The organism is Pseudomonas sp. W2Oct36, from assembly GCF_041060465.1.
GTDB classification, from domain to species: Bacteria; Pseudomonadota; Gammaproteobacteria; order Pseudomonadales; family Pseudomonadaceae; genus Aquipseudomonas; species Aquipseudomonas graminis_B.
On the sequence record NZ_JAUERW010000018.1, the window covers coordinates 56757 to 114122 of the forward strand.

Annotated in this window: 50 protein-coding genes and 2 tRNA genes (2 of these 52 running past the window's edge); 25 read left to right on the forward strand and 27 right to left on the reverse strand. The window is 60.9% G+C overall.

Going from position 1 to position 57366, the window contains the following annotated elements; genetic code table 11:
- Positions 1-150, forward strand: partial view of a YcgN family cysteine cluster protein gene (locus QWI18_RS20575; protein ID WP_369319714.1) — the final stretch only. 300 nt of this gene lie to the left of the window's left edge; the window shows 150 of its 450 coding nt (coding positions 301-450); the start codon falls outside the window, past its left edge; the stop codon is at positions 148-150.
- Between the two features lie 62 nt (positions 151-212).
- Here the strand turns inward: QWI18_RS20575 and QWI18_RS20580 are convergent, their stop codons facing one another.
- From QWI18_RS20580 to QWI18_RS20595, 4 genes are all read right to left on the reverse strand, one after another.
- Entirely contained in the window at positions 213-584 is a 372-nt protein-coding gene (locus QWI18_RS20580) for a DUF2892 domain-containing protein (RefSeq protein WP_065986777.1), read from the reverse strand.
- An 85-nt stretch (positions 585-669) separates the two neighbouring features.
- The gene (locus tag QWI18_RS20585; RefSeq protein WP_065986778.1) at positions 670-1158 is read right to left on the reverse strand and encodes an RNA methyltransferase; all 489 of its coding nucleotides are present in this window, start codon (positions 1156-1158) and stop codon (positions 670-672) included.
- A 156-nt stretch (positions 1159-1314) separates the two neighbouring features.
- Positions 1315-1686, reverse strand: coding sequence for a YajD family HNH nuclease (locus QWI18_RS20590; RefSeq protein ID WP_296309126.1), 372 nt, complete (start codon positions 1684-1686; stop codon positions 1315-1317).
- Between the two features lie 70 nt (positions 1687-1756).
- Complete coding sequence (locus QWI18_RS20595) at positions 1757-2443, reverse strand: spermidine synthase (RefSeq protein WP_122623072.1); 687 nt, start codon at positions 2441-2443, stop codon at positions 1757-1759.
- A gap of 111 nt (positions 2444-2554) precedes the next feature.
- Here QWI18_RS20595 and QWI18_RS20600 point away from each other — a divergent pair, with 111 nt between their 5' ends.
- A complete protein-coding gene (locus QWI18_RS20600) occupies positions 2555-2842 on the forward strand; it encodes a hypothetical protein (RefSeq protein WP_065986782.1) in 288 nt (95 codons plus the stop codon).
- Positions 2843-2858: 16 nt separating this feature from the next.
- Here the strand turns inward: QWI18_RS20600 and QWI18_RS20605 are convergent, their stop codons facing one another.
- Positions 2859-3326 (reverse strand): Crp/Fnr family transcriptional regulator, encoded by a 468-nt coding sequence (locus QWI18_RS20605; RefSeq protein WP_369319715.1) that lies wholly within the window; start codon positions 3324-3326, stop codon positions 2859-2861.
- A gap of 118 nt (positions 3327-3444) precedes the next feature.
- Positions 3445-5502, reverse strand: a complete 2058-nt coding sequence (locus QWI18_RS20610) for a S9 family peptidase (RefSeq protein WP_369319716.1) — start codon at positions 5500-5502, stop codon at positions 3445-3447.
- A gap of 151 nt (positions 5503-5653) precedes the next feature.
- Between QWI18_RS20610 and QWI18_RS20615 the strand changes: the two genes are divergently transcribed.
- The 6 genes from QWI18_RS20615 (at position 5654) to QWI18_RS20640 (ending at position 10227) form a co-directional block, all read left to right on the forward strand.
- Entirely contained in the window at positions 5654-6157 is a 504-nt protein-coding gene (locus QWI18_RS20615; RefSeq protein WP_369319717.1) for an MFS transporter, read from the forward strand.
- 51 nt (positions 6158-6208) lie between these two features.
- Positions 6209-6982 (forward strand): class II glutamine amidotransferase, encoded by a 774-nt coding sequence (locus QWI18_RS20620; RefSeq protein WP_065986787.1) that lies wholly within the window; start codon positions 6209-6211, stop codon positions 6980-6982.
- A gap of 13 nt (positions 6983-6995) precedes the next feature.
- On the forward strand, positions 6996-7520 hold the full coding sequence (locus QWI18_RS20625; protein ID WP_192132068.1) for a DUF2937 family protein: 525 nt from the start codon (positions 6996-6998) through the stop codon (positions 7518-7520).
- Between the two features lie 318 nt (positions 7521-7838).
- Positions 7839-8603 (forward strand): 5-oxoprolinase subunit PxpA, encoded by a 765-nt coding sequence (locus QWI18_RS20630; RefSeq protein WP_192132066.1) that lies wholly within the window; start codon positions 7839-7841, stop codon positions 8601-8603.
- Positions 8600-9304 carry an allophanate hydrolase subunit 1 gene (locus QWI18_RS20635; protein WP_192132064.1) on the forward strand — a complete coding sequence of 235 codons (705 nt, stop codon included), beginning with the start codon at positions 8600-8602 and terminating at the stop codon, positions 9302-9304. Before QWI18_RS20630 ends, QWI18_RS20635 begins: the two co-directional genes overlap by 4 nt.
- A complete protein-coding gene (locus QWI18_RS20640) occupies positions 9301-10227 on the forward strand; it encodes a biotin-dependent carboxyltransferase family protein (protein WP_369319718.1) in 927 nt (308 codons plus the stop codon). Before QWI18_RS20635 ends, QWI18_RS20640 begins: the two co-directional genes overlap by 4 nt.
- Positions 10228-10364: 137 nt before the next feature.
- Here the strand turns inward: QWI18_RS20640 and QWI18_RS20645 are convergent, their stop codons facing one another.
- Both QWI18_RS20645 and QWI18_RS20650 read right to left on the reverse strand, forming a co-directional pair.
- A complete protein-coding gene (locus tag QWI18_RS20645) occupies positions 10365-11543 on the reverse strand; it encodes a VWA domain-containing protein (RefSeq protein WP_122537461.1) in 1179 nt (392 codons plus the stop codon).
- 46 nt (positions 11544-11589) lie between these two features.
- Positions 11590-12435, reverse strand: a complete 846-nt coding sequence (locus tag QWI18_RS20650; protein ID WP_074890636.1) for a MoxR family ATPase — start codon at positions 12433-12435, stop codon at positions 11590-11592.
- Between the two features lie 207 nt (positions 12436-12642).
- Between QWI18_RS20650 and QWI18_RS20655 the strand changes: the two genes are divergently transcribed.
- On the forward strand, positions 12643-12873 hold the full coding sequence (locus QWI18_RS20655) for a DUF4160 domain-containing protein (protein ID WP_065986801.1): 231 nt from the start codon (positions 12643-12645) through the stop codon (positions 12871-12873).
- The gene (locus tag QWI18_RS20660; protein WP_369319719.1) at positions 12870-13400 is read left to right on the forward strand and encodes a hypothetical protein; all 531 of its coding nucleotides are present in this window, start codon (positions 12870-12872) and stop codon (positions 13398-13400) included. The genes QWI18_RS20655 and QWI18_RS20660 overlap by 4 nt, the downstream gene beginning before the upstream one ends.
- A 103-nt stretch (positions 13401-13503) precedes the next feature.
- Here QWI18_RS20660 and QWI18_RS20665 read toward each other — a convergent pair whose 3' ends face one another.
- Positions 13504-14577 (reverse strand): DUF748 domain-containing protein, encoded by a 1074-nt coding sequence (locus QWI18_RS20665; protein ID WP_369319720.1) that lies wholly within the window; start codon positions 14575-14577, stop codon positions 13504-13506.
- Positions 14578-14703: 126 nt separating this feature from the next.
- Here QWI18_RS20665 and cysK point away from each other — a divergent pair, with 126 nt between their 5' ends.
- The 3 genes from cysK to QWI18_RS20680 all read left to right on the forward strand — a co-directional run bounded on the left by cysK (position 14704) and on the right by QWI18_RS20680 (position 18090).
- Positions 14704-15678, forward strand: a complete 975-nt coding sequence (gene cysK / locus QWI18_RS20670) for a cysteine synthase A (protein WP_065986807.1) — start codon at positions 14704-14706, stop codon at positions 15676-15678.
- A 158-nt stretch (positions 15679-15836) separates the two neighbouring features.
- Positions 15837-16775, forward strand: a complete 939-nt coding sequence (locus QWI18_RS20675) for an aspartyl/asparaginyl beta-hydroxylase domain-containing protein (protein WP_369319721.1) — start codon at positions 15837-15839, stop codon at positions 16773-16775.
- 460 nt (positions 16776-17235) lie between these two features.
- On the forward strand, positions 17236-18090 hold the full coding sequence (locus tag QWI18_RS20680) for a DMT family transporter (RefSeq protein WP_065986811.1): 855 nt from the start codon (positions 17236-17238) through the stop codon (positions 18088-18090).
- A 29-nt stretch (positions 18091-18119) separates the two neighbouring features.
- Here the strand turns inward: QWI18_RS20680 and QWI18_RS20685 are convergent, their stop codons facing one another.
- Positions 18120-21593: a hybrid sensor histidine kinase/response regulator gene (locus QWI18_RS20685; protein ID WP_192132055.1), complete on the reverse strand. Its 3474-nt coding sequence runs from the start codon at positions 21591-21593 to the stop codon at positions 18120-18122.
- Between the two features lie 247 nt (positions 21594-21840).
- On the opposite strand from QWI18_RS20685, the gene QWI18_RS20690 reads away from it, so the two are divergent.
- Complete coding sequence (locus tag QWI18_RS20690; RefSeq protein ID WP_369319722.1) at positions 21841-22983, forward strand: TDT family transporter; 1143 nt, start codon at positions 21841-21843, stop codon at positions 22981-22983.
- Positions 22984-23125: 142 nt separating this feature from the next.
- Positions 23126-24997, forward strand: coding sequence for an MFS transporter (locus tag QWI18_RS20695; RefSeq protein WP_369319723.1), 1872 nt, complete (start codon positions 23126-23128; stop codon positions 24995-24997).
- 71 nt (positions 24998-25068) lie between these two features.
- On the opposite strand, the gene QWI18_RS20700 is transcribed toward QWI18_RS20695, so the two are convergent.
- Both QWI18_RS20700 and rdgC read right to left on the reverse strand, forming a co-directional pair.
- Complete coding sequence (locus QWI18_RS20700; protein WP_172611129.1) at positions 25069-26031, reverse strand: bile acid:sodium symporter family protein; 963 nt, start codon at positions 26029-26031, stop codon at positions 25069-25071.
- Positions 26032-26112: 81 nt separating this feature from the next.
- A complete protein-coding gene (gene rdgC, locus QWI18_RS20705; protein ID WP_065986824.1) occupies positions 26113-27033 on the reverse strand; it encodes a recombination-associated protein RdgC in 921 nt (306 codons plus the stop codon).
- A gap of 159 nt (positions 27034-27192) precedes the next feature.
- Here rdgC and QWI18_RS20710 point away from each other — a divergent pair.
- Together QWI18_RS20710 and QWI18_RS20715 are read left to right on the forward strand one after the other, a co-directional pair.
- Positions 27193-27268 (forward strand) — tRNA-Val (locus QWI18_RS20710).
- Positions 27269-27287: 19 nt separating this feature from the next.
- Positions 27288-27364, forward strand: a tRNA-Asp gene (locus QWI18_RS20715).
- 664 nt (positions 27365-28028) lie between these two features.
- Here the strand turns inward: QWI18_RS20715 and nirD are convergent.
- Both nirD and nirB read right to left on the reverse strand, forming a co-directional pair.
- On the reverse strand, positions 28029-28409 hold the full coding sequence (nirD, locus tag QWI18_RS20720) for a nitrite reductase small subunit NirD (protein WP_296307017.1): 381 nt from the start codon (positions 28407-28409) through the stop codon (positions 28029-28031).
- On the reverse strand, positions 28406-30967 hold the full coding sequence (gene nirB, locus QWI18_RS20725; protein WP_369319724.1) for a nitrite reductase large subunit NirB: 2562 nt from the start codon (positions 30965-30967) through the stop codon (positions 28406-28408). The genes nirD and nirB overlap by 4 nt, the downstream gene beginning before the upstream one ends.
- 593 nt (positions 30968-31560) lie before the next feature.
- Here nirB and QWI18_RS20730 point away from each other — a divergent pair.
- The 5 genes from QWI18_RS20730 (at position 31561) to QWI18_RS20750 (ending at position 38097) form a co-directional block, all read left to right on the forward strand.
- Positions 31561-35367: a molybdopterin-dependent oxidoreductase gene (locus QWI18_RS20730; protein ID WP_369319725.1), complete on the forward strand. Its 3807-nt coding sequence runs from the start codon at positions 31561-31563 to the stop codon at positions 35365-35367.
- A gap of 192 nt (positions 35368-35559) precedes the next feature.
- Positions 35560-36348, forward strand: coding sequence for an FKBP-type peptidyl-prolyl cis-trans isomerase (locus QWI18_RS20735; RefSeq protein ID WP_065986831.1), 789 nt, complete (start codon positions 35560-35562; stop codon positions 36346-36348).
- Between the two features lie 428 nt (positions 36349-36776).
- Positions 36777-37226 (forward strand): YkvA family protein, encoded by a 450-nt coding sequence (locus QWI18_RS20740; protein ID WP_065986833.1) that lies wholly within the window; start codon positions 36777-36779, stop codon positions 37224-37226.
- 143 nt (positions 37227-37369) lie between these two features.
- On the forward strand, positions 37370-37726 hold the full coding sequence (locus tag QWI18_RS20745; RefSeq protein ID WP_296313167.1) for a helix-turn-helix domain-containing protein: 357 nt from the start codon (positions 37370-37372) through the stop codon (positions 37724-37726).
- Complete coding sequence (locus QWI18_RS20750) at positions 37723-38097, forward strand: hypothetical protein (RefSeq protein WP_192132038.1); 375 nt, start codon at positions 37723-37725, stop codon at positions 38095-38097. Before QWI18_RS20745 ends, QWI18_RS20750 begins: the two co-directional genes overlap by 4 nt.
- A gap of 556 nt (positions 38098-38653) precedes the next feature.
- On the opposite strand, the gene QWI18_RS20755 is transcribed toward QWI18_RS20750, so the two are convergent.
- From QWI18_RS20755 to QWI18_RS20765, 3 genes are all read right to left on the reverse strand, one after another.
- Positions 38654-39112 (reverse strand): transposase, encoded by a 459-nt coding sequence (locus tag QWI18_RS20755; protein ID WP_369319726.1) that lies wholly within the window; start codon positions 39110-39112, stop codon positions 38654-38656.
- Between the two features lie 325 nt (positions 39113-39437).
- The gene (locus tag QWI18_RS20760) at positions 39438-41228 is read right to left on the reverse strand and encodes a bifunctional diguanylate cyclase/phosphodiesterase (protein WP_369319727.1); all 1791 of its coding nucleotides are present in this window, start codon (positions 41226-41228) and stop codon (positions 39438-39440) included.
- A 120-nt stretch (positions 41229-41348) separates the two neighbouring features.
- Positions 41349-43430, reverse strand: a complete 2082-nt coding sequence (locus QWI18_RS20765) for a carboxy terminal-processing peptidase (RefSeq protein ID WP_208600730.1) — start codon at positions 43428-43430, stop codon at positions 41349-41351.
- 144 nt (positions 43431-43574) lie between these two features.
- Between QWI18_RS20765 and QWI18_RS20770 the strand changes: the two genes are divergently transcribed.
- The gene (locus QWI18_RS20770; protein WP_369319728.1) at positions 43575-44537 is read left to right on the forward strand and encodes an NAD(P)H-quinone oxidoreductase; all 963 of its coding nucleotides are present in this window, start codon (positions 43575-43577) and stop codon (positions 44535-44537) included.
- A 66-nt stretch (positions 44538-44603) separates the two neighbouring features.
- On the opposite strand, the gene QWI18_RS20775 is transcribed toward QWI18_RS20770, so the two are convergent.
- From QWI18_RS20775 to QWI18_RS20805, 7 genes are all read right to left on the reverse strand, one after another.
- Positions 44604-45692: an Ig-like domain-containing protein gene (locus QWI18_RS20775; RefSeq protein WP_369319729.1), complete on the reverse strand. Its 1089-nt coding sequence runs from the start codon at positions 45690-45692 to the stop codon at positions 44604-44606.
- 249 nt (positions 45693-45941) lie between these two features.
- Complete coding sequence (locus QWI18_RS20780; RefSeq protein ID WP_369319730.1) at positions 45942-46595, reverse strand: HAD family hydrolase; 654 nt, start codon at positions 46593-46595, stop codon at positions 45942-45944.
- Between the two features lie 188 nt (positions 46596-46783).
- Complete coding sequence (locus tag QWI18_RS20785; protein ID WP_296309303.1) at positions 46784-47773, reverse strand: ABC transporter ATP-binding protein; 990 nt, start codon at positions 47771-47773, stop codon at positions 46784-46786.
- 1 nt (position 47774) lies between these two features.
- A complete protein-coding gene (locus QWI18_RS20790) occupies positions 47775-48572 on the reverse strand; it encodes an ABC transporter permease (protein ID WP_065986852.1) in 798 nt (265 codons plus the stop codon).
- Positions 48559-49401 (reverse strand): ABC transporter permease subunit, encoded by an 843-nt coding sequence (locus QWI18_RS20795; protein ID WP_065986853.1) that lies wholly within the window; start codon positions 49399-49401, stop codon positions 48559-48561. Before QWI18_RS20795 ends, QWI18_RS20790 begins: the two co-directional genes overlap by 14 nt.
- On the reverse strand, positions 49398-50204 hold the full coding sequence (locus tag QWI18_RS20800) for an alkaline phosphatase family protein (protein WP_192132020.1): 807 nt from the start codon (positions 50202-50204) through the stop codon (positions 49398-49400). The genes QWI18_RS20795 and QWI18_RS20800 overlap by 4 nt, the downstream gene beginning before the upstream one ends.
- A 147-nt stretch (positions 50205-50351) precedes the next feature.
- The gene (locus tag QWI18_RS20805) at positions 50352-51419 is read right to left on the reverse strand and encodes an ABC transporter substrate-binding protein (protein ID WP_065986855.1); all 1068 of its coding nucleotides are present in this window, start codon (positions 51417-51419) and stop codon (positions 50352-50354) included.
- Between the two features lie 360 nt (positions 51420-51779).
- On the opposite strand from QWI18_RS20805, the gene QWI18_RS20810 reads away from it, so the two are divergent.
- Together QWI18_RS20810 and QWI18_RS20815 are read left to right on the forward strand one after the other, a co-directional pair.
- Positions 51780-52499, forward strand: a complete 720-nt coding sequence (locus tag QWI18_RS20810) for a UTRA domain-containing protein (RefSeq protein WP_065986856.1) — start codon at positions 51780-51782, stop codon at positions 52497-52499.
- Positions 52500-52784: 285 nt separating this feature from the next.
- Entirely contained in the window at positions 52785-53465 is a 681-nt protein-coding gene (locus QWI18_RS20815) for a hypothetical protein (protein WP_192132018.1), read from the forward strand.
- A 128-nt stretch (positions 53466-53593) separates the two neighbouring features.
- Here the strand turns inward: QWI18_RS20815 and QWI18_RS20820 are convergent, their stop codons facing one another.
- From QWI18_RS20820 to QWI18_RS20830, 3 genes are all read right to left on the reverse strand, one after another.
- Positions 53594-55783 carry a mechanosensitive ion channel family protein gene (locus QWI18_RS20820; RefSeq protein ID WP_342214616.1) on the reverse strand — a complete coding sequence of 730 codons (2190 nt, stop codon included), beginning with the start codon at positions 55781-55783 and terminating at the stop codon, positions 53594-53596.
- A gap of 315 nt (positions 55784-56098) precedes the next feature.
- On the reverse strand, positions 56099-56416 hold the full coding sequence (locus QWI18_RS20825) for a hypothetical protein (protein ID WP_192132017.1): 318 nt from the start codon (positions 56414-56416) through the stop codon (positions 56099-56101).
- 268 nt (positions 56417-56684) lie between these two features.
- A protein-coding gene (locus tag QWI18_RS20830; protein ID WP_192132015.1) for a M18 family aminopeptidase crosses the window boundary here: on the reverse strand, positions 56685-57366 show its 3' portion. The gene runs 608 nt beyond the window's last position; 682 of the gene's 1290 nt are visible here — the last part of the coding sequence; its start codon lies beyond the right edge, outside the window — the gene reads right to left on this strand; it ends in the stop codon at positions 56685-56687.

Sequence of the window (57366 nt, forward strand, 5' to 3'; positions counted from 1 at the left end):
GGCAAGGACTTGCCGCTCTGGCACCACCTGGTGTGCGGGGACCGGGAACAGGTGCACAAGCAGCGTATTTCTCAGTCCGGCCGCATGCTCAGTGAAAGCAGCGTGCTGGAGGACGACTGGGAGGATTACCTGATTTTTCGTGCGGGCTAAAGCAAAAAGCTCGTGGGGCTGTCGGTTCAGCCGTCACGAGCTTGCGTGCGATGCAGCGTGGATCAGACGCCTTTCGGACCTTTCAACGCGTCGGCGCCGGTGTCGACAGCGTCTTCTACAGCGACTTCAGCCTTGGTCTTCAGCTTGCTCAGCTCGGCGCCGGCTTCTTCGATGCGCGAACGGGCCACGTCCATCTCGCTGCGGCTTTTGTCGATCAGCGCTTTGGCCGAGCAGTGGCCGGTAATACCACGGGCCAGAACGGCACCGCCGATTGCCAGTTGCACCAGACCAAAGATCCCGCCGCGGCGCAGACCCTTGCCCATCATCAGTACACCACCTGCCAGCGAGCCAATACGCTCCCAGCCCTGTACGTTCTGCTCCGGGTAGTCGTGCAAAGGTCGTTCGATGCGTTCAATGATCGGGGTGTCGCTCATGATGCGTTCTCCGTGAAAGGTAGGGTCCTTAAAGCTGACTGTCAGCAGCGCAAACTGTTCAATGCGTTTTGTCAGCGCGCGGACGTCAGGTGCGATCGGTTTCCCGTCCGAACTGCGGGCCGGAGCGGGTGTTGATGCCTTTGGCCATGCGGTCGTAAAGCACGACGTTGACCGTCGCGGCGAGGTTCATGCAGCCCGTCGTGGGGATGTACACCACGTCTTCGCACCAATCGCGGATTTCCTTATCCAGTGAACCGTCTTCCGGGCCGAAGATGTAAATCGCGCGATCCGGGTGGGTGTACTCGGGCAGCGCCCGTGCGCCTTCGACCAATTCCACGGCCACCGGCACGCAGCCCAGCGGGATGATCTTTCTCAGGTCATCGATGCCGATCAGCGGAATGTCCTGATGAATCTTCTTGGTGTCAGTGACGAAATCACGCGCACGCTCATAGCGCTTGCCGGTGTAGAACACCGACGCCACGCCATAGCAGCCTGCTGCGCGCATCACCGAACCGACGTTTTCCGGGGATTTGGGATTGAACAAGCCGATGCAGGCATAGCGTTTGTTGGCCACGGGGGAGGGTGCTCATCAGAGAAAGCGCAGGATTATAGGGGAAAGAAGCAGCGGCAAGCTTCAAGCTTTAAGCTGCAGGAGGCGGTGAACGGTGGCCCGTCAGACGCCGCTGTGCTTTTACTTGCCGCTTGCCGCTCAAAACGTGCAGCTCATTCCTCAGTCTTTCTTCATCAACCCGGCCAGCGCGGCGAACGGGTTGTGGGTGGCCTTGGCGGTTTTCGGGCTGCTGGTCGAGCTTTCCGAGAAGTATTGCTGATCGGTGTAACGCGAGTGTTCGTTGTCGTGGCAGTACAGACACAGCAGCTCCCAGTTGGAGCCGTCCTGGGGATTGTTGTCGTGGTTGTGGTCGCGGTGGTGAACGGTCAACTCGCTGAGGCGTTTACCGGTAAATTCCCGGGCGCAGCGGCCGCAGACGTGCGGGTACATGCGCAGGGCTTTGTCGCGGTAACCCATTTCGCGATCACGCTGGGCGTCGGCGAGGATGCGGTCCAGTTTGGAAGTGTTGGTTGGCGTGTTGGCCGAACTCATGGCGTCACCTGTTTCGTGTTCTGTTGGCGATGGAGAGCAATGCAGGCAAGTCTAGCGCTTTGCTCGTCGATCAGCCCTTCAGTTTTTCAGCGATCCAGATGGTATGCCGTGTGCCCTTGTTGCCGTGGGCGTAGACCTTGACCTCTTCAGCTTTGAAACCGGCCTTGCGCAGTTTGTCGCTGAAGGCCGCATCGGCGCTGGCGGACCACACGGCCAGCACGCCTTTTGGGCGTAGCGCGCTGGCACAGGCCGCAAGACCGCCGGCCGAATACAGCCAGCTGTTGGACTTTTGCGTCAGGCCTTCGGGGCCGTTGTCGACGTCCAGCATGATCGCGTCAAAGCCCTGGGGTTCGGCTTTCAGCACTTGAGCGACATCCTGTACCACGACCTTGGCGCGCGGGTCCTGCAACGGATTGCCCGATTTCTCACCCAATGCGCCGCGGTTCCACTCCACCACGCCGGGCACCAACTCGGCGACCACTACTTCGCCGTTCTTGCCCAGGTGCTTGAGTGCCGACGCCAGGGTGAAGCCCATGCCCAATCCGCCGATCAGCACCCGCGGGTTAAGGCGGGCAGCGACCTTCTTGCACGGTATTTCGGCCAGAGCGTCTTCAGAGCCGTGCATGCGCGTGTTCATCAACTGGCCGCCGTCGCCGCCCTGGATCTTGATGACAAAATCTTCGCCGTACTCGAACAGGCACAAGGCGCCGCCGTTATCGGGGATCGGAGTGGTGTCGAGCAGAACAAAACGTTTCATGGATAACTCGTCAAAAGGGTAGGGCCGCATGCAGCGCAATTTGTCAGAGCGCGATGGGTTGCGCAGGAGTAGCCTGAGCGGTAAGCGAAAGATTGGCAGGGGAGGCCAACGATGAAGTGCTCCATTCTACTGACGATTGTCATCACTGTGCTCGGCGCGTCGCAAGCGTCTGCCGAGAGCCTGCAGCCTGTTCTGAATACACCCGAGCCCATCGCGGCTTCCGAGGGTTCGCCCGGCACCGCGACGCCAACGCCGTACCCGCAAGTGGCACCGCCGGGCGTTCCCCATGCAGGCGGGCAAGGCAACCCGCCGTTATTGCCGAAGATTCCCCAGCCAGGTCCGCCAAAGGACGATGAGCCATTGCCCGGCTTGCAGCCGTCGGCCAAGCCCAGTCCCTGACTCACGCTCGACGCTCTCAATCGTGCTGCGTCACCACCTGGCCGTCCATCATGCGCAGCCGCTTCGACATGGCCACCGCGATCGCGCGGATGATCTTCGCCGCCACTTTCGGTGCCTCGTTGAGCATCTTTTCCAGCGAATCCTTGCCAAGGTTCAGCAGGTAGCACGACGATGCGGCGATGCATGTGGCCGAGCGGCGTTCGCCGTCCAGCACCGCCATTTCGCCAAACGCTCTGCCGCTGCGCAGTACGGCGGTCTCCACCGGTTGGCCGTCGCTGTTGAGCTTCTGCACCGACACCGTGCCCGAATGAATAATGCACATGAACGTGCCCGCGTCGCCCTCGTTGAAGATCGCGTCGCCTTTTTCAATGCTGCTGATGCTGAAGTACCCCGCAGCGGCGGCGAATTCTGCAGGCGTCAGGGCTATGAACAGACCGCAGTCCATCAGCATGTCGCGGATTTCTTTGTTGAGTAATGTAGACATGGCGAGTTCTTGTTGAGTGTTCAGGGAGATTGCGTGAAGCACTGGCTGGCGTGAGAGCAGCCCCGGACTTTACAGCGTCCGGGGCTTGCCATGTGACACACCACTCGCGCAGATTTCGTCAGGCCATGTTCAGCACTTTCAGAATAAATCCGTATTCGAGTGCTACGTCACGCAATCCCTGATAGCGCCCGCTCATGCCACCGTGGCCTGCACCCAGTTCGGTCTTGAGCAACAGCAGGTTATCGTCGGTTTTTAGATCACGCAGTTTTGCCACCCACTTGGCCGCCTCCCAATACTGCACGCGACTGTCGTTATAGCCCGCGATCACCAGCATGGCCGGATAATCCTGCGCTATGACATTTTCATAAGGCGCGTAGGCCTTGATCCGCGCGTGAACATCGGCCTCCTGCGGGTTGCCCCACTCGTCGTACTCGGTGACGGTCAGCGGCAGATCGGGATCGAGCATGGTGTTCAGCACATCGACGAACGGGACTTCAGCAATGGCCGCCTTGAACAGCTCAGGACGCTGATTGACCACCGCGCCAATCAACAGGCCGCCGGCGCTGCCGCCACTGATGACCAGTTGCTCGGCAGTGGTGATGTTCTCCGCGATCAAGTGTTCGGCGCAGGTGATGAAGTCGCTGAAGGTGTTCTGCTTGTGCTCCTGCTTGCCGTTGCGGTACCAGGCTTCGCCCAGCTCACCGCCGCCGCGCACATGGGCGATGGCGAAAGCGATGCCGCGATCGAGCAGGCTCAGTCGCGCATGGGAAAACCACGGGTCCAGGCTCTCGCCGTACGCGCCATAGCCGTAGAGATACAGCGGAACCGTCTGACCCGCCAGCTCGCGCTTGACCACCAGGCTGATCGGCACTTGCGTACCGTCGGCGGCCGTCGCCCACAACCGCTGGCTGACGTAGGCATCGGCGTCGAACACACCCAGTACGGGCGTTTCCTTGAGTACGACCTGTTCCCCGGTGGCCAGCGACAATTGCCATACCTGCGGCGGACGGTTCAGCGACTGATAGCGCAGGCGAATCTTGTCGCTCCCGAATTCAAGGGTGTCCTGCACGTACAGGTTGTACGCTGCATCCGGCAGTTGCACGCGATACGCCGGCAGGCCTTGGGGATGTACTTCGACAATCGGCAGGCCGCCTTCGCGCAGGCTCAAGGTCAGGCCTTTGGCGTTGAGGCTGAAGCCGTCGAGCATGACCGTCTCGCTGTGGGCAATCAGGTTCTGCCAGTCGCCACGCTCAGGTGCGCCATCGGCCTTTTCAGCCGCGTGATACAGCGCAAAGTTGATGCCGTCCTGATTGCTGCGAATCACCCAGCTCCATTCGCCCTCGATCAATCCGTGGTCCACCAAATACTCGTGGCCTTCGCTGCGCGGTGCCATGCACACGAACGCCTGCTCGGGCGTGCCCGCGTCCAGCACCCAGGCCTCGCTGGTGGTTTTACTGTCCAGCCCCACGATCAACTGCCGCTCCGAGCTGCTGCGATAGCAATGCAGGAAGAAGCGCCCGTCGGGCTCGCTGAACACCAGCTCGGCGGATGCTTCGCCCAGCTTGTGGCGATACAGCTTGTGCGGACGGTGGGTGTCGTCCAGTTCGCCGAAGAACAGGGTCTGGCTGTCGTTGGCCCAGGTCATGCTGCCGTCGCAGTCTTCGAACGGCAGGCTGCTGACCGCGCCGCTGCTCAGCTCTTTGACGTACAGCTGATAAACCTCCTCGCCGCTGGTGTCGAGGCTGTAGGCCAGGCGCCGATGGTCGGGGCTGATGCTGAACGCGCCGAGGGAGAAGAAGCCACCGCCGGCCAGTTCGTTCGGGTCGAGCAGCAATTCTTCAGCGCTTTCGTCGAGGGTCTGGGAGTCATCGGCCGGGCGCGGGCAGCGGTAGTGACGGGCGTATTCGTCGCCTTCGGTGGTCCGGGTGTAATAAAGATACGGGCCCCAGGGGGAGGGCAGGGACAGATCGGTTTCGAGGATGCGGCCCTTGATCTCCTGGAACAGGGTTTCGCGCAACGGCTGCAGGTCGGCGAGCTGCTGTTCCTGCCAGGCGTTCTCGGCCTTGAGGTAATCGAGCACTTCCTCGGTGTCGCGGTTTTGCAGCCAGGCGTACGGGTCGGCGCCGTCAGCCTGGCGGGCGACCGGGGCGGTGGCAGTGTGTGGGGCGGAAGGCATGCTGGGCTCTCTCACGTGGGCTCATTTAAAAGGGATCGGTCGCGCTGCCCGGTGCTGGACACGCGGCGGACCGATAACTGAAGCCGGGGAAGCCGGGCTGGTGAAAAGTCGTTATCATAAGCGCCTCTTTACCTGCCTTACCACGGACGTCATGACCGACAACGACTATCTGATTGCCTGGGGCCTTTACGCGTTCGCCGCGTTGGGCTGTCTGTTGGTGTGGTTCAAGCTGACCGGCTGGATGTGGCGCTACCTGCGCGAACCCCTGCGCGTGATCGGCGCCGTGCTGTTGTTCTGCCCGACCATCGTCGATCCGGCCAAGGATCAATACGCCCCGGCGCTGGCGATCAGCGTGCTGGATCTGGCGCTGAAAGTCGGCAACAACGTCTGGCGCGCCGTGCTCGACCTCTCCACTTACGGCGCCGTCGCGCTGGGCCTCTACTTGGTTTACGCCTTGATCCGCTTGCCGTTCCTGCGCAAGAAAAAAGCCCGTCTGGCCCACGCCGAAGCTGCCGCTGCACAGGCTGCCGCCGAGCAGAAGGAACACGACGAGCCTTACGCGGACCAGCCTGCAGGACGCTTCGCCAGCCCGTCGCCGGCGACATCGCCAGCACCTGCGCCGAGCGGCCGCTATCGCGTCGAACCCAAACTGTGATGATCACCGGCATCCTCCCAGACGCGTGCTTCAACGCACCGAGACCCGAGCATGTGTGAACTTCTGGGCATGAGTGCCAACATACCGACGGACATCGTGTTCAGCTTCACCGGGCTGATGCAGCGCGGTGGCCGTACCGGTCCGCACCGCGACGGCTGGGGCATCGGTTTCTACGAAGGCCGTGGCCTGCGCCTGTTTCAGGACCCTGCCGCGAGCAGCGAGTCGGAAGTTGCGCAACTGGTCCAGCGTTACCCCATCAAGAGCGAAGTGGTCATCGGCCACATTCGTCAGGCCAACGTCGGCAAGGTCTGTCTGTCCAACACCCATCCTTTTGTGCGCGAACTGTGGGGGCGCAACTGGTGTTTCGCCCACAACGGTCAGCTCGCGGATTTTCACCCCGGTGCCACGTTTTATCGGCCAGTGGGCGATACCGACAGTGAAGCGGCGTTCTGCGACCTGCTCAACCGGGTGCGTGAAGCGTTTCCCGAGCCCGTCGAGATCGAGCAGTTGCTGCCGACTCTGGTCGAGGCCTGCAACGAATACCGCAGCAAAGGCGTATTCAACGCACTGCTCAGTGATGGCGACTGGCTGTTTTGCTACTGTTCGACCAAGCTGGTGCACATCACCCGCCGCGCGCCGTTTGGCCCGGCGCGCCTGAAAGACGTCGACGTCATCGTCGATTTCCAGGCAGAAACCACGCCCAACGATGTGGTGACGGTGATTGCCACCGAGCCGCTGACCGAAAACGAGACCTGGAATCGCTACGAACCGGGTCACTGGAGTCTTTGGCGCCGCGGCGAATGCGTTGCCGAAGGCTCGGCCTGAGAGAGAGGGATCTATGCTGCGCAGCTATATACGACTGGTGTTGTTCACGGCAGGCCTGTTGATAGGCGTGCAGATTCCAGGCTTCATCAGCGATTACAGCAAGCGCGTCGAAGCGCACATGCTGGAAGCGCAACAAAGCCTGCGCGGTTATACCGAAACCGCCCAGCGGTTCTTCAATGGCGACGTGCAGGCCCTGATCCAGCATTACCGCAGCAGCGATGATCCGGTGTTCCGCACCGACGCTGACAACATCAGCAACCTGCTCACCCGCAATCAGACCCTTGACCGTGAATGGCTGGCGCTGCAAGGCCCGTGGTACTCCCGCGCCTGGCATGTGCTGACCGCCGCCGACACCGGCATCCGCGACGAAACCTGGAATGGCTACACCTGGCAGGTGCTGTTGTCGCCGGAAGTCATCGGCTGGGGCCTGCTGTGCGCGTTGCTGTTTTCGCTGGTCATCGAAAGCATTGTGGTGTTCATTGACTGGGTGTTTGTGGGTCGGCATCACGTGCGACCGGTGGGTCGGGACTGGCGTTGAGGCTCATTGCCGGCACCCGCTTGATTGGGCAGTGATGCTACTGACGCCTTCCCGGCTGAAGCCGGTCCTACAGTGGGGGGTACTTCGTAGGACCTTGTAGACCGGCTTTAGCCGGGAAGGGGCCCTCACAGTCAGTGAAGATCCTCGCACCGTTCACTTTTTCTTATCCTCCCCCCGCGCTTTAATTAGTTGGACGCTTGGGCCATCCGCGCCGAAGAATGCCCCCAACGCACAGCCCCGTGTCCCGCGCTGCCAACCTGACAACCCCGCGCGTACACTCGAGCTTCTCCCCGTCTCGTTCGCACAGGAGTCACGCCTTTGAGCCGCCTGTTATTGAATTGTGATATCGGCGAAAGCTACGGCGTCTGGACCATGGGTCTGGACGCCGAGGTCATGCCCTACATCGATTGCGCCAACATCGCCTGCGGCTTCCACGCCGGCGACCCGAGCGTCATGCGCAAGACCGTCGCGCTGGCCCTGGCCAACAACGTTACCATTGGCGCGCACCCGGCTTATCAGGATCTGGTGGGTTTCGGCCGTCGCTCGATGGCCTGTTCGCCGCAGGAAATTCAAGACCTGCTGCATTACCAGATCGGCGCACTTGACGGCGTTTGCCGAGCCCAGGGCAGCCACGTCAGCTACGTCAAACCCCACGGCGCGATGTACAACGACATGATGGCCAACCCGACGCAACTGCGCGCCGTTATCGAGGCCATCGCCCGTTACAATCCCGAACTGCCGCTGATGCTGCTGGCCATGCGCGACAACTCTGCGGCGCAAGCCATCGCCGATGAATTCGGCATCACGCTGTGGTTCGAGGCCTTTGCCGATAGGGCCTACGACAATGTGGGGCGTCTGGTCTCGCGCAACATTCCCGGCGCGGTGCATCACGATGCCGAGGTCATCATCGCTCAGGCCATGACCTTGTCCCGAGGCGAAGCCTTGATCGCCAGCGATGGCAGCGAGCTGCGGCTGCAACCACACACCTTGTGCGTGCACGGCGACAACGCCAGCTCCATCGACGCAGTCCAGCGCATTCGTCAGGCATTGAACGGCACTGACGCCGGACCGTCGGCCCCGTGAACCTGCGCATCGAAGTCGTCGCCATCGATTGCCTGATGGTCCGCCTGTTCGACGCCATCGACGAGGCCAACATGCCGTGGATGCTCGCCGCGACGTTGCGTCTGCGCGAGGGCTTTGCTGCGCAATTGATTGATCTGGTGCCGTCCTACACCACGTTGATGGTGCATTACGATCTGTTGGCGTTGAGTCCGACACAGGCTCGGGCGATCATTACCGATGCGCTGAAAGACCTCACACCCGACGCCGCCCAAGGCGGTCGGCAGCATGTGTTGCCGGTCTGGTACGACCTCAGCGTCGGGCCCGAGTTGAGCCTGTTGTCCAGGCGCAGCGGGCTGTCGGTGGAAGAAGTGATTAGCCGCCACAGCCAGCGCGAGTATCAGGTCTTCGCCCTGGGCTTCGCGCCGGGGTTCGGGTTCATGGGGCTGGTGGAAGAAATCCTCGCCGCGCCGCGCATCAAGACACCCCGCAAGCGCGTTGCCGCGGGAAGTGTCGGCATCGCCGAACGGCAAACGGCGGCCTATCCACTGGAGTCGCCCGGCGGCTGGAACATCCTCGGGCGCACCCCGGCCAAACTGTTTGATCGCGAAATCGACGGCTACAGCCTGATGCAGCCTGGCGACACCGTGCGTTTTGCCGCCGTTGATCACGCCGAGTTCATGCGTCTGGGCGGCGACGACACGCCGCTGGAGGGCCTGGCATGAGCGCGTTGACGGTTAAAAGCAGCACGCCGCTGTGCCTGTTGCAGGACGCGGGACGGTTTGGCGTAAGACACCTCGGCGTCACCCAGGGTGGGGCGCTGGACTGGGTGTCGATGTCGTGGGCCAACAAGCTACTGAATAACGCGCTGGACGCTGCCGTCGTCGAAGTGACATTGGGCGGCCTGACGCTGGTAGCCGAGGCCGACTGCTGTCTGGCCCTGGCGGGTGCGGATCTGGGCGCGATGCTCGACGATCGTCCGATGGCGCCGTGGCGCAGCTTCTTTGTGCGCAAAGGCCAGCAGCTACGTTTTACCCGGCCCATCAACGGTGCCCGCGCCTACCTCGCGGCGCCCGGCGGATTTGCGGCGCTCGATGTGCTCGGCAGCTGCTCCACCGTCACACGCGAAGGGCTGGGCGGGCTCGAAGGAAGCGGCAAAGCGCTGGCTGAAGGCGATCAACTGACTTATGCAGGGGCGTCATTTGAGCTTCACGCGCTGCCCGATCACCTCATTCCCGACTTTTCCGAACAGCGTCCGCTGGATGTCGTTCTCGGTGCACAGATCGGCCAGTTCAGCGGCTTGAGCCTGTTCGATGCGTTCAATAGCGACTGGACCCTCGACAGCCGCGCCGACCGCATGGGCATGCGCCTGCTGGGGCCGGAGCTGGTTTATCAGGGCAAACCGATGATCTCCGAAGGCATCCCGCTCGGCGCCATCCAGGTCCCGCCGGATGGTCAGCCGATCGTCCTGCTCAACGACCGTCAGACCATCGGCGGCTATCCAAGGCTCGGCGCGCTGACGCCGCTGTCACTGGCGCGGCTGGCGCAGAAACTGCCGGGGAGTGTGGTGCGGATGAGGGCAGTGGTGCAGGACGTGGCGCATCGGGAGCAGGTGGGATTCCAGAATCTCGTCCGCCGTCCGCTGTAGGAGCGTGGCTTGTCCCGCGATCTGCCGGGAACCGGCAGCAATTGGAAGATGCGTTCCGCCTGATGTACGCCACAATCCGGTTTTACGACGACTGCGTCGCCGATCGCGGGACAAGCCACGCTCCTACGGTCTCAGCATCACTTCGCCAAATACCGCATCCCTTCCTCCAGCCCCCGCAACGTCAGCGGGTACATCTGATCTTCGATCAAGTCCCGCACGATGTTGGTGGAGGTGGTGTAGGCCCAAGCGTCTTTGGGGTACGGATTGATCCAGATGATCTTCTTGAACTTGGCCATGAATCGCTGCATCCAGACGTAACCCGCTTCCTCGTTCCAGTGCTCGACGCTGCCGCCCGGCTGGGTGATTTCGTAGGGCGCCATGGCGGCGTCGCCGATGAAGATCACTTTGTAGTCGGCGCCGTATTTATGCAGCAGGTCCTGGGTGGCCGTGCGCTCAGAGGTGCGGCGCTGGTTGTTCTTCCACACCGACTCGTAAACGAAGTTATGGAAGTAGAAATACTCCATGTGCTTGAACTCGGTCTTGCAGGCCGAGAACAGTTCCTCGCAGATCTTCACGTGGGCGTCCATGGAGCCGCCGATGTCGAACAGCAGCAACAGCTTGATGGTGTTGCGGCGTTCCGGGCGCATCTGTATGTTCAGCAGGCCGGCGTCACGGGCGGTGTGATCGATGGTGCCGTCGATGTCCAGTTCGTCTGCCGCACCCTGGCGTGCGAATTTGCGCAGGCGCCGCAGCGCCACTTTGATATTGCGCGTGCCCAGTTCAACCCCGTCGTCGAGATTCTTGTACTCGCGTTGATCCCAAACCTTCGCGGCCTTGCCCTGACGCTGGCCGGCGTCGCCCACCCGAATCCCCTCGGGGTTGTAACCGCCTGAGCCGAACGGGCTGGTGCCGCCGGTGCCGATCCATTTATTGCCGCCGGCGTGGCGCTCCTTTTGCTCTTCCAGACGCTTCTTGAATTCTTCGATCAGTTTGTCCAGGCCGCCCAGGGACTGGATCTGTGCGCGCTCTTCAGCGGTCAGCGAACGCTCGAATTCCTTGCGCAGCCAGTCTTCGGGGATTAGCGCCTGCAAGTGATCGTCGAGCTTTTCCAGGCCATTGAAGTACGCGCCGAACGCCCGGTCGAACTTGTCGAAATGGCGCTCGTCCTTCACCAGAATCGTGCGCGACAGGTAGTAGAACTCGTCCATGTCAGCGAACGTCACACGCTGCTTCAGCGCGTTGATGAGGTCGAGCAGTTCACGCAACGAAACCGGCACTTTGGCCGCACGCATTTCGTTGAACAGGTTGAGCAACATAGTCGGCGTCCCGCCCTTGATCTAAATAAGCTTGACCAGAAAAGGCTCAGCGATTGCCGCGACGGCTCATGAACGCTAGGCGTTCAAGCAAATGCACGTCCTGCTCGTTCTTGACCAGGGCACCGGCCAGCGGCGGGATGGCTTTGGTGGGGTCGCGCTCGCGCAGCACGGCTTCGCCGATGTTGTCGGCCATCAGCAGTTTGAGCCAGTCCACCAGTTCGGATGTCGAAGGCTTTTTCTTCAGCCCCGGGACTTTGCGCACGTCGAAGAACACGTCCAGGGCTTCGCTGACCAGGTCCTTCTTGATGTTCGGGTAATGCACGTCGACGATCTTCTGCAGCGTGCTGCGGTCGGGGAACGCGATGTAATGGAAGAAGCAGCGGCGCAGGAAGGCGTCCGGCAGTTCTTTTTCGTTGTTGGACGTAATGATGATGATCGGGCGCTTTTTGGCCTTGATCGTCTCGTCGATCTCGTAAACGTAGAACTCCATTTTGTCGAGTTCTTGCAGCAAGTCGTTGGGGAATTCGATGTCCGCCTTGTCAATCTCGTCGATCAGCAGAATGACCCGCTCTTCGGATTCAAAGGCTTCCCAGAGCTTGCCCTTCTTCAGGTAATTGCGCACGTCGTGGACTTTGTCGACCCCCAGCTGCGAGTCGCGCAGGCGGCTGACCGCGTCGTACTCATAGAGGCCCTGATGGGCCTTGGTGGTCGACTTGATGTGCCAGGTGATCAGCCGGGCGCCGAAGGATTCGGCCAGTTGCTCGGCGAGCATGGTCTTGCCGGTCCCGGGCTCGCCCTTGACCAGCAGCGGGCGCTCCAGGGTGATGGCGGCATTGACCGCAAGCTTCAGATCGTCGGTGGCGACGTAGGCGTGGGTGCCTTCGAATTTCATCGGGAAAATCCTCGAACAAGGCGGACAGACCCGTGGCCTGAATCGCGCAAGATAGGGCGCAAAGAATGCAGCGACTATACCGCGCGCCCCGCGCGACTGTGAACGCAGACGGTTTATTCAGTATCTGAATGGGGCGTAACGGTCTGACCGGGCAGAAAATTGTAACCGTCATTGAGGTATCGCCAAAATAGCTATACCTTGCAGGCCATGTCGACCAAACACAGATTCAGGGACAAATACAGAATTCAACTGCGGGAAAAGGATCACCTGCCGCCTCACGTGCACCTCACCGGTGGCGGGCTGGATGTGTTGATCTGTCTGCAGTTGGTTGAACCCATGCTCGGCCACGCCCCGGCCGCCGTACTCAGGGAGGCGCTCGAATGGGTAAGGGCCCACCAAACAGAATTACTGGAGGAATGGAAACGATGGCATCCATGAAACGCCCACGCCTCAAAACCGTAGAGGCGCTGGCTCATCAAAAATTGGCGCTGACATTCATCAACGACGTGACGTACGTCCTCGACCTGAGCGGCGACATCGCGGCAATCCGGGGGCTGCAACCGCTCAGGGATTCGAGCGTGTTCAAGCAGGCGCAGATCGGCGACGACGGCTGGACCGTTGAGTGGGCCGGGCCCGACATCCAGATCGGCGCCGACACTCTTTACCTGGACGCCAAGGCGCAGGCCGCCACCGACGAGAACACACGGATCTTCATCGGCTGGCGCGCGCGCACCGGGTTGCCGCTGGCCCTGGCGGCCGAGGCACTGGGGGTCAGCACGCGAAGCATCACCCGCTACACCAACGGCAGCGAGGCCGCACCGCGCACGTTGGCGCTGGCGTGTCTGGGGTGGGATGCGTTGCAGAATCAGGCGGAGAACGGTGTGTTGCTGGCGGAGAAGCGTGCGGCCTATGGAGTTGCCAAAGAGAACCGCGTTGACAAGGGGGCAGCCGAAAGTGGCGAGTGAGCTGACTCGCGGGGGAGGCGTGTCAGCGATCAAGGTCATCGCTGACTAAACGCTTCGCGAGCAAGCTCACTCCTACAGGGATGCGCCAGTCAAAACGCTGGGTTTATTTCGCCTCGCTCTTGCCACTGTCGTAGCGGGTATTGAACGCCTTCACGAAGGCATTGCGCAGGATCTGTAAAAACGCTTCGAACGCACTGATGTCCTGTTTGTGGACACTGCCGCTGAGTTCGACGCGGGTGGCGAACTGGTTCTTCACTTGGTTCTTCAGCACCGTTTCGCTGCCGCCGACCACGGCTTCCCAGATCGAGCGGAAGAAGCCTTTGTTCTGGTTCTCGACGTCCTGCTGCCAGTCAAATACATCGACATTACGCAGAAGGGGCTTGATGTAGCCACTGAGCTGGCCATTGGTGGCCTGGGCTTCGATGACCACATCGCCGTCGCCCGCGTGGAAGTCGAATTTGCCATACGCCGACGCGAAGTCGTTCAGGCGTTTGAGCTGGATACCGGTCGCGCGCAGCTTGAAGTCGAAATCTTCCAGGCTGAACGGGTCGAAGGTCGCTGTGCTTTCCAGCGGCGCATGGCCCAGCAGCATGGCCTTGCCCTCGAAGCGGGCATCGCGCTTGCCGGCTTTGTCTTCGACGTTGGTCAGGTTGTAGATGCTGGCGTTGATGTTGTCGGCATCGATTTTCACTTTCGGCGTCGAATTGAAGTTGCTGAACGTGATCTTGCCGTCTTGAATGCGCAGCTCGTTGAGGGTGATCGGCAGCAGCTTGTTCAACTGAGCACGCCAGTCAGTGCCGGCACCGGTCTGGGACTGGCGCTTGTCCGGGCCACCGTCGACGAAGTTGAGTTCAGGGCTGACAAACGCGACCTCGGCGACCACCGCATGGTCGTACCAGAGCGAGTGCCAGCTGACGGCGAGGTCGATGACCGGCGCATCCAGCAGAGGCACGGGCACCTTGCCATCGACCTTGACGATTTTCAGGCCGTTGATGCGGTACGCCCCGCGCCACAGGGCCAGGTCCACGTCGGTGACCTGACCGCGGTAGTCGCCCATGTCGGCGAGTTTTTCATTGAGGTAATTGCGCACCACGTAGGGCAGTGCGATGTGGACTGCGATCAGCAACACCACCAAGCCAACAATTGTCCATAACGGCCAGCTGTAACGACGTTTCATGTCTCCACCCTCCAGTAACGTAGCTTTGTTGACTGCTGGCGATGTGATCGGTTCGCTTCGACTGGACGTTGCACCGGCTCAAGGCATAGGCTTTGAGCTTTTCCAAACCTGCACAAGGACCCGGTCATGAGCCGTATTTACGCAGATAACGCCCATTCCATCGGCAACACGCCACTGGTGCAGATCAACCGCATCGCGCCGCGCGGGGTCACCATTCTGGCCAAGATCGAGGGGCGTAATCCGGGGTATTCCGTGAAGTGCCGGATCGGCGCGAACATGATCTGGGACGCCGAAAGCAGCGGTAAACTCAAGCCCGGCATGACCATCGTCGAACCCACCTCCGGCAATACCGGCATCGGCCTTGCGTTCGTCGCCGCAGCCCGTGGCTACAAGCTGACCCTGACCATGCCGGCCTCGATGAGTATAGAGCGGCGCAAGGTGCTCAAGGCCCTGGGCGCCGAACTGGTGCTGACCGAGCCGGCGCTGGGCATGAAAGGCTCCATCGCCAAGGCCGAAGAGTTGCTCGCCAGTGACCCTGCCACATACTTCATGCCGGCGCAGTTCGAGAACCCGGCCAACCCGGCCATTCACGAGAAGACCACCGGACCGGAAATCTGGAACGACACCGACGGCGCCATCGACGTGCTGGTCGCAGGCGTCGGCACGGGCGGCACGATCACCGGCGTCTCGCGCTACATCAAAAACGCCATGGGCAAGCCGATTATCTCGGTGGCCGTCGAACCCATGGGCTCGCCGATCATCACCCAGGCGATGGCCGGTGAAGAGATCAAACCCAGCCCCCACAAGATTCAGGGTATTGGCGCGGGTTTCATCCCGAAGAACCTCGACCTCTCGATTGTCGACCGCGTCGAGCTGGTCAGTGATGAAGAAGCCAAGGCCATGGCCCTGCGGCTGATGCAGGAGGAGGGGATTCTCTGCGGTATCTCCTGCGGCGCGGCCATGCACGCAGCGGTGCGAATGGCCGAGAAACCGGAAATGCAGGGCAAGACGATCGTGGTGGTGCTGCCGGATTCTGGTGAGCGTTACTTGTCGAGCATGCTCTTCAGCGACCTGTTTACTGAACGCGAGCTGACGCAATAATCGTGTGCGCCGCGGCTTCGGCTTTTTACCCGGCGGACTAAAGCTTATGATGGCCGCCATTCGAAACCCGCCGGAAGATTGTCCCAGATCATCCGGCGGCGGTTTCAGCGGCGTAAGCTTCGGGCCGCGCGGTTCGGCCCTGTTTCAAGGAGAGTTTCATGACCCTTTCTTTTGCTGTCAAAGCGGCGATTCTGCTGCTGTTTGTCGGCAGCACGCTGTACGTGCATTTGCGCGGCAAGGCGCGTTTGCCGGTATTGCGCCAGTTCGTGAATCACTCCGCACTGTTCGCCCCCTATAACGCCTTGATGTATTTGTTCTCCAGCGTGCCCTCAAAGCCGTACCTGGACCGCAGCAAGTTTCCTGAGCTGGACGTGCTGCGCGACAACTGGGAAACCATCCGCGACGAAGCCATGCACCTGTTCGACGAGGGCTATATCCGTGCCGCCGCCAAGGACAACGACGCGGGTTTCGGCTCGTTCTTCAAGAAGGGCTGGAAGCGTTTTTACCTCAAGTGGTACGACAAGCCGCTGCCGTCCGCCGAGGCGCTGTGCCCGAAGACGGTTGAACTGGTCAGCCGTATTCCCAACGTAAAAGGCGCAATGTTTGCTCTATTGCCCGGCGGCAGCCACCTGAATCCGCACCGTGACCCGTTCGCCGGCTCCCTGCGTTATCACCTGGGCCTGTCGACGCCGAACTCTGACGATTGCCGCATCTTTGTCGACGGTCAGGTGTATGCCTGGCGCGATGGTGATGACGTGATGTTCGACGAAACCTACGTGCACTGGGTCAAGAACGAAACCGACGTCACCCGCGTGATTCTGTTCTGCGACATCGAGCGACCGCTGAGCAATCGCTTCATGACCGCTGTCAACCGCCGCGTCAGCGCGTTTCTGGGCCGTGCCACTGCGCCGCAGAACACCGATGACGAACGCGTCGGCGGGATCAATCAGGCGTATGCCTTCAGCAAACGCTTCAGCAACAGCTTCAGCGGCAAGGTCAAGCAGTTCAAACGCGCCAACCCCAAGGCGTATCGCATCCTTCGTCCGGTGCTGGCGGTGGTCGTACTGACGCTGCTGGGCTGCTGGCTGTTCGGCTGAACAAACGGTTTTGTCGAGCGCCGTCGCACCCTGCGCGGCGGCGCTTTTTGCTGTCTTGGCAGTTCCGCGTTGGAGCTGTCAACGACGTCGACTTATGACATTGCACAAGGCACCGGTCGCTGGTTATAGTCGGCCTCGTTGCCGCCCCACTTGGCGTCATCCAGTCCTTCCCTTTCAGAAGATAAGCACGATGCCTGCATCCAGCACCCGGTTTGCTTTATCCGCCACGGCTCGCGCTGTTGCGGAACCGCGCGACTGCCTGCAACTCGTCTTCATCACGCGTTACCCGCCACCCCCACCTGTGAATAGTCCTGTCGTGTGCGCTGTTGCACCGCCAGGGGTCGTTGTGCTCGGCTGATCGACCGCCTAAACGCTGTCGGTCCAGGCCTGCAAACGCCCGCAAAACTTCCGTGAATCCGGTACGTGCCGGGTCCGATTCTGTCTGAATCACAGGTGACTCATGTTTGCTCATAAAGCCCTGGCCTCGATGGCCACGACGACGCTTTTCGTCCTGCTCTGGAGCAGCGGCGCGATTGTTTCCAAGTGGGGCCTGACCCACGCTTCACCGTTTGCATTTCTACTGTTCCGTTTCCTGCTGGCGCTTGTGGCGTTGGCGATTCTGATCCCCGCGTTGGGTTACAAGCTTCCCGCTACACGAGCTTCGATGGGCTTCGCGTTGCTGACGGGCGCTGTGCTGCTGGGGGCTTATCAGATCTGCTACCTGCTGGCGCTGGACCTGAAAGTCGCGCCCGGCGTCATGGCCACGATCATGGGCGTGCAACCGATTCTCACGGCCGTGCTGGTCGAGCGCAGCCGTTCGACGTCCCGCATGTTTGGCCTTGGTCTGGGGCTGGCGGGTCTGGTGCTGGTGGTCTGGAAAGGTATCGGCGACGGCGGATCGCTCGCCGGCATGGCGTTCGGCGTGCTCGGCATGTTGAGCATGACCGGAGGTTCGATCATGCAGAAACGCATCACCGACAACCCCCTCGGCACGCTGCCTGTGCAATACCTCGCGGGGACGGTGGTATGTGCGGTGTTCGTGCCGTTTCAGCCCTTTCATTTCGAGCACAGCATCGGCTTCTACGTGCCGGTGCTCTACATGGGGCTGGTGGTGTCGGTGCTCGCGACGTTCCTGCTCTACCGATTGATCGCCCAGGGCAATCTGGTCAACGTCACCAGCCTGTTTTACCTGGTGCCCGGCGTCACCGCGATCATGGATTACCTGATCTACGGCAACCGCCTCGCGCTGGTGAGTTTGCTGGGGATGGTGCTGATTGTGGTGGGGTTGGTGTTTGTGTTCAGGAAGGTTGAATAGCGTCAACCGTCCCGAGGCTGCGGTCAGGGTCAACCCAGCCGCACGTGCCGACTCAACAATGCCCGCAGCGCTGCGGGTTTCACCGGTTTGGCGAGGTATTCCAGGCCGGCGGCGTGTACCTGGGCGATCAGCTCCGGGCGGCCGTCGGCGCTGATGACGACGCCGGGGACCGGCTCACCCAATTGCGTGCGTAGCCACGCCATCAGTTCGGTGCCGATCTCGCCGTGGTCCAGGTGGTAATCCACCAAGGCCAGGTGCGGGCGAACGCCGTCGCTGAGCAGCGTCTGGCATTCCTCGCGATTGCGCGCCGTCCAGACCTGACACCCCCAGCGGCTCAGCAGGCTGTTCATGCCGATCAGGATGCTGTCTTCGTTGTCGACGCACAGAATTTGTGTGCCGTTCAGCGCGGCGCGCACAGGTTCAGTCGGCGCAGCGGCCGGCGTCGGCAACGCAGGCGCCAGCGGCACCGTAACGCTGAACAGGCTGCCCTGACCCGGCCACGAACGCACTTCCAGCGAGTGACCGAGCACGCGGCACAAGCCGTCGGCAATCGCCAGTCCCAAACCCAGGCCCTTCTCGGCGCGGGTCTGATGGCTGTCAAGCCGCTTGAACTCCTCGAAAATCACCTGCCGCTTGTCCTCGGGAATACCCGGCCCCCGGTCCCACACTTCCAGGCTCAGTTGCCCGTTACGGCGCCGCACCCCCAGCAGAATCGGCCCCTTGGCGTAACGAAACGCATTGGTCAGGAAGTTCTGCAGCACCCGCCGCAGCAGTTTGGCGTCGCTGGCCACACGCAATGTGCTGCCGCGCACGCGGAAGTCCAGGCCCTGCTCCTGAGCGAGGGCCTTGAATTCGGCACCGAGGGTTTCAAACAGATTATTCAGCGCAAACGGCGTGATGGTCGGCGTGAACTTGCCGTTCTCCAGACGCGAAATATCCAGCAGGTCGCTGATCAGGTCTTCGGCCGAACGCAGCGAGCTGTCCAGATGATGGATCAGCTGTTTCGCTTCCGCCGGCACATTGTCATCGTTGTGCAGCAGGGCAGCGGAGAACAAACGCGCGGCATTCATGGGCTGCATCAAGTCATGGCTGACGGCGGCGAGAAAGCGCGTTTTCGACTGATTGGCCGCTTCCGCATGGGCCTTGGCTTCGGTCAACGCCGTGTTCAACTGCGACAGCTCCCGCGTCCGTTCGGCCACGCGCTGCTCAAGGCTTTCGTTGGCGCCCTTGAGCGCCTGCTCGGCCTCGCGGAAGGCGGTGATGTCAGTGAAGCTCATCACGAAGCCGCCGCCGGGCATCGGATTGCCGATCAGCTCGATCACCTGGCCATTGGGAAACAACCGCTCGGACGTATGTGCGCGGCCTTGGCGCATCCAGTGCAGCCGCCGGGCGACGTGCACCTCCGCTTCACCAGGCCCGAGCAAACCGCGCTCGGCGTTGTAGCGGATGATGTCGGCGATGGGCCGTCCCACGCTGATCAGGCCTTCCGGGTAATTGAACAGCTCCAGATAGCGCGCGTTCCAGGCCACCAGTCGCAGGGATTGATCCACCACGCTGATGCCCTGGGTGATGTTTTCGATGGCGCCTTGCAGCAGGGCGCGGTTGAACTGCAGCACTTCGGAGGCTTCGTCGGCGATGCGCACCACGTCTTCGAGTTGCATGTCGCGGCCTTCAATCGCCGCCTTGACCACCGCCCGTGTCGACGACGTGCCCAGCACCCCCGCCAGCAAGCGTTCGGTGTGGGCGATCCAGTCGCCGTTGGCGTTCTGGTTGGGGTTGAAGCCTTTGCCCTGGCGGTAGGCGAAGCGGATGAAGCTCTGCTGCGCGCGCTCTTCGCCGACAAAACGCGCCGAGAGCTTGAGCAAGTCTTCGATCTGCACCGCCAGCAGCGAGCGGTTGTTGGGCCGCGCCTGCAATTCCTGACCGATAAAACGGCCCGCCTGCCAGTGTTCCGACACGCGGGTTCGCGACAGCAGCGAGACCCACACAAACAACGCGAAGTTGCCGATCATCGACAGGACCACGCCCTGGGTCAGCGGACTGATCGGCAGATTGAACGGGTTGCTGTGCAGCCATGCCAACAGCGGAAAACTGCTCAGCGACCACCCCATGCTGTGGGCGATGATCGGCAGCACCAGCGTGTAAAACCAGATGAACACCCCGGCAGCGAGCCCGGCGAACACACCGCGTCGATTGGCCGGCTTCCAGTACAGCGCGCCGATCATCGCCGGCATCAATTGCGTGATGGCGGCGAAGGCGATCTGGCCGATGGTCGCTAGGCTCGCAGTCGATCCCAGCAGTCGATAGCTGACGTACGCGAGCAGCAGGATGACCACAATGCTGACCCGGCGCACCGAGAGCATCCAGTGGCGGAACGCCTCGAACGGACGCTCGGCGGTTTTGCGCCGCAGCAGCCACGGCAGCAGCATGTCGTTGGAGACCATGGTCGACAGCGCGACGCTGGCGACGATGACCATCCCCGTGGCGGCCGATGCGCCGCCAATGAACGCCAGCATCGCCAGCGCCGGGTGTGCATGGGCCAGCGGCACGCTGATCACGAATGAGTCCGGCAGCACCGAGGCGGGCAGCAGCATCTGCCCGGCGAGCGCAATCGGCACCACGAAAACGGCTGCGAGCAGCAGGTAGGCAGGGAACACCCATTTGGCCAGGCGCAAATCTTCGGGCTCGATGTTCTCCACCACGGTGACGTGAAACTGCCGGGGCAGGCAGATGATCGCCATCATGGCGACGCCGGTCTGCACCACCATCGACGGCCAGTTGACCGTTTCTTTCCAGTACTCCTCCAGGCGCGGCGCGAGCATGGCCTGGTTGAACAGGTCATCCACACCGTCGTACAGGCCAAACGTCACGAACGCGCCGACGGCCATAAACGCGAACAGCTTGACCAGCGACTCGAAGGCGATCGCCAGGACCATGCCGCGGTGGTGCTCGGTGGCGTCGAGGTTGCGCGTGCCGAAGACGATGGTGAACAGCGCCAGCACCAGCGAGACGATCAGTGCGGTGTCCTGGGCGCGAGTGCCGGTGGCGTCGGCGCCGGCACCGATCAGAATGTTCACCCCCAGCACGATGCCTTTGAGTTGCAGCGCGATGTAGGGCAACACGCCGATCAGGCAGATCAGCGCGACGACGACGGCGAGGGTTTGCGACTTGCCGTAGCGGGCGGCGATGAAGTCGGCGATGGACGTGATGTTTTCCTGCTTGCTGATCAGCACCATTTTCTGCAGCACCCAGGGCGCCAGCAGCAACAGCAGAATCGGACCGAGGTAGATCGGCAAAAACGACCAGAGTTGCTCGGCCGCTTGGCCGACCGAGCCGAAAAACGTCCAGCTGGTGCAGTAAACCGCCAGCGACAGGCTGTACACCCAGGCGCGCAGGCGCGGCGGCAGCGGGGTGCTGCGACGGTCACCGTAAAAGGCGATGGCGAACATGATGGCCATATAGGCCAGGGCGACGGCAGCGATCAGCCCGCTGGACAGCGACATGGGAACTCCGGAGGCAAGCGGCTAGCGGTTTCGGTGGCGATCCTTCGCCGGCCGGACAGTCTCGCACGCCGCGTAGGGTTCGTCTGTTACGACCAAGGTCTGAGCGGCGCGGTGTCGCAGGGGCGCAGCGAATCCATGGTCAACGCATATCTGGGAAATCTATGAGGTATAGCTAAATTACCCGCTTATTCGATATCAGCTGCCGTCCTACTATGGGTGCCACCTCACACGAGGACAGGAGCCCGCCATGACCCACGCCATGTTCATCCCGCAAAGACCCTTCAGCCAACTGAGTCACCCTCGGGAAGTCATCCGCCAATTCACCCCCAACTGGTTCGCCGCGACCATGGGCACTGGCATTCTCTCGGCGGTGCTGGTGCAGCTTCCGGTGACGATCCCCGGCCTGTTCCAGCTGGCGGAAGTCTTGTGGATGCTGAACATCGTCCTGTTCCTGACCTTCAGTGCGCTCTATATCGCCCGCTGGGTGATGTTTTTCGACGAGGCGCGGCGGGTGTTCGGGCATTCCACGGTGTCGATGTTTTTCGGCACGATTCCCATGGGCCTGGCGACCCTTATTAACGGGTTGCTCACCTTCGGCCTGCCGCATTGGGGCGATGCCGTGCTGCCGTTCGCCGAGCTGTTGTGGTGGCTGGACGTGGCGATGTCCCTGGCCTGCGGCGTGCTCATCCCGTTTTTGATGTTCACTCGCCAGGAACACCGTATCGATCAGATGACCGCCGTCTGGCTTCTGCCCCTTGTCGCCTGCGAAGTGGCGGCGGTGAGTGGCGGGCTGCTGGCGCCGCATCTGGCCGACAGTCACAGCCAATTCAGCGTGCTCATCACCAGCTACGTGCTGTGGGCGATGTCGGTGCCGGTGGCGTTCAGCGTCCTGACCATCCTGTTGCTGCGCATGGCCCTGCACAAATTGCCCCACGAAAGCATGGCCGCGTCGAGCTGGCTGGCCCTCGGGCCGATCAGCACCGGTGCATTCGGTTTGATCGTGCTGGGCGCCGATTCGCCGCTGATCTTCGACGCCAACGGCTTGCCCGGCGTCGGCGAAATCGCCTCGGGCCTTGGCCTGATTGGTGGCGTGATTTTATGGGGTGTCGGCGTGTGGTGGTGCCTGATGGCGCTGCTGATCACCGCCCGTTATCTGCGCAACGGCATCCCGTTCAACCTGGGCTGGTGGGGGTTTACCTTTCCGCTGGGTGTGTTCGCGCTGACCACCCTCAAACTGGGCGCTGTACTTCATCTGGGGTTCTTTTCAGCCCTCGGCAGCGTGCTCGTCGCTGCATTGGCAGCCCTGTGGCTGATGATCATGAAGCGCACCCTGAGCGGCGCCTATAACGGCAAGCTGTTCGTCTCGCCGTGCATCGCTGCCTCACGGTAAATAGCGCTCGCGCGCTCTAACGGGCTATCCGTTGGAGCGCATGCTCGACTTTGCCGCCGGTGTCGTCTTCAATGTGGCCCGGAACTGCCGTTCGGCGTTCCCATCCGTAAGCCGGCACCGGCGCCACTCAGGACCAGGGAAGATGAGTCAGTCGCAGTTCAGTTTGTTGGGTAAGCGGCGCTTTCTGCCGTTTTTCGTGACCCAGTCCCTCGGGGCGTTCAACGACAATATCTTCAAGCAGTCGCTGATCCTCGCCATTCTCTACAAGCTGAGCATCGACGGCGACCGCTCCATCTACGTCAACCTCTGTGCCTTGCTGTTCATCCTGCCGTTCTTCTTGTTCTCGGCGCTGGCCGGGCAGTTTGGCGAGAAATACCCCAAGGACAAACTGATCCGCATGATCAAGGTCCTGGAGATCGTGATCATGGTGGTGGGGGCCACCGGTTTTCTCTTCAATCACCTGTCGCTTATGCTGGCGGCACTGTTCGCCATGGGCACCCACTCGGCGCTGTTCGGGCCGGTGAAGTACTCGATTCTGCCGCAGCACCTGCATGAAAACGAACTGGTGGGCGGCAACGGCCTAGTGGAAATGGGCACGTTTCTGGCGATTCTGGCCGGCACCATCGGCGCCGGGGTCATGATGTCGGCGACCCATTACGCGCCCATCGTGGCGGCAGCGATGGTCTCGGTGGCCTGCCTGGGTTATCTCGCCAGCCGGGGCATTCCGCCCGCAGCCGCCGCTTCGCCGGACATGCGCCTGAACTGGAACATCTTCAGCGAATCCTGGGCCACCCTGAAACTCGGCCTGGGGCAGACCAAAGCGGTGTCGCGCTCCATCGTCGGCAACTCGTGGTTCTGGTTCGTCGGCGCGATTTATCTGACGCAGATCCCGGCCTACGCCAAGGACTTTCTGTACGGCGATGAAACCGTCGTCACCCTGATTCTGACCGTATTCTCCATCGGCATCGCCGCAGGTTCCATGCTCTGCGAGCGACTGTCCGGGCGCAAAGTGGAGATCGGCCTTGTGCCGTTCGGCTCCATGGGCCTCACCGTGTTCGGCCTGCTGTTGTGGTGGCATTCCGGTGATTTCCCGCAGAACGTGCAGGCCAACAACTGGCTGGCGATTCTGGGTTACGGGCAGGCGTGGTGGGTGTTGCTGGACATCTTGGGCATCGGCGTCTTCGGCGGGTTTTACATCGTGCCGCTGTACGCGCTGATCCAGTCAAGGACGCCGGAGAAGGAACGCTCGCGGGTCATTGCGTCCAACAACATCCTCAACGCGCTGTTCATGGTGGTCTCGGCGATCGTTTCGATCATCCTGCTGAGCGTGGCGAAACTGTCGATTCCGCAGCTGTTCCTCGTCGTGTCGCTGATGAACATCGCGGTCAACGCCTACATCTTCAAAATCGTGCCCGAGTTCACCATGCGCTTCATGATCTGGCTGCTCAGCCACTCCATGTACCGCGTGGAGCATCGCGACCTCGACCTGATTCCGGATGAGGGCGCGGCATTGCTGGTCTGCAACCATGTCTCGTTCGTCGACGCGCTGTTGATCGCCGGCTCGGTGCGCCGGCCGATCCGCTTCGTCATGTACTACAAGATCTTCAATCTGCCGGTGCTGAATTTCGTGTTCCGCACGGCGGGCGCGATCCCGATTGCCGGCATCAAGGAGGACAAGGCGGTGTTCGACACAGCGTTCGAACGCATCGCCCATTACCTCAAGGAAGGCGAGCTGGTGTGCATCTTCCCGGAAGGCAAGCTGACCACCGACGGCGAGATCGACACCTTCAAAAGCGGTATGACCCGGGTCTTGCAGGAGACCGACGTGCCGGTGATTCCAATGGCTTTGCAGGGGTTGTGGGGCAGCTTCTTCAGCCGCGACCCAAACAAGGGCGTATTCCGCCGGCTGTGGTCGCGCGTGACGTTGGTGGCGGGGCCAGCGTTGACGGGTGAGCAATCGCAGCCGGCGCTGGTGCGTGAGCGGGTGGCGGAATTGCGGGGTGGGGTGCGGTAGCCGGAAGCCGGATGTTCCGGGCTGTCCGAATAGGTGTGGGAGACTGCAGGTTGAGCCAGCTCCCCGGCTGATTAACCCACCACTGGCTTCTCTTCCGCAACCACCGCATCCGGGGTCATCTTGCGGAAGTACGTCGAAAGCAACGCACCGGAAATGTTGTGCCAGACGCTGAACAGCGCGCTTGGCACCGCCGCCAGTGGCGAAAAGTGCGCGGCGGCCAGCGCGGCACCGAGGCCTGAGTTCTGCATGCCGACTTCCAGAGACAGCGATTTGCGCTGGGCCAGCGGCAGCTTGAACAGCTTGCCGGTGAAGTAGCCCAGCAAAAAGCCGAAGCTGTTGTGCAGGATCACCACGGCCATGATCAGCAGTCCCGATTCGGCAATCTTCGCCTGACTCGCTGCCACCACCGCGCAGACGATCATCACGATACTCACCACCGACACCAGCGGCAGCACGTCGACGGCAAAGCTCACCTTGGCGCCCAGCAGGCGTTGAGCGATGACGCCCAGCACGATCGGCAGCATCACCAATTGCAGGATCGACCAGAACATCTCCATGAAGGACACCGGGAGCCACGCCGAGGCCAGCAGCCAGATCAGCGCCGGGGTCAGCAGCGGGGCGAGGAGGGTGGTGACGGCGGCGATGGCCACCGACAGCGCCAGGTCACCTTTCGCCAGCCAGGTCATGACGTTGGACGATGTGCCGCTCGGGCAGCAGCCGACCAGAATCACGCCTACGGCGATTTCCGGTGGCAGGTGAAACAGCTGGCAAAGCAGCCAGGCCACGCCGGGCATGATCACGAAATGCGCGACCACCCCCAGAGCCACGCGCCAGGGGTGGCGCACGACTTCAGAAAAATCATCGAGCTTGAGGGTCAGGCCCATGCCGAACATCACCAGCCCCAACAACGGCACGATGTACGACTTGAGGCCAATGAACCAGGACGGGAACAGGAACGCCAGCACGGCAAACAGCAGCACCCAGTACGCGAAGGTATTACCGACAAAACGACTCAACGCAGCCAGGGCGCGCATGGCCTGCTCCTTTCTTATGGGTATGAAGGTGATGCAGACGCTATGGAGCCAGCAAGCCGGCCCCTGCGTCAGTGGGCGAAATCAGATCCCCTGGGGAATCTCTTCGCCGCCCAGTGCTTCCATCAATTGCGGCAGGAACTCACCGAACGTCAGCATCATCAAGGTGAAGCTGGCGTCCTGCTGACCCAGCGCATCGTCGCCGCCGTTCTGCTCGGCTTCATCCTGCAGCAGGTCTTCGAACTTCAGGCGTTTGATACCGAGCTTGTCATCCAGCACGAACGACAGCTTGTCCTGCCACGCCAGCGACAGCTGAGTGACGACCTTGCCGGTGCTCAGGTGCAGCTGGATTTCGTCGCTGGTCAGGTCCTGACGCTTGCACTTCACAACGCCGCCGTCTTCGTGGGTGTCGCGCAGTTCGCATTCGTCCAGCACGAAGAAGTGCTCGGCGGTCTCGCCAGTCTTGACCCACTCGGTCATGACAGCGGTTGGCGCTGTTTTGACGGTCACGGGGCGGACGGGCAACGAGCCGACCACTTCACGCAGGGTCGACAGCAGGTCTTCGGCGCGCTTCGGGCTGGAAGCGTTGACCAGAATCACGCCCTGCTTGGGGGCGATGGCGGCGAAAGTGGCCGAGCGACGGATAAAGGCGCGGGGCAGAAAGGCCTGGATGATTTCATCCTTGAGCTGATCGCGTTCCTTCTTGTAGACCTTGCGCATCTGCTCGGTCTCGATCTCTTCGACTTTCTCTTTCAATGCATCGTTGACCACGCTGCCGGGCAGGATGCGTTCTTCCTTGCGCGCCGAGATCAGCATGAAATCACCGCTGACGTGCACCAGTGGCGCGTCTTCGCCCTTGCCGAACGGGGCGATGAAACCGTAAGTGGTCAACTCCTGGCTGGCACAGGCACGTGCAGGCTTGGTCGCCAACGCGGTTTCCAGCGCCTCGGCGTCAAATGGCAGGTCCTGGGTCAGGCGATAGACAAGCAGGTTTTTGAACCACATGGGGTACATCTCTCCTTTATACAAAGGGGGGCATTATTCGCTGCTGCGACCCTGCGGCCAACCCTGATGTAAGCCTTTGGAAGGATTATAAAATTTATTTCAAAAAGTGCTTGCCAGCTTTTTGATCGCTCCGTAGAATGCGCGCCACACCGAAGCGAAGGGTGATTAGCTCAGCTGGGAGAGCGTCTGCCTTACAAGCAGAATGTCGGCGGTTCGATCCCGTCATCACCCACCATTCGTTTCAAGTGTTACGCGCAGCGGTAGTTCAGTCGGTTAGAATACCGGCCTGTCACGCCGGGGGTCGCGGGTTCGAGTCCCGTCCGCTGCGCCATATTGAGTTACGAGGCCCTTGAACTCCTCGTAACGACAAAGAGAGCGACCCTAAGGTCGCTTTTTTTGTGCCTGCGATTTGGTGGGCGCGGCTGATCTGAGGTGACCAGTGTCCACACTGGCCTCTTCCCGGCTAAAGCCGGTCCTACGAAAAGCAGCGCGTGCATCCAGTGCAACGATTCATAGCCCGCAAGCCTGATGGTGCTCACACCGGCCTCTTCCTGCTGAAGCCGGTCCCACTAAAAGCAGCGCGTAGTTCCGTAGGACCGGCTTCAGCCGGGAAGCCTTTGATCTGCTTTTTAGCTCTGTCTTTGATCTTCAAACGCAAAAAGTCCAGACACCGCCAATCGCGACTTGGGTGCAGGCTGAACGCAGGTCTCGCGCAGTGGGCCGAGCGGCATGGATGCCGCGAGAGCGCCGTCAGGACATGGATGTCCGTTCGGCGCGGGCCCACGGAGCGAGACCGGAGTGAGGGAACCCCGACGGAGGAGGGGCCCAACCAGGAGCAGGTACCCTTGGTTACTTGGGGATGGTGCGACTTTCGACTTTTCCAAGTAACTCGCCGAAGGCGAAATGTCTGCCGTTAGGCAGACGCTCTTGACCTTCTCTCAGCCGCACCGCGCACTCGGGGACAGATTAATTTACGGTGAAGCGCTGTAAATAAATCAGTCCCCTAGACCCACCTCCACCACATCCCCCACCAGCCGAACCGGCCAGGTCCGCAGCCGTAGCGCTGCGTCTTCAAGGCACGTGCCATCCACCAGCCGGTAACGCTGCTTATATAGAGGCGAAGCGATCACAAGGTCCCCGCCCAAACTGCCGACCAACCCCCGACCCATCACATTCACCCCCGTCACCGGATCGCGATTGTCCACCGCAAACAACTGCGGCGCGCCGCCAATCGAGGCCACAAAAAACAGCGCCACCTGCGCATTGCCCACCAGCGCCACCACCCCGGAATTCAGCACCAGATCCTCGCGCGCACACACCGCGCGCCACACCTGAGCTTTTGGCATCTCCCTCACAGCCGCATTGGCCTGGCTCATCGTGAAACCTCCACAGCAGCAATCAGATTCAACTCTTCAGCGCGAGCGGGACGACGCTGGCTGCGCTCCTTGACGAAATGAATGTCCGGGTCAGCGCCCTTGTCATTGACGAACGTGCGGAAACGCTTGAGTTTCTCCGGGCTCTTCAGCGCATTCGCCCACTCGCATTCATAACGGTCGACCACCAACTGCATCTGCGCCTCCAGTTCAGCGGCCAGCCCCAGGCTGTCATCGATCACCACGGCCTTCAGAAAATCCAGCCCGCCTTCAATGGACTCGCGCCAGACCGACGTTCTCTGCAACTTGTCAGCGGTGCGGATGTAAAACATCAGCACGCGGTCGATGTAGCGAATCAGCGTCTCGTCGTCCAGATCGGTGGCGAACAGCTCGGCGTGGCGCGGGCGCATGCCGCCATTGCCGCACACGTACAGATTCCAGCCGTTCTCCGTGGCGATCACGCCGATGTCCTTGCTCTGGGCTTCGGCGCATTCGCGGGTGCAGCCGGACACTGCGAACTTCAGCTTGTGCGGCGAGCGCAGGCCTTTGTAGCGGTCCTCGATAGTCAACGCCATTTGCACACTGTCCTGCACGCCGTAACGGCACCAGGTGCTGCCGACGCAGGACTTCACCGTCCGTGTGGATTTGCCGTAGGCATGTCCGGTCTCGAACCCGGCGGCGATCAGCTCGGCCCAGATGTCCGGCAGCTCATGCAGTTGCGCGCCGAACAGGTCGATGCGCTGGCCGCCGGTGATCTTGGTGTACAGGTCGTATTTCTTCGCGACCGCGCCAATGGCGATCAAGCCGTCGGCAGTGATTTCGCCCGCCGGGATGCGCGGCACCACTGAGTACGTGCCGTTCTTCTGCATGTTGGCCATGAACGTGTCGTTGGTGTCCTGCAGCGGCACCAGCGACGGGTCCATGATCGGCCGATTCCAGCACGAGGCGAGGATCGAGCCGACGGTGGGCTTGCAGATGTCGCAACCCAGATGGCCTTTGCCGTGGCGGGCCAGCATCTCGTCGAAGCTTTCAATGTTTTCCACGCGGGCGAAGGCGTACAGCTCCTGACGCGTGAAGGGGAAGTGCTCGCACAGGCTTTTATCGACGGTGACGCCGCGGGCGATCAGCTCGTGCTCGAACACGCTCTTCAGCAGCGCTGCACAACCGCCGCAACCGGTGGCGGCCTTTGTGCAGGCCTTGAGCCCGGCGAGGTCCGTGCAGCCGCCGTCGATGGCCGAGCAGATCGAGGCCTTGCTGACGTTGTGGCACGAGCAAATGGTTGCCGTGGCGGGCAGGGCATCGGCGCCAAGGGTCGGCGCGCCGTCGCTGTGGGGGAGGATCAGGCTAGACGGATCGGCCGGCAGCTTGATGCCGTTCTGCACGTATTGCAGCAAGGTGTCGTAATAGCTGTTGTCACCCACCAGCACGGCGCCGAGCACCTTTTTGCCATCGGCGGACACCACCAGGCGGCGATAACTGCCGGTGGCCTCGTCGATAAACCGGTAGCTGCGCGCGCCCGTCAACGCGCCGTGGGCATCGCCGATGGAGCCAACGTCGACGCCCAGCAGTTTGAGTTTGGTCGACATGTCGGCGCCGAAGAATGGCTCGGCGGTCAGGTCGCACAATTGCGCGGCGACGTTGCGCGCCATTTGATAACCCGGCGCGACGAGGCCGAAAACGCTGCCGTTCCAGGCGGCGCACTCACCGATGGCGAAAATGTCGGCGTCGCTGGTGCGGCAATGTTCGTCGATGGCGATGCCGCCGCGCGGGCCCAGCGCCAGTTCACACTGGCGGGCGAGGGCGTCCTGGGGGCGTATGCCGGCAGAGAAGACGATCAGATCGGTTTCGAGGAATTCATCGCCGGCGAAATTCATCCGGTAGAGGTATTCCTCCCCCGCGCTGATGGATTGCGTCGCGCGGGACAGGTGCACGCCCACGCCCAGCGCTTCGATGCGCGCCTTCAGGGCGGCGCCGCCGTGGTCATCCAGCTGCACCGGCATCAGGCGCGGCGCGAATTCCACCACGTGGGCTTCCAGGCCCAGGGACTTCAGCGCGTTGGCCGCTTCCAGTCCCAACAGCCCCCCGCCAACCACCACGCCGCGTTTCGCCTGGCTGGCGGCGGCGCGGATGGTGTCGAGGTCGTCCAGGGTGCGGTAGACCAGCCGAGAATGGCCTTCAGCGCCTTCGATGGGCGGCACGAAAGGATACGAACCCGTCGCCAGCACCAGCTTGTCGTACCCGAAGCTGCCTTTGGCGGTGATCACTTCGCGCCGCGCCCGGTCGATTTCCAGCACCGGCACACCCAGGTGCAGCGCAAGCCCGGTCTGCTCATATAAAGAAGCAGCGCTCATCGCCAGTGACTCGGCGTCGCGACCGCCAAAGTATTCGGACAGATGCACGCGGTCGTAGGCGCGCTGGCCTTCCTCACCGAACACATGAATGCGATAGCGCTCGAGGGCGCCGGCGGCGATCAGTTGCTCGACGCAGTGGTGACCCACCATGCCGTTGCCGATGACGATCAGGGTTTGGACGTCGTTGAGTGGGGCGACTGTGGTGTTCATATCGAGTCCCGGCCAAGGCCAATCAGGTTTTTCGAAAGCAAAAAAAAGGCGCCCGGAACCTCTCGGTTCCAGGCGCCTTTGCCTGTTCTTTTAGGGGTTGCCGCGCGACCACAGTGTCGACGCCAACCTGGTGAGCCCGACGCCGCGAACGGCTGGCGGTCCGCGTTGACCGGCCAGGGCTGCCAACCGCGTGTTCAGGCTGGACTTGATAAGAGACTTAGCAATGGCTGTGCCAGTGGGAATATCGACCCGCCCGCCCCGTTTCTTTCCGGCCAGATGCGCAGGTTTGACGGGCCAGAAGCGTGATCGTTATTCGATCTCGTCGCCCTCCATAGCGAACGGTTCCGGCTCGAAAAGGGTGCGATTTACACTGGTGCGCCCCACGGTGAAGCTCAACGCCCATTGATCGTGTGGGCAACTTTCGCTGAAACCGCCCGCTGCACGTTCTACGGCCAGGCTGGCCTGCTGTTTGCAATATCCTGTTCACAGGCAATCAACGCCGATTGCCATATTCACGACAAAGGCGCCGTGTGCTCTCCGTTTTTTCAACGGATGAGAACAGGGCGTCTTTTTTTGCTTTCAGGAAACGGAATATGGCGAGCAGCAGCGTAAAGAGCGTGTGTCCTTATTGTGGTGTCGGCTGCGGCATCGTCATGCAGGTCGAGGACAACCGGGTCATCAAGGTCGTTGGCGACAAGACGCACCCGAGCAATTTCGGCCGACTGTGTACCAAAGGCACCACCTGCGGCCAGGCGATTGCCGAGTCGGGGCGGATGGAGTCCGCCTACATCCGCCATCAGCGCAGCCACGAGCCAGTGCGCGCGGAAATGGACGCCGCCATCAGCGAAACCGCCCGGCGCTTGCGTGGGATTCTGGATCGCGATGGCCCCGGTGCACTGGCGTTTTACGTCTCGGGGCAGATGTCTCTGGAGGCGCAGTACTTGGCCAACAAGCTCGCCAAGGGCTTCGTGCGCACGGCCAATATCGAATCCAACTCGCGGCTGTGCATGGCCAGCGCGGGCAGCGGCTACAAGCTCTCGTTGGGCGCGGACGGCCCGCCCGGGTCCTACGATGACTTCGACAAGGCCGGCCTGTTTTTTGTGATCGGCGCCAATATGGCCGACTGTCACCCCATCCTGTTCCTGCGCATGATGGACCGGGTCAAGGCCGGGGCGAAGCTGATCGTCGTCGACCCCCGGCGCAGCGCCACCGCCGACAAGGCCGGCTTGTTCCTGCAAATCAAACCGGGCACCGACCTCGCGCTGCTCAATGGGCTGTTGCACTTGCTGGTGAAGAACGGCGACACCGATGCCGACTTCATTGCCTCGTTCACCCAGAGCTGGGACGTCATGCCCGACTTCCTCGCCGCGTACACGCCCGCGCATGTCGCGCAGACCACCGGCCTGGCGGAAGCCGACATTCGTCAGGCTGCGTGGATGATTGGCACGGCACCCGAGTGGATGAGTTGCTGGACCATGGGCCTGAACCAGAGCACCCACGGCACCTGGAACACCAATGCGCTGTGCAACCTGCACCTGGCGACCGGGGCGATTTGTCGGCCCGGCAGCGGTCCGTTTTCCCTGACCGGCCAACCGAATGCCATGGGCGGAAGGGAAATGGGCTACATGGGCCCGGGACTTCCCGGACAGCGCTCGGTGTTGGTAGACGCCGACCGCCGCTTCATCGAAGACATCTGGCGCATCCCGGAGGGCAGCATCCCGCACATGCCCGGCGGCGGCACCATCGACCTGTTCGAGCAGATGCGCGAGGGCGTGATCAAGGCCTGCTGGATCATCTGCACCAACCCGGTCGCCAGCGTTGCCAACCGCACCACGGTCATCGACGCCCTGAAGACCGCCGAACTGGTCATCACCCAGGACGCCTTCCTCGACACCGAGACCAATCGCTACGCCGACATCTTGTTGCCGGGCGCGCTCTGGGCTGAGGCGGAAGGGGTGATGATCAATTCCGAACGCAATCTAAACCTGACACAGAAAGCCGTCGATGCACCGGGCCAGGCGTTGCCGGACTGGCAGATCATCGCCAGGGTGGCCTGTGAAATGGGCTTCGCTGATGCTTTCAGTTATGCCTGCGCCGAAGAGGTGTTCGAGGAAATCAAACAGGCGTGGAACCCCGCCACGGGCTACGACATTCGCGGCGCCAGCTATGGGCGGCTGCGGGATCAACCGGTGCAGTGGCCGTGCGCGCCCGATGACGAGCGCGTGCGCAATCCGATTCGCTACCTCAGCGAGATCAACGCGCGGCCCGTCGAGCGGGGCATACCAGCACGCCCGGCGATTGTCTTTCCCACCGCAAACGGCAAGGCGGTATTTTTCCCACGCCCGCACATGCCTGCAGCTGAACTGCCCAACGACGCATTTCCCATGGTGCTCAATACCGGTCGCCTGCAACACCAGTGGCACACCATGACCAAGACCGGGAAAGTCCCGACACTGAACGCGCTAAATGCCCGTCCGTTCGTCGAGCTGCACCCCGACGATGCCCTTGCACTGGGCATCCGCGAAGGCGATGGCGTGGAAATCCGTTCGGTACGAGGCCTGGCGGTGTTGCCTGCGGTGATCAGCGACCGCGTGCTGCCGGGCAACTGCTTCGCGCCCTTTCACTGGAATGACGTGTATGGCGAAAAGCTGGCGATCAACGCCGTGACCAACGACGCCGTCGACCCAATCTCCCGCCAGCCCGAATTCAAGTGTTGTGCGGTCGCCTTGCGCAAGGTCGAACTGATCGGACATCGCTTCCTTGATTTGCCCCAAGCTGAGACCGAGACGCAGACAGCACCTGACCAGGCGCCGCTGTTGACGCTGCTCTGGGCATCACAAACCGGCAATGCCGAAGCGTTGGCCCGGCAGTTCGCCGACCGGTTGAAGACTGCCGGCGTGCCCGTTCACGTGGCGGCGATGGACAGTCTCCCCTGCGAGCGTCTGGACCAACTGCAGAACGTCGCACTGATCAGCAGCACCTTCGGCGACGGCGAATCACCCGATAATGGGCAACGGTTCTGGCAGTCACTGGCTGCCCGGCAAGAACGTCTGGAATCGCTGCGCTACGCCGTGCTGGCGCTGGGCGATTCGAGTTACGACCGCTTTTGCCAACACGGCAAGAACCTCGACCAGCGCCTGCAGCACTTGGGCGCTTCGTCACTGCTCCCCAGAATCGATTGCGACGGCGAATACCAGGCCCACGCAGACAACTGGTTCACCGGGTTGCAGCAGGCGCTGTCGCTGAATCTTCCTACCCCTTCAATCACCGACAACGCCCCAGCTTTTGGGAATCAGCCTTCACGGACACAGCCCCATCACGCCAAGGTGTCGCTCAACCGGCGACTGAATGCGGAGGGCGCCGCCAAGGACACGCGGCAACTGGCATTGACCCTTGAAGGTTCGGGAATGACCTATGAAGCCGGCGACGCGTTGGGGGTGTGGCCGCGCAATTGCCCTGAACTGGTGAACGAGTGGCTCGAGCTTACGGGTCTGAACGCCGAGCAACCGGTGCGTGGCGTGAAGGCTGGCGACGTGCCGCTGTGTCAGGCGCTGGCCGAGCAGTTCGAGATTGCGCGACCTGGCGCAGACACTTTGGCGTTCATCGCCGAGCGTAACGGCAGCAACGATCTGAAAACCCTGCTGACCGAACCCTTCAAAAGCGAGCTTAAGGACTGGCTGTGGGGCCGGCAGTTGGCCGACGTATTGCGCGAGTTTCCCATCGCCTGCTCTGCGCAGGAATGGCTCGACCACCTCAAGCCGCTGCAACCGCGGCTTTATTCCATCGCGTCGAGCGCCAAAGCGCATCCCGATGAAGTTCACCTGACGGTTTCCGCGGTGCGCTATGGATCGCGCAAAGGCGTGTCGTCGACCTTTCTGGCGGATCGTGCGGGCGAGTGCGAGGTGCCGATTTTCCTGCAGCCCACGCGGCATTTTCGCCCGCCGGTCGATGGCAATGTGCCGATGATCATGATCGGTCCGGGCACCGGTGTGGCGCCGTTCAGAGCGTTTTTACAAGAGCGGCGCGCCCGGGGCGATAGGGGCCGGAACTGGCTGTTCTTTGGCGAGCAGCATCAGGCCACCGACTTTTATTACCGCGACGAGCTTCAAGGCATGCAGCAGGACGGCCTGCTCACTCGGCTGAGCCTGGCGTTTTCCCGGGATCAGGCAGAGAAAATCTACGTTCAACAGCGCATACAGGAACAGGGCGCCGAACTCTGGCGCTGGCTGGAGGAGGGCGCGCACCTGTACATCTGCGGCGATGCTTCGCGGATGGCGCGGGATGTCGATCAGGCGCTGCGTCGTGTGATCAGCGAACAGGGCGGCGTCAGCCTGGAAAAGGCGGCCGAACAGCTGCGCTGTCTGACCGAGCAGAAGCGCTATGTGCGCGACGTGTATTAGCGCCGTTCTCTCCCCCCGTGGCTGTCCCCTGAACCCCAACTGAACGAATTTCTCGATCAAACAAGAAAACCTTTGGATACCTGAACTTATCTGCCTTTTCTCCCTCTCATGCCGGTAGCCATTGATCGCGGCAGCCTGATAAGCTCGCGGCTTTACTCGTTTGCCCTATTGGCGCATGAACAAGGAAACAGAATGAAACAGCATCGGTTGGCAGCGGCGATTGCCCTGGTCGGTCTGGTACTCGCGGGCTGCGACAAGCAAGCCAGCACCGTTGAGCTGAAAACCCCGGCCCAGAAAGCCTCTTACGGCATCGGCCTTAACATGGGCAAAAGCCTGGCTCAGGAAGGCATGGACGATCTGGATTCCAAAGCGGTAGCGCTGGGTATCGAAGACGCCGTTGGCAAGAAAGAGCAGAAGCTCAAAGACGAAGAGTTGGTTGCAGCATTCGGCGACCTGCAAAAGCGCGCTGAAGAGCGCATGGCCAAGATGAGCGAAGAGTCGGCAGCCGCCGGCAAGAAGTTCCTCGAAGAGAACGGCAAGCGTAAGGAAGTCACCACGACTGCTTCCGGCCTGCAATACGAAATCATCAAGAAAGCCGACGGTCCAGTACCGAAGCCGACTGATGTCGTGACCGTTCACTACGAAGGCAAGCTGACTGACGGCAAAGTGTTCGACAGCTCTGTTGAACGTGGCAGCCCGATTGATCTGCCGGTCAGCGGCGTGATCCCGGGTTGGGTCGAAGGTCTGCAGCTGATGCACGTCGGCGAGAAAGTCAAACTCTACATCCCTAGCGAATTGGCCTACGGCGCACAGAGCCCTAGCCCAATGATCCCGGCGAACTCGGTTCTGGTCTTCGACCTCGAACTGCTGGGCATCAAGGACCCTGCTGCTGCAGGCGCCAATGATGCTGCCGCCGGCGCTGATGAAGAAGAAGAGGCTGCCCCGGCCGCCGAACCGGCCAAGCCAGCCGCCAAGAAGTAATCGTTCGTAAGTCCGGTTACCGCTTGAAAGAAATGCCCCGTCTCGACGGGGCATTTTCATTTCCGGGCCTATTTCATCGAACCGGCATGGACGGGCAGAGTCCCATGTCGGTCAGTCAACGGGCTTTAAGCCGGGATTTGTCGGAGGCTGCGGGGCGCTCATCGCGGTGCTCATTGGATTGTGGCTAGCGCCACCGCCCCAGTGAGTCAACGATTTTCGCGGGTTTTTATGTGTGTAAAAAACGCGCGATCTAAGGCCGGGCCCTATAGAACGGGCGTTCCGACCCCGAAAAGCGGGTCTGTTCACAAGGTTATCCACAATTTGTGTGGATAACCTTTGGGGGCGGAACCCGCACACGCGTCAGCAGGCGACTGCGGCTTACGCAGTCAGCCGGAATGTCGATTTTTATCGGTAATCGTGGAGTGGATATGAAAGCACCCTGGAATCTCATTCGTTATCTGCCCATGGCCAAGCGCTTGATGGCCGCAGGTCGCCTGCCCGCGTTGCTGTTCGCCGTTGCAGGTAAAACCGCCAGTGAGGGCGGTCGGCTGGGCAAGATCAAAGACGATTTGAAACTGCTTCAAGCGCTGTGCCTGGCCTACTGGCGCGGGGAATATCGCGCTATCAGCGGTAAGGCGATTCTCTCTATCGTGGCCGGTCTGATGTATTTCCTCAGCCCACTGGATGCGATTCCTGACTGGATCCCCGGCTTGGGTATGCTGGACGACATCGCCGTGCTGGCTTGGGTCATGAAGCACCTCGAAGCCGAGCTCAGCGCATTCCGTGCCTGGCGCGAATTGCAGAACCCGGAGAAGCTCGCGGTGGTCGAGCGTTTGCCGGCAACGCCTGTCCTGCTGGAGCACGAGAAAAAGATTTGAACGCGGGTTGGTGCAGCTCATCCATTCCGTCGCCAGTGCTGCAGTGATCCCCACACCCAAGTCGTAGCCAACCGCTGTTAAGATGCCGCCCATACTTAGAAAAAGACTGCGTAAAAGCGTGTTTAGTCCTACAGGGGAGCGTTATGGATCTTCAGATTATTTCGCGCGATGGAGAGCCGGAATATGCGGTGCTGCCATGGGCGCAGTATCAGGCCCTGTTGCGCGCCGCAGGTGTTGCGCCTGGCCCGGAGCCAGAGGCGGCTACCCACATCCAGGCCGAGTCTGAACAGTCCTCATCCGCCGCAGACCTGCCTTCTTTATCTCAGTTGGGTGCATTGCGCGAGGCCAAGGGCCTGGCAGTGGCGCAACTGGCGCGCACGGTCGGCATCAGTCCTTCTTACCTGGACCTGATTGAGAGCGGCGCCCGTGAGCCGGACGCGGCCATTCGCCGGAGTCTGGCGTGGGAGCTGGGCGTCGCGGGCTGGCGGGGTGAGGCATGAGCGTGCGCATCAGTCGCCAGCACTGGGACGGGCTGCTCGCCGAACTGGACCTGGCCCGTCGTCAGCGTCATCTGGTGACCTATCGCGCGTTGCTTGAGCGGTTGCAGTTACCCACCCCCGCCATGCAAACCCTGACTGCCGCCCTTGAACACCTCGCCGCCCTCGACGCCCGCGCCGAGCAGCCATTGCGCAGTTCGTTGGTGATCAGTCAGGGCGCCAGCCGTCTGCCTCGCACCGGGTTCTTTGAATGCGTCGAACGCCTCGGCCGTTTCTCCGGACCCTCTGACGGCATCGCTGCAGCGTCCTGGCACGCCTCGGAAGTGGCCCGCGTCTTCGAATTTGAGTACCCGCAGCCGAGCATACCGGAGTAGGTCTTGGATCGTGTTCCAAGCAATCCGATCTGGAGGCGGATGACAATCATGGCGCCTGGCGAATCCAAAGCAGGGCGTGGATCAACGACTTGGCGGAATCCAAATGCAGACGCGAATTGGGAGCCGGCTTGCTGGCGAACCGCGATCCGTCAGCCGATATGAATGTGCCTGACACAATGCATTCGCCAGCAAGCCGGCTCCTACGGATTGAGGTCGGGCCAGCTTTCATCGGTAATGCCGCGACCGTCATACGCCTCGTCGAATATCCCACCCCGGCCGTGCATGCGAATGCCGAACTCAACATTCGCGCACCGACGCCGCAATCCAAAACCGGACGTGGATTGACACACGCACGCACCGACGCCACGAATCCAAAGGCGAACGCGAATTGGTAGGAGCCGGCTTGCTGGCGCATGCGTGGTGTCAGGCGACAGAGAGGTAACTGACCCACTGCATTCGCCAGCAAGCCGGCTCCTACGGATTGAGGTCGGGCCCGATGTTATCGGTCGTGGCCCGACCCTCGCTAGCCTAAAGCCCGCGCGCAACAATCAGCGCGTCAAACCCATGCGGCATCCCACAGCGGATAATCCTGCACGCGCCTCACCAGCCCCGCGCGGATGGGGTTTGCAACGATGTATCGGGCGACACTCTGCAGATTTTCTTCATCTCGGATCGCCCGATCGTGAAATCCCCGCTGCCAGAATCGACCCGACCGGCCGAGGGATTTGTTCACGTTTCGAGCAGTGTGCGATTTCACCCCCAACACCAGCTTTTCCAAATCACAGTCGCCCAGCTCCACAAGCCAGTGAAAGTGATCCGGCATCACAACCCAGGCCAGCGAATTCGCAAGGCCTTGCGCCTGTGCGTCGCGAAACTGCTGTACGAGCAGTCGGCCCATTTGCCAGTTTCCAAAGAAGCACTGCCGTTGATGGGTCACCGCCGTGATGAGGTAGATTTGCCCCGACTGGGAATAGCGTCCGGTCCGCAACCTTCCTGCTTGATAGATCTTCGACACGGGATTCAGCCCTCCTGTCTGGCGAAAGTGCCGGAAGGCTAGTGCGATGCAGTCTCCTTTGCGTCCGCGCTACGGTTCAAAATATGACGTGAGTGTGGAAGACCTCCGTGGAATGAGGGGGCTGGGTGGAGGCACGCGTTCTGTCAGTGGATGTATCAGTAACAGTCCGTTGCATTCGCCAGCAAGCTGGCTCCTACGGATGGAGGGTGAGCTAGCAACCCTTGCTTTGGTCTGGCCACCGCAAGGCCGGTAAGGAAATCGTTGCTGCTGCGGATTTGCATGCCTCCGCAAATCCATAGAAGCAGCTTGCTGGCGAACCCGTCGGTTACCCCAAAACCGCCTGATTCAACGTCGCCATCACCTCCGCCTCTCGGGTATTGATCACATGCACGCTCGCGCCAATCACTTCTTTGGCGTGATGCTTGGCCTGAGACGCCAGTTCGGCAAGCTGGCTGGCGTCGAGGGTCGTGCAGACCTCCGGGTGCAGGTGCACGACGCCAATGGACAGCGACAGCAGCGGGAATTCCTGGCGTTGGCCCTGGCGGTTGAGCGCGACGAAGCAGCCGGCCTCCAGATGCTCGGCGCGGTAGAAGCGTCGGCACTGGTTCTGGAAATCTTCCAATAACATGTTCAAGCGTTTGCGCCAGTCGTCCGAGCCCAGCACCATCAGAAAGTCATCGCCGCCGATGTGCCCGACAAAGTCGCGGCTCGGGTCAATCCGGTCGTTCAGGCACTGCGCCAGACACAGCAGAACCTCGTCGCCGCGCCCGTAGCCGTAGATGTCGTTGAAGGGCTTGAAGCTGTCGATGTCCACGTAGCAGATCATCGACTCGCGGCCTTGCTGCAACAACCTGGTCAGGCATTGCTGGATCGGGACGTTGCCCGGCAGCAGGGTCAGCGGGTTGGCGTAGCGCGCCTGCTGGATCTTCACTTCGGTAATCAGCTTCAGTACATCGATCACCCGGCCCAGCCCGAGGTAGAGGCCGTTCTGCATGATGATGAAATCTTCTTCGATGCGTTGCCGCGCGCGACTGGTGATCAGCCGGCTGACCTGCTGAAGCGACTGGCTCAGCTCGACGGCCAGAAAGTCGTCGCTCATCAGACGACTAATGGGCTTGCGCGCATACAGTTCGGTGGCGAAGGGCTGCAGCAGCACGTCCGACAGCGAGTGGCGGTGGACGATGCCGATCGGCTGATGCTGCTCATCCAGCACCGCCAGGGAGTTGAGATTGGCCTGCTTGCGAAACGCCTCCAGCACCGTTGCGGTGGGCGTGGTCTGCACCACCGCCGGCAGCTCGTTGAGGAGGGCGCTGAGGTCGCTGGTTTCCTCCGTCAGGGTCGCAGCGGCCGGGTCGATTTTCGGCAGCAGCGCGCGAGCGTCACGGGGCGGAAACTCCTGCGGACGGCACAGCAAATAGCCCTGAACCAGCTCGACCCCCATGTCGATCAAAACGGCCAGCTCTTCTTGCAACTCGATGCCCTCAGCGATCACCAGCGCCCGCGACGCCTTGGCCATCTGCAGCATGGAGCCCACGAACTCGCGCTTGACCGCGTCCTGATGGATGCCGTCGATGAAGTGCCGGTCGATCTTCACGTAATCCGGGCGCAGCTCGGACCACAGCCGCAGGCTCGAATACCCTGCGCCCAAGTCATCCAGGGCGATGGAGAAGCCCATATCGCGGTAGTGATACAGCGCGTTGTAGAGCAGGCCAAAGTCATCGGTCGGGGTCTGCTCGGTCAGTTCGATGACCACGCGGCTCGGTGGTATGCCGTAGCGCTGCAACAGCTGCAAGGTGCGCCCCGGCGGGTGCGAGGCTTCCAGCAGGGACTCCGGCGAGATGTTGAGAAACAGCTTGCCGTCCAGCTTCTGTTGGCTGAAACGACGGCAAGCCGACTCGCGGCAGGCCAGTTCCAGTTCGCTCAGGCGCCCGGCCTGGCGGGCCACGGCGAACAGGCTGATGGGGGAATGCAGCGCGCTGTTGGAAGGACCGCGAGTCAGGGCTTCGTAGCCGAGAATGCGCCGATCCGATAGCGACACAATCGGTTGGAACAGGCTGTGCAAGTCGCCTTGAGTCAGAATCGAACTCAAAGCGCCCAGCTGCTCAGTCACGGTCATGGCAATCTCGGGGCAAGAAAAAGGGGCTGGACGCCTGTGGCGTCGAGCCCCGCTATTTCACGACAGCTTCATGACTGTTTGATGACGAATTGCCATCATTTTGTCACGTTTCATGGCGCTTTACTTTTTCGCCACCGAACCGCTCAAGCCCAGATAATCGAGCAAGATGCGCCCGGTTTCAGCCAGGTAGGCGTCATCCTCGGGTTTGGTCTTGTCGTCGTCCGAAGGCAGCGCGTCTTCGTCTTCCTTCTTCAGCTCTTTGAGCGGCTCTTCGCCTTTGGCCTTGCGACGCACGTTCTCCATCGCCAGCTGCTTGCTCTCGATGTCGGCGTGTTGCTTGCGGCGCTCGGCTTCGTTGAGGCTGACGGTCTTTTCGCTCATCAGCTTCTTCGCCAGCGCCAGTTTCTCTTCGATGAAGACAAACTCGGCGTCCTTGGCCGAACGCACGTCATGACGCGATTGCAGCTGGGCGAGGAACGGTTTGAACGGATCCACCGCAGGCTTGATCGCCGGCTTGATGGTGTCGTAAGTCATCGCTTCAGGCAGTGCGCTTTCGCCGATTTCCTTGGTGTCGATGATCGACGGGTAGGCGATGTCCGGCAGTACGCCCTGGTGCTGGGTGCTCTGACCGGAAACACGGTAGAACTTGGCCAGCGTCAGTTTCAGCTCGCCATGGTTCAGCGGCTGAATGGTCTGCACGGTGCCTTTACCGAAGGTCTGGCCGCCGATGATCAGCGCGCGGTGATAATCCTGCATGGCGCCGGCGAAAATCTCCGAAGCCGAGGCCGAGAGGCGGTTGACCAACAACGCCATCGGGCCTTTGTAGAACGCACCGCTGTTTTCGTCTTCCAGCACATCGACCTTGCCGTCGGCGTTACGCACCAGAACGGTCGGGCCTTTGTCGATGAACAGACTGGTCAGCTCGGTGGCTTCCTGCAACGAACCGCCACCGTTGTTACGCAGGTCGATGACCACGCCGTCGACTTTCTCGGACTGCAATTCGGTCAGCAGTTTCTTGACGTCGCGGGTGGTGCTCTTGTACTCGGGATCGCCGGCGCGGTAGGCCTTGAAGTCCAGGTAGAAAGCGGGGATCTCGATGACGCCCAGCTTGTAATCCTTGCCGTCCTGGTTCAGGTGCAGGATCGACTTCTTCGCCGCTTGCTCTTCGAGCTTCACCGCTTCGCGGGTGATCGAGACGATTTTAGTGGTCTGGTCGCTCGGCGCATTGCTGGCCGGGACGATTTCCAGGCGTACGACCGAACCCTTCGGACCGCGGATCAGTTTGACCACTTCATCCAGGCGCCAGCCGATCACGTCGACCATCTCTTTGTCGCCCTGGGCAACGCCGATGATCTTGTCGGCGGTCGCCACTTGCTTGGTCTTGGCGGCAGGGCCGGCCGGCACCAGGCGCACGATCTTGACGTTGTCGTTGTCGCTCTGCAGGACAGCGCCGATCCCTTCCAGGGACAGGCTCATGTTGATGTCGAAGTTTTCCGCACTGTCAGGTGACAGGTAGTTGGTGTGCGGATCGTAGGACATCGCGAAGGTATTCAGGTAAGCCTGGAACACGTCCTCGCTGCGGGTCTGGCCCAGGCGCGCGAGTTGGTTCTTGTAGCGCTTGGTCAGGGTTTCCTGAATCTTCGCGGGGTCTTTGCCGGCGATCTTCAAGCGCAGAACCTCGTCCTTGACGCGCTTGCGCCAGAGGTCGTCGAGCTCGGCTTCGTTCTTGGCCCATGGCGCGTCCTTGCGATCAACCAGCAAGGTTTCCTGAGTATTCAGGTCGATCTTGTCGACGCCCTTGCTCAGCTGCGCAAGCGCGAAATCCAGACGCGACTTGATGCGGTCCAGATAACGCTTATAGATAGTAAAGCCTGGGGCCAGGTCGCCGCTCTTGAGGAAGTCGTCGAACTGGAAACGCCACTTGTCGAACTCGGCGATGTCACTGGCGAGGAAGTAGCTGCGCGCAGGATCGAGGAGTTTCAGGTAGCTCTGATAGATGATTTCCGAACGCTTGTCGTCCAGCGGCGGCTTGCTGTAATGGTGGCGCTTGAGCAGCTCCACGACATTCAGACTGGCGATGACTTCATCGCGATCAGGTTGAAGATTATCCCAGCTGTTGGCAGCAAACGAACTGGCCGACATTGGCAGGACAGTCAGGCCAATGAGTAATGCAAGGGTGGTGCTGGGTAAAAAATGCTTCATGCTGATTCGACGCGGGGACAATTGATAACGCATATTAGGCCGTCTTTGGAGGTCGCCGGTTCGGTCAGAACACGGTCGCATAATGCAAAAAGCCCAGTGGCCGTGAGGCACATGGGCTCAGTCAAGACTCACTATGGAGGCACCGTGAAAGCATTGCAAGGCGTGGAAGGTCGTGTGGAATGGGTTGATGAGCCATCGCCGACGCTGGATGTAGGACAAGTCCGCATCCAGGTGGCAGCCGCCGGACTTAATCGTGCCGATTTGCTGCAACGCTCGGGGCATTACCCGCCACCGCCGGGTGTGACGGAAATCCTCGGCATGGAATGTTCAGGGGTGATTGCCGAGGTTGGCCCGGGCTGCGCCTGGGAAGTCGGCGACCGCGTGTGTGCGCTGGTTGCGGGCGGGGCGATGGCCGAAGAAGTCGTGGTCGACGCGCGGCACGTGCTACCGGTGCCCGAGGGGATTTCGCTGCACGAAGCAGCGGCGATTCCTGAAGTGTACGCCACCGCCTGGCTGAATCTGTTCCAGCTGGCCGGCCTCCAGCCCGGCGAAAAAGTGTTGCTGCACGCCGGAGCAAGTGGAGTTGGTTCAGCTGCCATTCAGCTGTGCAAGGCCTTCGGCAACCCGGTCTGGGTCACCGTGGGCTCGGCGGAGCGGCTGGCGTATTGCGAAGCGCTTGGCGCCCAGGGCGGTGTGCTGCGCAATGAGAACCTCGACGCGCTGAACGACTTTGCGCCGTTCAACGTCATCCTTGACCCGGTGGGCGCCAACTACGCGGCGCTGAACCTCAAAGTGCTTGGCGTTGACGGTCGTCTGGTGCTGATCGGGCTGATGGGCGGAAGCAAGTCCGAGCTGGACTTCGCGAAGGTGCTGGGCAAGCGCATTCATATCCTCGGCTCGACCCTGCGCAGTCGCGACGATCAGTTCAAGGCCGACCTGCTCAGCGACCTGGGCCAACACGTCATGCCGCTGTTCACCGAAGGCCGCCTGAAGCCACAACTGGCGCGCAGTTTTCCGATCAGTGAAGCGGAAGCGGCCTACGCGGAGCTGGCGACCAATCAGGTGTCGGGCAAAGTCGTGCTGGTGATCAACGAAAGCCTGGTCTGACCGCTGACGATACGGGTCGTCTGTTGCGGTGCCGAAAGATCACCGCAGCAAACGGCCTGTGCGGCTTCAGGGGTTTCTTGGGTAGACAGAAAACGTATCGACAGCTGTGGCCGCCAGGAATACCTGCACCGCTCCATCGGACGTACTCTTGGCCCAGTACTCTTCAAAAAGTCCTGGGTCACGTTCGTTTGACCAGTACCAGCCATTGGGAATGCCTGCCGGCCAGTGGCCCCGATGTTGATCGCCAATCCTGCCCAGTTCCCCCGTATCGGACAGATGCCCGCCTGGCCTTTGATACTCCACGGCTCCTCGGTGGATAAAAGAGCCAAGGTATTCCACCGTCCAGACATTACTGACCGTCACGGTGTAGTTTTTTGATTGCCCTGTGTTGTCTCTCACCGTGATCGTGGCGGCCCCGTTGCCGCGAGGGCTGACGAGTCCATCACTGGTCACATTAGCCACGCTGTCGTTGGACGAACTGTAGGTATAAGGCGGCTGGCCACCGGAGGCGGTGCGAGTAATCGTGGATCCGGCCGGAAAGGTCGGCAGCGCAGGGGCTCCCGGATTTCTCCAGATCATGTAGAGCGTGGCTTGCAGCGCAACCGGGGAGACATTGAAGTCCAGAGGAGCAGCGATCGTGAATGTCCGCACTGCCGACTCTTGTTCGTTGCCGTAAAGTGCCCTGGCCTTGATTGCATGGCTCCCAATAGCTTGGTTGGTGAGCGTCCTGGTCCAGACGCCGCTGGCATTAGTGCTCGCCGTACCTTTTGACGCAGCGCCATCGAAGATCTCAATGTCTTCATTGGCCGCTGCAGTGCCGGTGATGGTCACGCTGGTATCGAGGGTGGAATCACCTTGCGGAATTTCAACGCCCCTCGAGTCCTTGACACTGGTGATGGTCGGTGCAGCCAATGCAAGGATGGTGAAGCTGTACACCGCCGACTCTTCTCCATGGCCGTTTAGAAGCTGTGCTTTTAAGGCGTGGGCGCCGACCGTGAGGTCGGTGATTGGCAGGGTCCACACTCCACTGGCGTTTGCAGTGGTTTTGCCGATGGAAGTGCTGCCATCGAAGATTTCCACTTCATAGTTGGTCGTTGCAGTTCCGGTTCGCTTCAGGCGGCTATCAGTGGCGGAGCTGGGCGGGGTGCTAGACATTTCGTTGACTCCTGTCAGTGAAGGCAGGCGTCATTAGGCGCCGCGTCATGAGAGTTGGCTACTGTCACAAATGACAGTTCTGATAGAAGAAATGATCAGTACCTAAGGGCTTATTTCGAATTCGGGGGTAGCTGCTGAAAGCAAACTCATTCGCGAAGGATATTTCAGTCGACGAGGCGTGTCGGCTGTCCTTCCGTGTCGCGAATGGATTTGATCCCACAACGTGAATGCCTTGGGCGGGCGAATGGATTACTTCCAGTGGTGAATCGGCCATCCCGCGTTTTCTGCTGCTTCACGCAGCGCCGGGTCCGGGTTCACCGCATGGGGAAAGTCGACCTTCTGCAGCAGCGGCAGGTCATTGCGTGAGTCCGAATAGAAACTCGCCCCCTCAAGGTTCTCGCCTTCCTGATCCAGCCACGCCATCAAGCGGGTGATCTTGCCTTCGCGGTAGGTGAGCACGCCGGTGGTCTTGCCGGTGTAGACGCCGTGGGCGACGTCCAGATCAATGGCCAGCACTTCATCAACGCCGATGCGCTCGGCAATGGGCTTGACCAGATGCACCCCCGACGCCGAGATGATCAGGATGCGATCCCCGGCGGCGCGGTGTTCGGCGATGGCCTTGGTCGCGTCGCTGAAAATGATCGGCTCGATGTAATCCTCAACCCACGGCCCCACCAGAAAATCCACTTCCTCAGGCGTGCGCCCGACCATCGGGTCCAGGCTGAACGCCATGTAATCTTCCATGGCCAGCTCGCCCTTGCCGTAGGCTTCCATCAGTTCGTGGTCTTTCTTCATGAACCACTCGGGGTCGACCCAGCCCAAACGCCCCATCTGCTCGCTCCACAGGCTTGAACAGTCACCGTGGATCAGGGTTTCGTCCAGATCGAAAATTGCTAAAGCCATTAAAACTGTCCTCTTAAATCATTCACACGCAGATCAACTGTAGGAGCGTGGCTTGTCCCGCGATCTGCCGGGAACCGGCGGCAACCCAGGCCAATGCGGTGTGTCATTCTGACCTTCGTCGTAGGTTTCACGACGGGTTCCCCGCCGATCGCGGGACAAGCCACGCTCCTACAGGGTTGGCGTCTAATTCATGCGACTTCACACAACGCCGACGCTTCAATGTGCAGGGTGACGCGCTGGCCGTTCGGGTGCAAGTCGCTGGCCGAGCGGTTGAGCACGTCGACCACCAGTTCCACACCCCGGGCTTCGACGCGATAGCGGATCACGTTGCCCAGCAGGCTGTGGCTGCGCACTTCGCCTTCCAGCGAACCGGTCAGGCTCAATTGAATCGCTTCCGGGCGAATCGCCACGCGGCTGTTGATCGGGCGCTGCATCAGGCGGCTGGCGGCGTCGGCTTCCAGCAGGTTGTAGTTGCCGATGAAGCCGGCAGCGAACGCATCGACCGGCGAGGTGTACAGGGTTTCGGCGTCGCCGCTCTGCACGATTCGGCCCTGATTCATCAGGAAAATCCGGTCGGACATGGTCAGCGCTTCTTCCTGATCGTGGGTCACGAAAATCGTCGTCAGGCCCAGCTCCTGCTGAATCGCACGGATCTGCTCGCGCAGGTGTTTGCGGATGCGCGCATCGAGGGCCGACAGCGGCTCATCGAGCAGCAGCAGGCGAGGGCGGGTCACCAGCGAACGCGCCAATGCCACACGCTGACATTGCCCGCCCGAGAGCTGATGCGGGTAGCGCGTGGCGAACTCGTTTAGCTCCACCAGCTTCAGCACCTCGGCCACCCGCTGCTTCATTTCGTCGGTACTGACTTTCTGCATGCGCAGGCCGAACGCGACGTTCTGCTCCACGTTCATGTTGGGAAACAGCGCATAGCTCTGGAACACCATGCCGATGCCGCGCTTCTGCGGCGACACCGGCACCAGGTCCTTGCCGTCAAGGAAGATGCTGCCGCTGGTCACAGGCGTCAGCCCCGCGATGCAGCGCAGCAAGGTGGACTTGCCGCACCCGGACGGGCCGAGCAGGGTGACGAACTCGCCTTTCTGGATGTCGCAATTGATGTCGCTGAAGACCGCCGTGCTGCCGTAATTCTTCTGCAGGTTTTCGACACTGACGAAGCTCATATCAGTCTTTGTCCTTGTTCAGTCGGTTGGCCGCCCACGTCAGCAGCAGTACGAAAAAGAAGTAGGAAATCACCAGCGCGCTGTTGAAGTGACCGCTGCTGTTGCGCATGTTGTTCAGGTACACCTGCAGGGTCTCGTAGCGGGTGCCGACCAGCAGATTGGCGAACACGAACTCGCCGAACAGGAACGAGAACGACAGCAGCAGGGCAATCATCAGGCCCTTGCGCAGGTTCGGCAGCACCACCAGAAACGCGGCTTGAAAGGTGTTGGCGCCGAGCAACTGGGCGGCGTCCATCAGGTCCACCAGATTGATCGCTTGCAGGTTGTTGGTGATCGCCCGGTACATGAACGGCAGCGCCACGGTGAAATAACAGCCGATCAGAATCCACGGCGTGCCGACCATCGCCAGTGGTCCCGAACCGTAGAGTTGCAACAGGCCCACCGAGGACACCACCGGCGGCACCGCGAAGGGCAGCAGGATGAGGATGTTCATCAGCGCGTCGAGCTTGGGAAAGTGGTAATGCACAACGAACAGCAGCGGTAGAATCAGCACCACCGACAGCGCCAGCGCGCCGACGCACACCAGCAGCGACTGGCCAAACGCGCGCAGAAACCGCGGATCGCTCCACAGCGCGACGTACCATTTATAGGTCAGGCCGTCGGGCAAAATCGTCGCCGACCAACTGGTGGCGATCGAATACACAAAGGTGCCCAGCAGCGGCGCGAGCAGGATCAGAAATAGCAGGTACACCACGACGCGGTGGTAGAGCCCCGGCGGGCGGCGTTCAGCGCGAGACATGGTAGCTCCTCTTCAACAGCCACTGATGCACGACGGTCACCAGCGTCATCATCCCCACCAGAATCATCGCCAGGGCGCTGGCCATGTTCGGGTCCAGCGTGATGTCGCCCGCCACCATCGCCGCGATGCGGATCGGCAAGACGTTGAAGTTGCCAGTGGTCAGCGCATACACCGTGGCGTAGGCGCCCAGTGCATTGGCCAGCAGGATCACGAAGGTGCCGAGCAGCGCTGGGGTCAGCACCGGAATGCCGATGTGCCGCCAGAAATCCCAGCCGCTGGCGCCCAGCAGTGACGCCGACTCGCGCCAGTCTTCGCGCAGCGCGTCGAAAGCGGGGTAGAGCAGCAGCACGCCCAGGGGGATCTGGAAGTAGGTGTAAAGGATGATCAGGCCGGTTTTCGAGTACAGGTTGAAGTCATCGATGATCCCGGCCTGTTTCAGAATCAGCGTCAGCGCGCCGTTGAAACCGAGCAGGATGATGAAGGCAAACGCCAGCGGGACGCCGGAAAAGTTACTGGTCATGTTGGCGAAGGCGCTGACGAAATCCCTCAGCCGCGACGGCACTTTGCGCAGGGAATAACTGCCCAGGATTGCGATGATGATGCCGATCAGGCTCGACCAGAAGCTGATCTCCAGGCTGTACTGCATGGCCTGGCGGTAGAAACGCGAATTGAACGCCTTGATGAAGTTGTCGATGCCCCAGCCGGCGTCTGATTGCAGGCTGTTGATCGCCACCCAGGCCAGCGGCGCGATCTGAAACGCGATGAAAAAAACCGCAAACGGCACAAGGCACAACAGCCCCAGCCATTTGCCGCGACTTAGTGAATTCACTTGAGCACCTCTCTGCACAAGGGTTTGTCGTGGGGTACGCCGAGCAGCGCGCAGACGGTGCCGCAGATCTCGCTCTGTTTCGGTCGCGCCTCGGGGTCGAGGCTGAAGGCGTCACCGAGCACGAACAGCGGGACTTCGCGCTCTGCCGGCAGCACGCCATTGTGGGAGCGGTCGTTGTTCATGCCGTGGTCGGCGGTCACCAGCACTTGATAGCCCGCATCCAGCCACCGCTGCAGGTACTCGGCGAGAATGATGTCGGCGGTACGCGCGCTGTTGCGGTACTGCGGGGTGTCGAGGCCGTGCTTGTGGCCGGCGTCATCGATGTTCATCGGGTGGACGAACAAGAAGTGCGGCGCGTGCGCTGTTCGAAGATGCTCGGCGTCGTCGAACAGGTGGGAATCGGGGTAGTGATCGACGTAGTAGAAGTGCCCGTGCTGAATCGGTAATTCGGCATCGTCGGTGTGGCGGTCGCGTGCGGCAATGAACGGACTGCGGTTGTACAGCTCGCTGACCCAGTGGTACGCGGCAGCGGCAGTGGTCAGCCCGGCGTCGGTGGCGTAGTGAAACACGCTGCGCTGGCTGGAAAGCCGGGAAACCTGGTTGTGCACGATGCCACTGTCGATGGGCGCCACGCCGGTCAGGATGCATTCATACAGCGGGCGGGACAGCGACGGCAGTTCGCATTCGAGTTTGTACAACGCCGCGCGGCCTGCGTTTCGGTAGGCCAGCAAATGCCCCATCGCATGTTGCGCCACGCTGTAACTCAGGCCGTCCAGCAGGATGAGGATGACGTTGTGTTTCATGGCATCTCCGGAGGGTGGATCGCCAAACATCACTGTAGGAGTGAGCTTGCTCGCGATCGCGGTATGCCTGCGACAGACAGGTCGAGTGACACACCGACATCGCGAGCAAGCTCACTCCTACAAGGGGGCTGCGTTAGCCGTTGAGGATTACTGCATCTCGACGATGACTTGCTCGTTCCACTGCTGTGGCAGGGCTTTCGAGGATTTTTCCCAGGCCGCAGCGTCTTTGATCGGCGTCACGTTCTTGTACTGCTCGTTAGGCAGCAGCTTGGCCTGGACCTCTGGCGGCAATGTCAGGTGCTCGGCGCGGATCGGGCGTGCGTTGCCTTTGGCCAGGTTGATCTGCCCGGCGTCGCTGAAGATGTATTCACGGGCCAGCTTGGCGGCGTTCGGGTGCTTGGCGTACTTGTTGATGATCGTGGTGTAGCCCGAGATCACCGAGCCGTCGGACGGGATCAGTACCACGTAGTCGTCAGGATTGGTCATCTTGGCCTTGTAACTCAGGCCGTTGAAGTCCCAGACCACGCCCACTTCCACTTCGCCCTTTTCCATCGACTGGATCGTTGGGTTGTTGATGCCCAAGCGCTTTTGTTTAGCCAGTTCGGTGAACAGTTGCAGGCCCGGCGCGAGGTTGGTCTCATCGCCTTTCATGGAAATCGCAGCGGCCAGTACGCCGTTGGCAGCCTGGGCCGCAGTGCTGACATCACCGATGGTGACCTTGTACTTGCCGTTTTTCAGATCAGCCCATTTGGTCGGTACGTCGGAGCCGTGCAACAGTTTTTTGTTGACGATGAACGCGATGGTGCCGGTGTAGGCCAGCGCCCAGTGGCCTTCCTTATCCTTGGCCCAGTCAGGCACTTGCGCCCAGGTGCTCGGCTTGTAGGGCTGAGTGACGCCCTTGGCGACAGCGATCGGGCCGAAGGCGGCACCCACGTCGCCGATGTCGGCGCTGGCGTTGTCTTTTTCCGCATCGAACTTGGCCACTTCCTGAGCCGAACTCATGTCGGTGTCCATGTGCACCAGACCGTATTTAGCGGTCAGGTCGGTCCAGGTGCCTTTCCAGTTCGCCCAGTCATCGGGCATGCCCACGCTGTTGACCGCGCCTTCGGCCTTGGCCGCGGCTTCGAGGGTTTTGAGGTCGGTGTCGGCGGCCATGGCCGACGTGCTCAGCGCGATGGCCGAACCCAGGAGTGATGCCAGCAAAAGGTGTTTCATTCGAAGCTCCTTTGTGCACTTCTCGACGGACTCATAGAAGTGTTCGTTGCGGATGATTGGTCTAGGTCAGCAATACCTGAGCCAAGTTAGGCCAGTAACATGACGCTTTCGTGTCTGGACCGACTCTTGCTGGAGCAAGCCACAACCCGGGCAATCGCTGTGAAATGAGCGTAGACCATGCTCAAGCGCCTGATCTGAAAGGCCCTGACGATTTCCTGAAGTCCGGCGTTGCCGCCGCTCCCGGCTGGAATGTCACGCAACGGTCATCTACGCTGCCTAGGCTCTGGAGCACCGAAACGGGCCAGTCAGCGAGCGACCTTGCCCTTAAATAGCGCTGGTCTAGTCCAGATAGGTAACGCAATGCGCGAAGAAATGCCCCGAGCGGTGACGACCATCTGCAATGCGCTGCAAGAGCAGATCGAGCACGGTCTGCTGCCGCCGGGCAGCAAGTTGCCGGCCGAGCGCAAGCTGAGCGAGGTCTTCGATACCACCCGCATTACCTTGCGCGAGGCATTGGTGCAGCTTGAGGCGCGGGGCTTGATCTACCGCGAGGAGCGGCGCGGCTGGTTCATTTCACCGCCGCGACTGGCCTATGACCTGATGCGCCGCAGCCACTTTCACGCGATGGTTCAGGCTCAGGGGCGGGTGCCCGCGACCCAGGTGATATCCGCGCGGCTGCAACCGGCCTCGGCGGTCATCTGCGGGTTACTGCAGCTGCCGGCGCTGTCCAGCGTGATCCAGATCTGCCGCGCCCGTCGCATTGATGAACGGCTGGTGCTCTATGTCGAGCACTACCTCAACCCCGATTACTTCCCGCAGATCCTTGATCTGGACCTGAACCAGTCGCTGACCGAGCTCTACGCCAGCCATTACGACATTCGCTATGGCCAAGTGCGTTTCGAAATGGTGCCCACCGCGCTGCCCATGGAAGCGGCGGGAGCGCTGAAAGTCTCCATCGGCAGCCCGGGCCTGCGCATCGCCCGGGTCAATCACGACCAGCGCGGCCGGCTGATCGATTGCGATCTGGAATATTGGCGCCACGACGCGATTCACGTGAGCGCAGTGGTGGCGGATATTTGAATTCCTTTGGTGAAGTTGTGTTGTGAGCTTCGTACTCCACATCAGGCGCTCTGCTTGGCCCTTAATTTATGCTTATAAGATCAATTTGAAATTAACATTATTTCGAATTTGAATAGCTTTATTCTTTATGTTTATGATTTTTAAAGTGAATCATGTCGCATGATCGGATCTCTGGCTGCGTTTGCTCATTCGCGGGTTCTTGAGCTGCCGTTGCCAAATGCATGTATTGCGTCACACTGATAGCGTTATCCATCATTCAGCTAACGCCATGGAAAGGAATTCATTATGGAGCGGCAGGTCCAGTTAAAAGAAGCCAACGGGGCTGACAGCAACGCCGATGCCCAGGTGGAGTTGTTTGATAACGGTGTTTCGCTGGGATTTGTCCCAGTGAGCGGCCGCGTGTGGGAAAAGAATGTTTCAGGGCTGGAGGAGGGGGCTCACAGCTTTATTGCAAAGACAGCAGACGGTACGACTGTTTCCGACCCGTGGGCCTTACAGGTTGAGCGTGCGCTGGTGGGCGTTGAGAATTTCGATTCGCTTCCAGATACCATGATCTCAGTTGGTCAAAGCATCGAAACGCCGATGATGACGATTACGTTTTTAGAAGGTGTGGGTAATGTAGGCATCTTGCCTGCGGGCACCAATTATCCCGGAAAGATAGAAAGGCAGACGCTGAACTTCCATGCAAAATTTACTGGCGGAAATCCAAAGCCACCGGGTCAGACCGTCAGTGTGAAGTTGAGAGGGAGTTGCTCTAAAGTGAGTTTTTGGTGCCGCGCTACGAACGAGAGGGATCACCAGGTATCTTTTTATAATCATGAGGGTTCGCCATTGGGGATAGTGGTATTACCCCCCGAGAGCCCCTATGTGACTGAAAGTACATTCTCTGCCGTGGGTATTAGAGAGATGGTATTTAAAACGGCTCGCGGAGATTGGTTTTTAGTCGATACGTTTACGTTTGAGTAGCTGCCCCGGCATGTGGGAGTTCTGAATCGTGTTTTGGGTCATCAGCGAGATAGCCCCGAGGCCGATTTCCGACAGAGGCTCCACCAAGCGTCACTCTCAGCGATGGTCGACAGGCTGACACTGACACATCAGCCTGCCGGGTCACCCTTCTTCCCACGCACCTCACTTACGCTGCCACCATTGGTGTTGACCTGCACGCTCAATCTAGGGGTCGCGAGATCCATCCCCGCTTCATCCAGATAACGCTTGAGCGAGAGATTGAACGCCCGCGACACTTCCCACTGCTTGATCGGCGCGGTCTTGAAGCGCGCGCGCAGAATGGCGTTGCCCGCGTCGAAACTCTCCACCCCCTGAATCTCCAGCGGCGACCAGATGTTGCGTCGTTGCAGTGGGTCGGTGCGCATCTTCTGGCCGACGTCGCGGATCATCTTCAGGGCGTCATCGATGTTCATGCTCGACGGGATGGCGATGCGGAAGATCGCGTAACCGAACTCCCGCGAGTAGTTCTGAATGCTCTTGATCTCACTGAACGGGATGGTGTGGACGATGCCGTCGATGTCGCGCAGGCGCACCGTGCGAATGGTCAGGCCTTCCACGGTCCCCAGGTGGCCGCCGACGTCCACGTAATCGTCGATGGCCAGGGAGTCTTCGATGATGATGAACAGCCCGGTGATCAAATCCGCCACCAGCGACTGGGCGCCGAAACCGATGGCCAGACCGATCACACCGGCACCGGCCAGCAGCGGTGTCACGTTCATGCCCATGTTCGCCAGCGCGACGATCAACGCGATGATGAAGATGGTCACGAACAGCACGTTGCGGATCAGCGGCATCATGGTCTGCGCGCGGGTATTGGCCAGGCCCTTGCGCGAGCGGGTGAGGGCGTGATGAATCGCCGTGTCCGCAAGAATCCAGATCAGCCAGGCAAACATCAGCGTGGCCGCCAGGCCGATCAGCCGCAGACTGATGTCGCGGCCGTCGCCTTCGGCGAAGCCAATCAACGACAAACCCCAGACTCGCAGGCCCAGTTCGATGAACACCAGCCAGATCAGCATGTGCGCAACGGTATAAAAGAAGTTCTTCAGGCGGTCCGAATACAGGGCGTGACGCTTGTGAGCGTGGCTTGGCTTGAGTGAATGACGCCGCACCAGGCCGTTGATGACCATGCACATCACCAGCAGCACTGTACAGATCAGGGCCTGACGTAATGCAGTGCTGGTGTCGCCCGCAGAGAAAAACGTGGCGAACAGGGAGACGCCCACCAGTACCAGCGCCGGCAGGTACCAGAACGTACCGAGGACCTCGATGCTGTCGCTCAGGGCGCGGCGTTTGAGGCGGCGCTCCAGGGCCTGGTTGCGGATCAGGTGTGCGATCGGGCGCCGGAAACGAATGATGAACAGGCCGGTGGACAGCGCGGCCATGACATTGGCCAGGGTTGCGGCGGTGTGCGCCAGGTGCACGCCAAGGCTGGCGACCAGGCGCGGATCGCTCAACGCCTCGCCGAACGCGGCAAAGCTGCCGATCCACCACAGCGGCCGAAACGCCTGATGCCGCAGGATGTACAGCGCCCGATGCCGGTGCGGCCCGTCCAGCAGTGAAAACGCGATAACACACACCGCCGAGAACAGCGTGCCAACGACCAACGCGTAAGCGAGCACCATCGCCAGATCGCGGCCGAGCGACGGCGGCAGCGAATAACTCAGGTAGATCGTGATGACCAGCGCCACCAGCCAAGGGCCCAGCTTGCGTAGCGCGAAGCGCAGCATGTCCGACAGGCGCGGGTGCTGCGGAAGCTCGGCGGAAAGGCCGAAGCGCAAGCGCACCTTGTGGCCCAGCCAGATCAACGCCGCCGCCAGCAGGCCCCAGATCGCCAGCACCACGGCAAAGCCCCAGATGATCGGCCACCACTGGTTGGCCGGCAGCATCAGCGCCATCAGCTCGTCTTCAGCCATCCCCGCCTCATCCGCCCAGCGGCTGAGCGGGCTGTCGGTGCCGGTGAACTGTTTTTCCAGCTCGGCAAGCGAGCTGCCGATGAGGCCCAGTACGCCTTGCTCCACGGTTGGCTGCGCTTTTTTGGTGGCGTCCCTTAGCTTTTTCAGGTCTTGCAGCAACTTGCTGCGCTGCTGATCGTTTTCCAGCGACGTGATGACCTCGTCCAGGGACTGCCCCAGCGGTTCCTGGGCCTGAGGCTGCGTCTTGTCGCCGCCACTGAGCAGACTTGGCAGGCCAGCGGCGTGGGTCAACGCAAACGGGAACAGCGCCAGCAGGCAGAGCAAAAACAGGCGGGGCAGAACGGAAAGGCGGGTGGGAGCGATCACCTGGAAACAGACCTCGAATAGACAGGCGCTTGGGATGGCGTGGTTTGGGAGCCATGCCGGGTCAAGCAGAGGCGGATGAGTTTACGAGGGGATGGGGGGTGTGGCGAGGGGGAATTGTGAAGTCCGGGACAGCGCGATGTGCAGGCCGTTTCCATGACCTGTGAAGGAAATGGATCGGCCTGCGCTCAACGCCACTGATTCAATTATCCCCTTTAGAAGGGGGCTGAATTATTTACGGTGCATCACCGTCATTAATCTATTCTCTGAAAAAGGCGGGAGAAAGAGTAAATAAATCAAACTCCTTTAAAGATATTATTAATTTGGCTCTGGTGGTTTTGGATAACCTACTTCATAGCTGTCCGACACAGTTCCGCTTGCCGCATCGCCTGCAGCAAACACATGTAAGCCATGTTGAAGGTTATCAAGTGTGACCTTCCACGCGCCGTATTGATCTGATTGCGTAGCAGATAATATAGCTGTTTGATCTTTGATTTCGATCGTGACGTTTTTTTCCGCACTACCATACAAATCTACATTGGCGCCGCAGGATCCACCTCTTTCAATGTCTTCGCCGACAGAGCGGATGATCACTATAATGGGTTTGTTTGTCGAACCACTGTTTTGATTAGCCATGATGCTTTTCCTTTTGCATTGATGGTGAACGCATTTCAACTCTAGGTTAGCGATATGCATGGCGTCCAGATACATGGCTGTCACGTTTAGATTAAGTCGCGATAGCATGTATTTCCATTTGATATGGGTGTCGGGTGTGCGCTGTTTAATTTGGGTTGCCGGGCGTGCACAAAAAACGCGAGATCAAATCCAGGCCTCCGTGGCCTTTAGCTTCCCGCGTTTGAAGCTTTTGCGCATTGCGGCTTGCGCCGCAACGTGATTCGGGAGATTACGGCAACTCGGCACTCGCATAGAACGCCGACAACACCTTCACCAGATGCGCCAGGTCCTGGCTGCCGGCCAGTTCGCGGATCGAGTGCATGGCGAAGGTCGGCAGACCGATGTCGACGGTGCGAACGCCGAGGTGGCCGGCAGTGATCGGGCCGATGGTCGAGCCGCAGGCCATGTCGCTGCGCACGACGAAGCTTTGCACCGGGACTTCTTCGGCCATGCACAGGTGACGGAAGAAACCGGCGGTTTCGCTGTTGGTGGCGTAGCGCTGGTTGCTGTTGACCTTGATCACCGGGCCGGCGTTGAGTTTCGGGCCATGGTTGGCGTCGTGCTTTTCGGAATAGTTGGGGTGCACGCCGTGGGCATTGTCGGCGGAGATCAGCAGGGATTTCTGAATGGTGCGGACGTAGTCGTCACCTTCCGGCAGCAGACGTTGCAGCACTTGCTCGAGCATCGGGCCATCGGCGCCACAGGCGGACGTCGAGCCGACTTCTTCGTGGTCGGTGCAGATCAGCACGCAGGTCTCGTCACCATCAGCATTGAGCAACGCTTGCAGCCCGGCGAAGCAGGACAGCAGATTGTCGAGCCGGGCGCCGGCGATGAAGTCGCCGTTGAGGCCGATGACGGCGGCGCTTTGGGTGTCGTAGAAGCTGAGTTCGTAGTCGAGAACGACGTCGGCA

What these genes read in the sequence shown, in the direction of transcription:
- nirB (WP_369319724.1), bottom strand. Translation starts at nt 30,967, where the DNA reads ATGAACACCACAGTCGCCCCACTCAACGACGTCCAAACCCTGATCGTC.
- cysK (WP_065986807.1), top strand. Translation starts at nt 14,704, where the DNA reads ATGAGCCGTATTTACGCAGATAACGCCCATTCCATCGGCAACACGCCA.
- QWI18_RS20745 (WP_296313167.1), top strand. Translation starts at nt 37,370, where the DNA reads ATGGATCTTCAGATTATTTCGCGCGATGGAGAGCCGGAATATGCGGTG.
- QWI18_RS20660 (WP_369319719.1), top strand. Translation starts at nt 12,870, where the DNA reads ATGAAACGCCCACGCCTCAAAACCGTAGAGGCGCTGGCTCATCAAAAA.
- QWI18_RS20685 (WP_192132055.1), bottom strand. Translation starts at nt 21,593, where the DNA reads ATGTCGCTGTCCAGCGGGCTGATCGCTGCCGTCGCCCTGGCCTATATG.
- QWI18_RS20740 (WP_065986833.1), top strand. Translation starts at nt 36,777, where the DNA reads ATGAAAGCACCCTGGAATCTCATTCGTTATCTGCCCATGGCCAAGCGC.
- QWI18_RS20640 (WP_369319718.1), top strand. Translation starts at nt 9,301, where the DNA reads ATGAGCGCGTTGACGGTTAAAAGCAGCACGCCGCTGTGCCTGTTGCAG.
- QWI18_RS20650 (WP_074890636.1), bottom strand. Translation starts at nt 12,435, where the DNA reads ATGAAATTCGAAGGCACCCACGCCTACGTCGCCACCGACGATCTGAAG.
- QWI18_RS20780 (WP_369319730.1), bottom strand. Translation starts at nt 46,595, where the DNA reads ATGGCTTTAGCAATTTTCGATCTGGACGAAACCCTGATCCACGGTGAC.
- QWI18_RS20680 (WP_065986811.1), top strand. Translation starts at nt 17,236, where the DNA reads ATGTTTGCTCATAAAGCCCTGGCCTCGATGGCCACGACGACGCTTTTC.
- QWI18_RS20695 (WP_369319723.1), top strand. Translation starts at nt 23,126, where the DNA reads ATGAGTCAGTCGCAGTTCAGTTTGTTGGGTAAGCGGCGCTTTCTGCCG.
- QWI18_RS20815 (WP_192132018.1), top strand. Translation starts at nt 52,785, where the DNA reads ATGGAGCGGCAGGTCCAGTTAAAAGAAGCCAACGGGGCTGACAGCAAC.
- QWI18_RS20810 (WP_065986856.1), top strand. Translation starts at nt 51,780, where the DNA reads ATGCGCGAAGAAATGCCCCGAGCGGTGACGACCATCTGCAATGCGCTG.
- QWI18_RS20675 (WP_369319721.1), top strand. Translation starts at nt 15,837, where the DNA reads ATGACCCTTTCTTTTGCTGTCAAAGCGGCGATTCTGCTGCTGTTTGTC.
- QWI18_RS20665 (WP_369319720.1), bottom strand. Translation starts at nt 14,577, where the DNA reads ATGAAACGTCGTTACAGCTGGCCGTTATGGACAATTGTTGGCTTGGTG.
- QWI18_RS20580 (WP_065986777.1), bottom strand. Translation starts at nt 584, where the DNA reads ATGAGCGACACCCCGATCATTGAACGCATCGAACGACCTTTGCACGAC.
- QWI18_RS20785 (WP_296309303.1), bottom strand. Translation starts at nt 47,773, where the DNA reads ATGAGCTTCGTCAGTGTCGAAAACCTGCAGAAGAATTACGGCAGCACG.
- QWI18_RS20645 (WP_122537461.1), bottom strand. Translation starts at nt 11,543, where the DNA reads ATGTTGCTCAACCTGTTCAACGAAATGCGTGCGGCCAAAGTGCCGGTT.
- QWI18_RS20590 (WP_296309126.1), bottom strand. Translation starts at nt 1,686, where the DNA reads ATGAGTTCGGCCAACACGCCAACCAACACTTCCAAACTGGACCGCATC.
- nirD (WP_296307017.1), bottom strand. Translation starts at nt 28,409, where the DNA reads ATGAGCCAGGCCAATGCGGCTGTGAGGGAGATGCCAAAAGCTCAGGTG.
- QWI18_RS20800 (WP_192132020.1), bottom strand. Translation starts at nt 50,204, where the DNA reads ATGAAACACAACGTCATCCTCATCCTGCTGGACGGCCTGAGTTACAGC.
- QWI18_RS20600 (WP_065986782.1), top strand. Translation starts at nt 2,555, where the DNA reads ATGAAGTGCTCCATTCTACTGACGATTGTCATCACTGTGCTCGGCGCG.
- QWI18_RS20730 (WP_369319725.1), top strand. Translation starts at nt 31,561, where the DNA reads ATGGCGAGCAGCAGCGTAAAGAGCGTGTGTCCTTATTGTGGTGTCGGC.
- QWI18_RS20595 (WP_122623072.1), bottom strand. Translation starts at nt 2,443, where the DNA reads ATGAAACGTTTTGTTCTGCTCGACACCACTCCGATCCCCGATAACGGC.
- QWI18_RS20620 (WP_065986787.1), top strand. Translation starts at nt 6,209, where the DNA reads ATGTGTGAACTTCTGGGCATGAGTGCCAACATACCGACGGACATCGTG.
- QWI18_RS20750 (WP_192132038.1), top strand. Translation starts at nt 37,723, where the DNA reads ATGAGCGTGCGCATCAGTCGCCAGCACTGGGACGGGCTGCTCGCCGAA.
- QWI18_RS20605 (WP_369319715.1), bottom strand. Translation starts at nt 3,326, where the DNA reads ATGTCTACATTACTCAACAAAGAAATCCGCGACATGCTGATGGACTGC.
- QWI18_RS20805 (WP_065986855.1), bottom strand. Translation starts at nt 51,419, where the DNA reads ATGAAACACCTTTTGCTGGCATCACTCCTGGGTTCGGCCATCGCGCTG.
- QWI18_RS20825 (WP_192132017.1), bottom strand. Translation starts at nt 56,416, where the DNA reads ATGGCTAATCAAAACAGTGGTTCGACAAACAAACCCATTATAGTGATC.
- QWI18_RS20765 (WP_208600730.1), bottom strand. Translation starts at nt 43,430, where the DNA reads ATGAAGCATTTTTTACCCAGCACCACCCTTGCATTACTCATTGGCCTG.
- QWI18_RS20700 (WP_172611129.1), bottom strand. Translation starts at nt 26,031, where the DNA reads ATGCGCGCCCTGGCTGCGTTGAGTCGTTTTGTCGGTAATACCTTCGCG.
- QWI18_RS20775 (WP_369319729.1), bottom strand. Translation starts at nt 45,692, where the DNA reads ATGTCTAGCACCCCGCCCAGCTCCGCCACTGATAGCCGCCTGAAGCGA.
- QWI18_RS20615 (WP_369319717.1), top strand. Translation starts at nt 5,654, where the DNA reads ATGACCGACAACGACTATCTGATTGCCTGGGGCCTTTACGCGTTCGCC.
- QWI18_RS20690 (WP_369319722.1), top strand. Translation starts at nt 21,841, where the DNA reads ATGACCCACGCCATGTTCATCCCGCAAAGACCCTTCAGCCAACTGAGT.
- QWI18_RS20760 (WP_369319727.1), bottom strand. Translation starts at nt 41,228, where the DNA reads ATGACCGTGACTGAGCAGCTGGGCGCTTTGAGTTCGATTCTGACTCAA.
- QWI18_RS20625 (WP_192132068.1), top strand. Translation starts at nt 6,996, where the DNA reads ATGCTGCGCAGCTATATACGACTGGTGTTGTTCACGGCAGGCCTGTTG.
- rdgC (WP_065986824.1), bottom strand. Translation starts at nt 27,033, where the DNA reads ATGTGGTTCAAAAACCTGCTTGTCTATCGCCTGACCCAGGACCTGCCA.
- QWI18_RS20735 (WP_065986831.1), top strand. Translation starts at nt 35,560, where the DNA reads ATGAAACAGCATCGGTTGGCAGCGGCGATTGCCCTGGTCGGTCTGGTA.
- QWI18_RS20655 (WP_065986801.1), top strand. Translation starts at nt 12,643, where the DNA reads ATGTCGACCAAACACAGATTCAGGGACAAATACAGAATTCAACTGCGG.
- QWI18_RS20790 (WP_065986852.1), bottom strand. Translation starts at nt 48,572, where the DNA reads ATGTCTCGCGCTGAACGCCGCCCGCCGGGGCTCTACCACCGCGTCGTG.
- QWI18_RS20610 (WP_369319716.1), bottom strand. Translation starts at nt 5,502, where the DNA reads ATGCCTTCCGCCCCACACACTGCCACCGCCCCGGTCGCCCGCCAGGCT.